The sequence below is a fragment of the Undibacterium sp. GW821-FHT07F11 genome, assembly GCF_059418665.1.
Window position 1 is genome coordinate 1 of sequence record NZ_JBWKQH010000005.1, and the last position, 57671, is coordinate 57671.

General features: G+C 51.3%; 55 protein-coding genes and 2 pseudogenes (1 of these 57 running past the window's edge). 28 read left to right on the plus strand and 29 right to left on the minus strand.

Going from position 1 to position 57671, the window contains the following annotated elements; translation table 11 throughout:
* Window positions 1-40: 40 nt before the first annotated feature.
* Window positions 41-379, minus strand: a pseudogene (locus AC07OI_RS13365) (helix-turn-helix domain-containing protein); the annotation flags it as partial.
* Window positions 380-717: 338 nt separating this feature from the next.
* Here AC07OI_RS13365 and AC07OI_RS13370 point away from each other — a divergent pair.
* The 3 genes from AC07OI_RS13370 (at window position 718) to AC07OI_RS13380 (ending at window position 2472) form a co-directional block, all read left to right on the plus strand.
* Window positions 718-1464, plus strand: coding sequence for a hypothetical protein (locus AC07OI_RS13370; protein ID WP_495257587.1), 747 nt, complete (start codon window positions 718-720; stop codon window positions 1462-1464).
* 118 nt (window positions 1465-1582) lie between these two features.
* Window positions 1583-2137, plus strand: a complete 555-nt coding sequence (locus AC07OI_RS13375) for a hypothetical protein (protein WP_495257588.1) — start codon at window positions 1583-1585, stop codon at window positions 2135-2137.
* Between the two features lie 29 nt (window positions 2138-2166).
* The gene (locus tag AC07OI_RS13380) at window positions 2167-2472 is read left to right on the plus strand and encodes a hypothetical protein (RefSeq protein ID WP_495257589.1); all 306 of its coding nucleotides are present in this window, start codon (window positions 2167-2169) and stop codon (window positions 2470-2472) included.
* A gap of 152 nt (window positions 2473-2624) precedes the next feature.
* Here the strand turns inward: AC07OI_RS13380 and AC07OI_RS13385 are convergent, their stop codons facing one another.
* Both AC07OI_RS13385 and panB read right to left on the minus strand, forming a co-directional pair.
* Window positions 2625-3251 carry a DUF2306 domain-containing protein gene (locus AC07OI_RS13385; protein WP_495257590.1) on the minus strand — a complete coding sequence of 209 codons (627 nt, stop codon included), beginning with the start codon at window positions 3249-3251 and terminating at the stop codon, window positions 2625-2627.
* A 294-nt stretch (window positions 3252-3545) separates the two neighbouring features.
* Window positions 3546-4358, minus strand: a complete 813-nt coding sequence (gene panB, locus AC07OI_RS13390; RefSeq protein WP_495257591.1) for a 3-methyl-2-oxobutanoate hydroxymethyltransferase — start codon at window positions 4356-4358, stop codon at window positions 3546-3548.
* A gap of 106 nt (window positions 4359-4464) precedes the next feature.
* On the opposite strand from panB, the gene AC07OI_RS13395 reads away from it, so the two are divergent.
* Entirely contained in the window at window positions 4465-4773 is a 309-nt protein-coding gene (locus AC07OI_RS13395) for a hypothetical protein (RefSeq protein ID WP_495257592.1), read from the plus strand.
* Between the two features lie 35 nt (window positions 4774-4808).
* Here the strand turns inward: AC07OI_RS13395 and AC07OI_RS13400 are convergent, their stop codons facing one another.
* Genes AC07OI_RS13400 through AC07OI_RS13425 form a run of 6 tightly spaced genes read right to left on the minus strand, consistent with a single transcriptional unit; the run spans window position 4809 to window position 9500 of the window.
* Entirely contained in the window at window positions 4809-5156 is a 348-nt protein-coding gene (locus AC07OI_RS13400) for a DMT family protein (RefSeq protein WP_162057561.1), read from the minus strand.
* A 29-nt stretch (window positions 5157-5185) separates the two neighbouring features.
* On the minus strand, window positions 5186-5683 hold the full coding sequence (gene folK, locus AC07OI_RS13405; protein WP_492703157.1) for a 2-amino-4-hydroxy-6-hydroxymethyldihydropteridine diphosphokinase: 498 nt from the start codon (window positions 5681-5683) through the stop codon (window positions 5186-5188).
* On the minus strand, window positions 5680-7035 hold the full coding sequence (pcnB, locus tag AC07OI_RS13410; protein ID WP_492703158.1) for a polynucleotide adenylyltransferase PcnB: 1356 nt from the start codon (window positions 7033-7035) through the stop codon (window positions 5680-5682). Before pcnB ends, folK begins: the two co-directional genes overlap by 4 nt.
* Window positions 7032-7721 carry a histidinol-phosphatase gene (locus AC07OI_RS13415; protein ID WP_495257593.1) on the minus strand — a complete coding sequence of 230 codons (690 nt, stop codon included), beginning with the start codon at window positions 7719-7721 and terminating at the stop codon, window positions 7032-7034. The genes pcnB and AC07OI_RS13415 overlap by 4 nt, the downstream gene beginning before the upstream one ends.
* Window position 7722: 1 nt before the next feature.
* Complete coding sequence (gene hda, locus AC07OI_RS13420) at window positions 7723-8418, minus strand: DnaA regulatory inactivator Hda (protein ID WP_492703161.1); 696 nt, start codon at window positions 8416-8418, stop codon at window positions 7723-7725.
* Window positions 8415-9500 (minus strand): AI-2E family transporter, encoded by a 1086-nt coding sequence (locus AC07OI_RS13425; protein ID WP_495257594.1) that lies wholly within the window; start codon window positions 9498-9500, stop codon window positions 8415-8417. Before AC07OI_RS13425 ends, hda begins: the two co-directional genes overlap by 4 nt.
* Window positions 9501-9654: 154 nt before the next feature.
* Between AC07OI_RS13425 and purM the strand changes: the two genes are divergently transcribed.
* Entirely contained in the window at window positions 9655-10698 is a 1044-nt protein-coding gene (purM, locus tag AC07OI_RS13430) for a phosphoribosylformylglycinamidine cyclo-ligase (protein WP_110256118.1), read from the plus strand.
* A gap of 389 nt (window positions 10699-11087) precedes the next feature.
* On the opposite strand, the gene AC07OI_RS13435 is transcribed toward purM, so the two are convergent.
* Complete coding sequence (locus tag AC07OI_RS13435; RefSeq protein ID WP_492703166.1) at window positions 11088-11852, minus strand: substrate-binding periplasmic protein; 765 nt, start codon at window positions 11850-11852, stop codon at window positions 11088-11090.
* A 118-nt stretch (window positions 11853-11970) separates the two neighbouring features.
* A complete protein-coding gene (locus AC07OI_RS13440; protein WP_495257595.1) occupies window positions 11971-12099 on the minus strand; it encodes a hypothetical protein in 129 nt (42 codons plus the stop codon).
* A 289-nt stretch (window positions 12100-12388) separates the two neighbouring features.
* Between AC07OI_RS13440 and AC07OI_RS13445 the strand changes: the two genes are divergently transcribed.
* Window positions 12389-13501 carry an HAF repeat-containing protein gene (locus AC07OI_RS13445; RefSeq protein ID WP_495257596.1) on the plus strand — a complete coding sequence of 371 codons (1113 nt, stop codon included), beginning with the start codon at window positions 12389-12391 and terminating at the stop codon, window positions 13499-13501.
* A gap of 102 nt (window positions 13502-13603) precedes the next feature.
* Here AC07OI_RS13445 and AC07OI_RS13450 read toward each other — a convergent pair whose 3' ends face one another.
* A complete protein-coding gene (locus tag AC07OI_RS13450; protein WP_495257597.1) occupies window positions 13604-15139 on the minus strand; it encodes a slipin family protein in 1536 nt (511 codons plus the stop codon).
* 747 nt (window positions 15140-15886) lie between these two features.
* On the opposite strand from AC07OI_RS13450, the gene AC07OI_RS13455 reads away from it, so the two are divergent.
* On the plus strand, window positions 15887-16390 hold the full coding sequence (locus AC07OI_RS13455; protein WP_495257598.1) for a tetratricopeptide repeat protein: 504 nt from the start codon (window positions 15887-15889) through the stop codon (window positions 16388-16390).
* A gap of 49 nt (window positions 16391-16439) precedes the next feature.
* On the opposite strand, the gene AC07OI_RS13460 is transcribed toward AC07OI_RS13455, so the two are convergent.
* The 8 genes and pseudogenes from AC07OI_RS13460 to ilvA form a co-directional block, all read right to left on the minus strand.
* Complete coding sequence (locus tag AC07OI_RS13460; protein ID WP_495257599.1) at window positions 16440-17408, minus strand: aminoglycoside phosphotransferase family protein; 969 nt, start codon at window positions 17406-17408, stop codon at window positions 16440-16442.
* A gap of 162 nt (window positions 17409-17570) precedes the next feature.
* Window positions 17571-18434, minus strand: coding sequence for an RNase adapter RapZ (gene rapZ / locus AC07OI_RS13465; RefSeq protein ID WP_492703639.1), 864 nt, complete (start codon window positions 18432-18434; stop codon window positions 17571-17573).
* A 25-nt stretch (window positions 18435-18459) separates the two neighbouring features.
* Window positions 18460-19401 carry an HPr(Ser) kinase/phosphatase gene (gene hprK / locus AC07OI_RS13470; RefSeq protein ID WP_162039741.1) on the minus strand — a complete coding sequence of 314 codons (942 nt, stop codon included), beginning with the start codon at window positions 19399-19401 and terminating at the stop codon, window positions 18460-18462.
* Between the two features lie 118 nt (window positions 19402-19519).
* The gene (locus AC07OI_RS13475) at window positions 19520-19993 is read right to left on the minus strand and encodes a PTS sugar transporter subunit IIA (RefSeq protein ID WP_492703173.1); all 474 of its coding nucleotides are present in this window, start codon (window positions 19991-19993) and stop codon (window positions 19520-19522) included.
* Window positions 19994-20095: 102 nt separating this feature from the next.
* A complete protein-coding gene (locus AC07OI_RS13480; protein ID WP_495257600.1) occupies window positions 20096-22774 on the minus strand; it encodes a sensor domain-containing phosphodiesterase in 2679 nt (892 codons plus the stop codon).
* A gap of 174 nt (window positions 22775-22948) precedes the next feature.
* A complete protein-coding gene (locus AC07OI_RS13485; protein WP_492703175.1) occupies window positions 22949-23545 on the minus strand; it encodes a hypothetical protein in 597 nt (198 codons plus the stop codon).
* Between the two features lie 54 nt (window positions 23546-23599).
* Window positions 23600-24445 (minus strand): NADPH-dependent 7-cyano-7-deazaguanine reductase QueF, encoded by an 846-nt coding sequence (gene queF, locus AC07OI_RS13490; RefSeq protein WP_495257601.1) that lies wholly within the window; start codon window positions 24443-24445, stop codon window positions 23600-23602.
* A gap of 29 nt (window positions 24446-24474) precedes the next feature.
* Window positions 24475-26019: pseudogene (gene ilvA, locus AC07OI_RS13495) on the minus strand (threonine ammonia-lyase, biosynthetic); the annotation flags it as partial.
* 137 nt (window positions 26020-26156) lie between these two features.
* Between ilvA and AC07OI_RS13500 the strand changes: the two are divergent.
* The 3 genes from AC07OI_RS13500 to AC07OI_RS13510 all read left to right on the plus strand — a co-directional run bounded on the left by AC07OI_RS13500 (window position 26157) and on the right by AC07OI_RS13510 (window position 29037).
* Complete coding sequence (locus AC07OI_RS13500) at window positions 26157-26648, plus strand: YqaA family protein (RefSeq protein ID WP_495257602.1); 492 nt, start codon at window positions 26157-26159, stop codon at window positions 26646-26648.
* Window positions 26649-26654: 6 nt separating this feature from the next.
* Window positions 26655-27527, plus strand: coding sequence for a metallophosphoesterase (locus tag AC07OI_RS13505; protein WP_495257603.1), 873 nt, complete (start codon window positions 26655-26657; stop codon window positions 27525-27527).
* 211 nt (window positions 27528-27738) lie between these two features.
* Entirely contained in the window at window positions 27739-29037 is a 1299-nt protein-coding gene (locus AC07OI_RS13510; RefSeq protein ID WP_492703180.1) for an HAD family hydrolase, read from the plus strand.
* Window positions 29038-29164: 127 nt separating this feature from the next.
* Here AC07OI_RS13510 and AC07OI_RS13515 read toward each other — a convergent pair whose 3' ends face one another.
* Window positions 29165-30271, minus strand: coding sequence for a beta propeller repeat protein (locus AC07OI_RS13515; RefSeq protein WP_495257604.1), 1107 nt, complete (start codon window positions 30269-30271; stop codon window positions 29165-29167).
* 489 nt (window positions 30272-30760) lie between these two features.
* Between AC07OI_RS13515 and AC07OI_RS13520 the strand changes: the two genes are divergently transcribed.
* From AC07OI_RS13520 to AC07OI_RS13530, 3 genes are read left to right on the plus strand one after another with little or no spacing between them, the layout of a single operon-like run.
* Window positions 30761-34732 (plus strand): DUF3683 domain-containing protein, encoded by a 3972-nt coding sequence (locus AC07OI_RS13520; protein ID WP_495257605.1) that lies wholly within the window; start codon window positions 30761-30763, stop codon window positions 34730-34732.
* Window positions 34732-35160, plus strand: coding sequence for an HIT family protein (locus tag AC07OI_RS13525; RefSeq protein WP_495257606.1), 429 nt, complete (start codon window positions 34732-34734; stop codon window positions 35158-35160). Before AC07OI_RS13520 ends, AC07OI_RS13525 begins: the two co-directional genes overlap by 1 nt.
* On the plus strand, window positions 35157-35576 hold the full coding sequence (locus AC07OI_RS13530) for a gamma-butyrobetaine hydroxylase family protein (protein WP_495257607.1): 420 nt from the start codon (window positions 35157-35159) through the stop codon (window positions 35574-35576). Before AC07OI_RS13525 ends, AC07OI_RS13530 begins: the two co-directional genes overlap by 4 nt.
* A 628-nt stretch (window positions 35577-36204) precedes the next feature.
* On the opposite strand, the gene AC07OI_RS13535 is transcribed toward AC07OI_RS13530, so the two are convergent.
* Complete coding sequence (locus AC07OI_RS13535) at window positions 36205-36900, minus strand: hypothetical protein (protein ID WP_495257608.1); 696 nt, start codon at window positions 36898-36900, stop codon at window positions 36205-36207.
* 4 nt (window positions 36901-36904) lie between these two features.
* Complete coding sequence (locus tag AC07OI_RS13540; protein WP_495257609.1) at window positions 36905-37939, minus strand: NADP-dependent oxidoreductase; 1035 nt, start codon at window positions 37937-37939, stop codon at window positions 36905-36907.
* Window positions 37940-38058: 119 nt separating this feature from the next.
* Between AC07OI_RS13540 and AC07OI_RS13545 the strand changes: the two genes are divergently transcribed.
* The 11 genes from AC07OI_RS13545 to pcp all read left to right on the plus strand — a co-directional run bounded on the left by AC07OI_RS13545 (window position 38059) and on the right by pcp (window position 49359).
* On the plus strand, window positions 38059-39000 hold the full coding sequence (locus tag AC07OI_RS13545) for a LysR family transcriptional regulator (protein WP_495257610.1): 942 nt from the start codon (window positions 38059-38061) through the stop codon (window positions 38998-39000).
* Window positions 39001-39165: 165 nt separating this feature from the next.
* Entirely contained in the window at window positions 39166-39900 is a 735-nt protein-coding gene (ubiE, locus tag AC07OI_RS13550) for a bifunctional demethylmenaquinone methyltransferase/2-methoxy-6-polyprenyl-1,4-benzoquinol methylase UbiE (RefSeq protein ID WP_492703192.1), read from the plus strand.
* A 58-nt stretch (window positions 39901-39958) separates the two neighbouring features.
* A complete protein-coding gene (locus AC07OI_RS13555) occupies window positions 39959-40861 on the plus strand; it encodes a Tim44 domain-containing protein (protein WP_492703194.1) in 903 nt (300 codons plus the stop codon).
* Window positions 40862-41291: 430 nt separating this feature from the next.
* Entirely contained in the window at window positions 41292-41873 is a 582-nt protein-coding gene (locus AC07OI_RS13560; RefSeq protein WP_495257611.1) for a ubiquinone biosynthesis accessory factor UbiJ, read from the plus strand.
* Window positions 41870-43435, plus strand: coding sequence for a ubiquinone biosynthesis regulatory protein kinase UbiB (gene ubiB / locus AC07OI_RS13565; protein WP_492703196.1), 1566 nt, complete (start codon window positions 41870-41872; stop codon window positions 43433-43435). The genes AC07OI_RS13560 and ubiB overlap by 4 nt, the downstream gene beginning before the upstream one ends.
* A gap of 23 nt (window positions 43436-43458) precedes the next feature.
* Window positions 43459-44079: a methyltransferase domain-containing protein gene (locus AC07OI_RS13570; RefSeq protein ID WP_495257612.1), complete on the plus strand. Its 621-nt coding sequence runs from the start codon at window positions 43459-43461 to the stop codon at window positions 44077-44079.
* Between the two features lie 299 nt (window positions 44080-44378).
* Window positions 44379-45401, plus strand: a complete 1023-nt coding sequence (locus AC07OI_RS13575; protein ID WP_495257613.1) for a patatin-like phospholipase family protein — start codon at window positions 44379-44381, stop codon at window positions 45399-45401.
* 69 nt (window positions 45402-45470) lie between these two features.
* Window positions 45471-46820 (plus strand): CDP-diacylglycerol--serine O-phosphatidyltransferase, encoded by a 1350-nt coding sequence (gene pssA / locus AC07OI_RS13580; protein ID WP_492703201.1) that lies wholly within the window; start codon window positions 45471-45473, stop codon window positions 46818-46820.
* 143 nt (window positions 46821-46963) lie between these two features.
* Complete coding sequence (locus AC07OI_RS13585) at window positions 46964-47707, plus strand: DUF969 domain-containing protein (protein ID WP_495257614.1); 744 nt, start codon at window positions 46964-46966, stop codon at window positions 47705-47707.
* Window positions 47704-48690, plus strand: a complete 987-nt coding sequence (locus tag AC07OI_RS13590) for a DUF979 domain-containing protein (protein ID WP_495257615.1) — start codon at window positions 47704-47706, stop codon at window positions 48688-48690. Before AC07OI_RS13585 ends, AC07OI_RS13590 begins: the two co-directional genes overlap by 4 nt.
* Before the next feature lie 18 nt (window positions 48691-48708).
* Window positions 48709-49359: a pyroglutamyl-peptidase I gene (gene pcp / locus AC07OI_RS13595; RefSeq protein ID WP_492703204.1), complete on the plus strand. Its 651-nt coding sequence runs from the start codon at window positions 48709-48711 to the stop codon at window positions 49357-49359.
* 113 nt (window positions 49360-49472) lie between these two features.
* Here pcp and AC07OI_RS13600 read toward each other — a convergent pair whose 3' ends face one another.
* From AC07OI_RS13600 to AC07OI_RS13620, 5 genes are all read right to left on the minus strand, one after another.
* Window positions 49473-49796 carry a hypothetical protein gene (locus tag AC07OI_RS13600; RefSeq protein ID WP_495257616.1) on the minus strand — a complete coding sequence of 108 codons (324 nt, stop codon included), beginning with the start codon at window positions 49794-49796 and terminating at the stop codon, window positions 49473-49475.
* Between the two features lie 219 nt (window positions 49797-50015).
* Window positions 50016-51050 (minus strand): WD40/YVTN/BNR-like repeat-containing protein, encoded by a 1035-nt coding sequence (locus tag AC07OI_RS13605; protein ID WP_495257617.1) that lies wholly within the window; start codon window positions 51048-51050, stop codon window positions 50016-50018.
* Between the two features lie 50 nt (window positions 51051-51100).
* Window positions 51101-52531: a DUF4407 domain-containing protein gene (locus AC07OI_RS13610; RefSeq protein WP_495257618.1), complete on the minus strand. Its 1431-nt coding sequence runs from the start codon at window positions 52529-52531 to the stop codon at window positions 51101-51103.
* Window positions 52531-53301 (minus strand): LytR/AlgR family response regulator transcription factor, encoded by a 771-nt coding sequence (locus AC07OI_RS13615; protein WP_495257619.1) that lies wholly within the window; start codon window positions 53299-53301, stop codon window positions 52531-52533. The genes AC07OI_RS13610 and AC07OI_RS13615 overlap by 1 nt, the downstream gene beginning before the upstream one ends.
* Window positions 53294-54553, minus strand: a complete 1260-nt coding sequence (locus AC07OI_RS13620) for a sensor histidine kinase (RefSeq protein WP_495257620.1) — start codon at window positions 54551-54553, stop codon at window positions 53294-53296. Before AC07OI_RS13620 ends, AC07OI_RS13615 begins: the two co-directional genes overlap by 8 nt.
* Before the next feature lie 232 nt (window positions 54554-54785).
* On the opposite strand from AC07OI_RS13620, the gene AC07OI_RS13625 reads away from it, so the two are divergent.
* The 4 genes from AC07OI_RS13625 (at window position 54786) to AC07OI_RS13640 (ending at window position 57545) form a co-directional block, all read left to right on the plus strand.
* Window positions 54786-55121, plus strand: coding sequence for a PadR family transcriptional regulator (locus AC07OI_RS13625; protein WP_492703212.1), 336 nt, complete (start codon window positions 54786-54788; stop codon window positions 55119-55121).
* Window positions 55118-56092 carry a hypothetical protein gene (locus AC07OI_RS13630; RefSeq protein WP_495257621.1) on the plus strand — a complete coding sequence of 325 codons (975 nt, stop codon included), beginning with the start codon at window positions 55118-55120 and terminating at the stop codon, window positions 56090-56092. The genes AC07OI_RS13625 and AC07OI_RS13630 overlap by 4 nt, the downstream gene beginning before the upstream one ends.
* Before the next feature lie 55 nt (window positions 56093-56147).
* The gene (locus AC07OI_RS13635) at window positions 56148-56762 is read left to right on the plus strand and encodes a DUF4337 domain-containing protein (RefSeq protein ID WP_495257622.1); all 615 of its coding nucleotides are present in this window, start codon (window positions 56148-56150) and stop codon (window positions 56760-56762) included.
* A gap of 165 nt (window positions 56763-56927) precedes the next feature.
* Window positions 56928-57545, plus strand: a complete 618-nt coding sequence (locus tag AC07OI_RS13640; RefSeq protein WP_495257623.1) for a hypothetical protein — start codon at window positions 56928-56930, stop codon at window positions 57543-57545.
* A gap of 8 nt (window positions 57546-57553) precedes the next feature.
* Here the strand turns inward: AC07OI_RS13640 and AC07OI_RS13645 are convergent, their stop codons facing one another.
* Window positions 57554-57671: the 3' end of a substrate-binding periplasmic protein gene (locus AC07OI_RS13645; protein ID WP_495257624.1), read on the minus strand. It continues 704 nt past the right edge of the window; the window shows 118 of its 822 coding nt (coding positions 705-822); its start codon lies beyond the right edge, outside the window — the gene reads right to left on this strand; its stop codon occupies window positions 57554-57556.

Below are 57671 nucleotides of genomic sequence, written 5' to 3' on the forward strand. Positions count from 1 at the left end.
TCGAACCGTTGACAATGGGCGGCTAATGGGTGACCCTGTCAGTTTGATCCACCTTCCACTTCCTGGCGAAGGCGGCCACCCGGTCATACGACCCCTCAAATCCCAGTTCTTTCAGATCGAGATGAAGCTGCTTTAAGCTGCGTCGCTGCTTGCGATTTTTGCCCGCTTCGGTTTTAAGCCAGCTTGACAGCTGCAATGCATATTTGTCGATGGCACTGGTTGTTTGTCGATCCGCATAGGCTGGCTCTGTGACTTCAGAGCGCAGATAGCGCCGGACAGTGTTGCGAGAGATGCCCAGTCGTCTGGCGATCTCGCGTAATGGAATCTGGTCACGAATGTGCCAGCGTCGAATAATACCTAGTAATGCCACGTCAATCACTCCTGTCCCCTACTCATCAAGATAAGTAGGATTGTGTGCTAAACGTGGGTCAATTTTAGATGCAAATTATCCAGCAAAGTGGGTCAATTTTCAGTGCAAATCAACAATTTCACAATTCAATGGGTCATATGTAGACTCAACGACTAAGGCAGTGTCGCCAAATTTATTCGAGCATGGTTTCTTGATATTGTCAGACTTTCGGTTCTTTCAGACTGCATCTGGGCGTGCCCGTGCATATATGGAATTCGATGAGGGAAATATCGGGTTTGAATTTGGCGATTGCATTCAACGGGAAATAAGCATTTAAGTGTTGACGCTGACTTGTGATTATGTGACGGATGAATTTTGAATTGATACTTATGGCTATTTATTGGAACAAGGCATCCATTCCTGCTCTCAATGGATTCTCAAGGGCGGAGCAGGCAGAACTTATTCTCCCCATTTGGAGCCTGGTGTGGCTGCGTTGGCAGGTTTGGCTACCTGTGCTTATTCAGATTGTATTGTTATTGACGTTCGTGGTTCTTGCGCCGCAATTTCCTTACCGCTTTCCAGTCTTGCTTGCCATGGTTTACCTGACAGTCAAATTGGCATTTTTACCCTATCATCATTTTCTGGCGCTTGAGTTGGAGAAGCAAACTCCTGTAGGGAATGATTATTTTCTGCAATTGATTAAGAAACTTATTCCCAGGTGGAATGCTCAACATGTGGGATTGATGCCAGCAAGTTCAGTACATGAAATTCAAGCTGCATTTGTTCAACTCGGGAGCAAAGTAAGCTCGGACGTTGTAAAACTTTATTCTACAGTGGGTGGCATGGAGGCGATGGACGATGATGCCTGTTGGCGTCTTTGGTCTTTGGCAGAAATTATTGAGGAAAATAAAGAGCCATCGCCTTATGGAATATTATTCTCGGATCATTTGATAGAGTGTTGGTGTTATCGCTTGAAATATGAAACTGATGAACGTTCATCCGTCTATGTCGATTACTTCGATTCTTCAAACCTACCAACGAAGATATTTGATGGGCTTGAGGAGTTTTTTATTGCTTATGAAAGAGACCCGGATGCGATATTGGGATTAAGGTGATAGACCAGATCAAATAGACTTCCTTCGTTTGAAACTTCGCTTGGACGGTGAATTATGCAAGCAAACCTTACTAATTCACTTCTGCAATCAGAATTTCAAGATATCAATAAACAAGTATATGACGCGCTTATTTCAAGCAAGTAAAAATACCCATGCAGAGTTTGATCGCGATGTCAGTTATGCAGAAATTGAAGCCGTCTTGACCAAGCTGGCGGGGTCTCAAGCTAATAGTGACGAAGTGGTTTGTTATGTTTATGGTATGGGCAAACATCCCAAGTCTACTTATCAATCGTTGAAAAACCTGAATGGCATTCATGTGGAATTTTTTAGAAGCGTGTTACCCAGGAAATTACAAGTTCTGAGTTGGTTTGTCGCAAGCTATGAGGGTTTGATAAGAATTGAAGATTTGTCCCGGTTGCCAGAGGTTTTCCTGACGCTGATGAAGCAGTCGATGGTGGGTGTGTATTTCATGAATAAGGATTTGGCTTGTGGTTTTGTGCGGTCAGTCAAAGAAAAGCGTGAAGGTGCATTGATTGATTTTGGTATCAAGGATGATCCGGCTTATTCGATTTACATAGTTGATGCGGATAATGTGGAATCGACGACAGGAATGGTCGCAATTGTTTCTTACGGTCGAGATGTGCCGATAGATATTCTTCCTGTTGCCACTTGATTTCATGAGCGACTGATTTGAGAGAAACAATGGATATTGAGCAGATGATTGAGTTCCTTGAGATGGCTTGGGATGACGGTGGCTTATATGCGCAGATTCGTGTAGGTCGATTCGATGCAAACGAAGGCGAGAAATTTCTGCATGCACTTAAGAATACGCGTGTTGATGATAATGCTTTGCTTCCAAAGCGACTCGTATCCCTGATGTGGTACTTGCCAGGTTTTCTGGAGTGGCAAAGGAAACGGGTAGAAGAAGTGACTGGCGACCTGGCATCTTATGAACGTTTCATTGTCGAGATGCAAAATACTTTGGAAGATGTTTTGGGTATTCCCTGAAGTGTGCCGTGTGACGACGCATGAGTAATAAAAAATGACAAACTATAGCGCCATCATTCCATGATAATCATGCGCAATATAGTGCAATCGATGCACTGCCGCTGACTTGCAAACTGCGATGTCAAGCATTTCAACAGACTGGTTAATGCTACTCACGCGATCCTTAACTTTCTGACCGGATTTACCGATGCGCACAAAATATCTGCCATCACCAATGCCATGAAACTGCTCGTCCAGATCAGATTGGCGTTTCCGCCAAAAATCGCGTTGATGTCGATTTTTAGTACGTCGACCATCATGCGTGTGGTGATGAAAGTCAGTGTCAACGCATAGCTGCGTGTGATCCAGATCTGGTGCATGACTAATTGCTTGTTGCTGGCCGCGTACACGCCAGCCAGTGTCGTACATAGCCATAGACTGCCTTGGGCAACTGTTGGCCATTTTTCATCGGTTGTCAAATGTGCCAGTGCGACGTAAACGGCGATGGGAGCAGCGATGCAGATGGACAAAGCGTACAGGCGTCCGAGTAGTTTGTGCATTTGCAAATGCTTGGCGCGAAAGCCAGGAAAAAATTGCACAGGCGCAGCGAGCAGGGCAATTGTTGCTGCAAATGCGTGTACATGCAGACACCAGCGGTAGGAGTTTATTTTTTGTTCCCATTGAAGATTCATGCCTAGCAGTAAAGGCAGTTCGACCTTGTACATGACGAGCATGAATAGTAGACCAGTGAAGATGAAAAAATAAAGTTGGGGACGAAAGTATGCCTCACGGTTTACCATGATTTTCTCCAAAAACAAAAAGCGAAATGTCGTCGTGTCAAAAGACATTAAACGCCATACAAGGCGTTTTGACTGACATCAAAGCTGTAAAGTCTGTGAGGAAAAGTAAGTATCAAAAAGTAAATGCGATACTTTGATGGGGGTAAAACGATGGTAAGAAAAGAGCTTGCAGTTGTCATCTCCATACGCAGGTGAGCGTATGGAGATGATCAGGATCGCCGGTATCTGGCAACGGTTAATTCACTGTCCCTGACTGGCAAGGAGGGCTCGCCAGAACTGCATGACGTTGTGCTCTTAAAAACTATGTTCAAGCGCCGGGAAAGATTTATCTTTCACTGCCGCTACATACGCTTGTACTGCCGCATCAATACTGGTTTGGCCTTCCATGAAATTTTTCACGAAGCGGGCTTTGCGGCCTGGGAAGACGCCTAGCAGGTCGTGCATGACGAGTACCTGACCAGAGCAATCTACGCCTGCGCCTATGCCTATGGTGGGGATGTGCAGGGAGTCTGTGACTTCCTTACCCAGGCTGGCGGGGATGGCTTCCAGCACCAGCAGGGTGGCACCGGCTTCTTGTACGGCCAGGGCTTCGGTTTTCAGCAGGCTGGCGGAGGCATCGGTCTTGCCTTGTACCTTGTAGCCGCCTAGCTGATGCACGGATTGCGGTGTCAGGCCCAGGTGGGCGCAGACGGGGATGGCGCGTTCAGTCAGGAACTTGATGGTGGGCAGCAACCAGGTGCCGCCTTCGAGTTTGACCATTTGCGCACCGGCTTGTACCAGTTGCACGGCGTTGTTGAACGCAGCTTCCGGTGTGGCGTAGCTGCCAAAAGGCATGTCGGCGACGACCAGGGCTTTTTGATTGCCACGGGCGACGGCGGCGGTATGATAAGCCACGTCTTGCAGTGTCACGGGCAGGGTGGAGTCGTGGCCCTGGCATACCATGCCGAGGGAATCACCGATGAGTAAAATCTCTACGCCACAACGGTCCATCAGGGATGCGAAACTGGCATCGTAGCAGGTGAGCATGGTGATTTTTTCACCTTTTTCACGTAGTGCGATCAAGCCAGGAATGCTTACTGCTTTACGGTCTTGCAAATATTCAGCCATGCTTTTTCTCCAAAGGTGATGCTGTCATTGGTTTTTTGTTTGACAGCGATTTTGTCTCCACCTACATCCTCAACTTTTATTCTTTTATATTCTTTATCTTTACGTCTTGAATTCTATTGCCGTTGATCGATCGGGCCGGGTTTCGGCCCGGCGGCCGAAATACTTTCTTTGCTTCGCCAAAGAAAGTATTCAAAGAAAGGCGACCGCAGACTCGCTCCCTTCGGGAGTGCCCATTTATGCAGCGCAAAAAATGGGAAATGTCCGCAACTCGCTTCGCTCAAACATCGGCCATTTCTTATCCATTTTCTGCGCTACACAAATGGCTTCGTCCCAAGCGGATGAAGGTCAAAAGCAACCGCAACGTCAAAATCAACTGCAAATTCAAAAACAACATCAAAATCAGAGCATGGATTGATTTACCATTTGTCCAGTTTTGATCTATCTATTCTTTCAACTTCTGAAAATAAAATAAACCGCACCCACTAAGCACAATCCCGCCCATACATAATCCAGCTTGAACGGCTGCCCCATGTAAAACATGGCGAAAGGTACAAAGACGATCAGGGTCAGGGCTTCCTGTAATATCTTTAGCTGGGCCAGGCTGTAGGCAGTGTAGCCTATTCTGTTGGCGGGCACTTGCAGCAGGTATTCGAACAGGGCGATGCCCCAGCTGATAAAGGCGGCTACCCACCAGGCTTTGCTGGACAGGCTTTTCAGGTGGCCGTACCAGGCTACCGTCATGAAGACGTTGGAGAGTATCAGCAAGCCTGTGGTTTGCACAATGATGGGGATTTGCATGGGGCCTCGCTTATCGCCTGGTCAGGCGCTCAGGTAATGGGTAATTCTTGTATGCGTTGATCTGCCACCGCAGCGACATAGCTTTGTGCACGGCCTTTGCCAGGGATGCTGACATCGGCAGACAGTTGCAGCAGGGGCAGCAAGACAAAAGCGCGTTCTGTCATGCGCGGATGAGGGACTTGCAGGTCGGCGGTATTGATTTCTTCATCGCCATACAAGAGCAAATCCAGGTCCAGGGTACGCGGTGCATTGCGGTAGGGGCGTTCGCGGCCATGGGCCAGTTCAATGGCTTGCAGGTGTTGTAGCATTTCAGCAGCACTCAGTCTGGTCGAGAGCTCTGCTACTGCATTGACGTAATCATCGCCGGTAGAATCGATGGGCGCGCTACCGAACAGGGCAGACTGCGCCACGAGAGTAGTGCCCGGCAATTGCGCCAGTGCGTCTATGGCTTTGCTGACGGTGACTTTGGCATCACCCAAGTTGGCACCTATGCCAATAAAAACCTGCAAATTCACTTGCACGCTCATTCGGCTGCGGCGGCTGCCTTGCGTGGGGCGCGGCGGCGGGGCTTGCGTTTTTTGGGGCCGGCTTCGGCTGTCTTGGGTTTGCTGTTGATGAGTTGTTCACGTTCGGCGCTGTCGCCTTCCATGAAGTCTGTCCACCATTCACCAATTTCTTCATCGATCTCGCCAGAGGCGCAACGCAGCAGCAAGAAGTCATAGCCAGCGCGCAGGCGTGGGTGTTCCAGCACTTTGTACGGGGTCTTGCCTGCGCGTTTTTCAAAGCGTGGTTGCATGGCCCAGATGTCGCGCATGTCAGAACCTATCTTGCGTTGTATTGCCAAAGCATCGGTCTGGGTGTTCAGTACATCATCTGCAGCCAGGTGCAGGGCAGGGATGGGGAACTCACCGGCAGCTTTATAGGCTTCCCATTTTTCCACGACCTGGTGCCACAGCAGGGATGCAAACAAAAAGCCTGGCGAGACTGGCTTGCCTTGTTGCACGCGTTCATCGGTATTGGCCAGCGCCAGGGTGACGAATTTTTCGCCCAGGGGTTGTTCCAGCACCACGTCCAGCAAGGGCATGAGGCCATGGTGCAGGCCTTCTTTGCGCAATTGCTGCAGGCAAGCCATGGCATGGCCGCTGGTCAGCAGCTTCAGGGTTTCATCAAATACGCGGGCGGCGGGCACATTGTTGATCAGCGGTGCCATCACGGCGATAGGCGCGCGGGTGGATGCATCTATCGTGAAGTTCAGTTTTGCGGCAAAGCGTACCACGCGCAGCATGCGTACCGGGTCTTCGCGGTAGCGGGCTTCTGGCACACCTATGATGCGCAGGGTTTTCTTTTTGATGTCTTTCATGCCGCCGTGATAATCGAGCACGACTTGTGAGGCCGGATCGTAGTACATGGCATTCACGGTGAAGTCGCGGCGGGCAGCGTCTTCATATTGTTCGCCAAAGGTATTGTCGCGCAACACGCGACCATGCTCATCCTTGGGCGCGCCATCAGTGGCAGCGCCACGGAAGGTGGTCACTTCAAGCAAGTCCTGCCCAAACATGACATGCACGATCTGGAAGCGGCGGCCTATGATAAAAGCGCGGCGGAACAGGCGCTTGACTTGTTCAGGCGTGGCATTGGTGGCAATGTCAAAGTCCTTGGGTTTGACACCTGTCAACAAGTCGCGTACGGCACCACCTACGACAAAGGCCTTGAAGCCATTTTCTTGCAGGGTTTGGGTGATGCGTATGGCATTCGCGGACACCAGTTGCGGGTCTATGCCGTGGTCTTTATGACTCAGCACAGTGGGCTTTTGGTTGGCGCTGGCGGCATCGCTCTTGTTTTTTACGCCCAGTATTTTGCGAATAAATTTCTTGATCATTGCTTGTCAAACAGGTGAAGTTGAGGCCAACCTTTTGCCTGCGCATGGGCGCTTAATTTGGCATTGGGGTTGGTTGCGACAGGATGGCTGACGCGTTCCAGCAGCGGTATATCGTTTTGCGAATCGCTGTAAAAATAACTATGGTGAAAGTCGCTGAGTTGCTTTAATGGTGTAACTTCTTGCATTGCCAGCCAGTCTTGCAGATGCACGACCTTGCCTGCGCCAGAGCTGGGTACACCCAGCAGCTTGCCTGTGATATTGCCATTGGTATCCAGCTCCGGTTCTGCCGCCATCAAATGTTGCACGCCCAACGCAACGGCAATTGGGGCAGTCACAAAACGGTTGGTGGCGGTGATGATGGCGATCAGGTCATCCTGATCCTGATGTTTCTTGATTAAGTCATAGGCTGCGGGCAACAGCGCAGGATTGATGACTTCCTGCATGAATTGATTATGCAATTCATCCAGTTTGGCACGCGGGAATTGCGCCAATGTGCCGAGTGCAAATTCCAGGTACTCCACCGGGTCCAGCGTACCCGCCTGGTATTGCGCAAAAAACTCTGCATTGCGGCGGGCAAATTCGTCAGCATCGACAGCGCCGACGCGGCACAGGAACTGGCCCCATTCAAAATCAGAGTCGATGGGGATCAGAGTGTGGTCAAGATCAAATAAGGCGATATTACGCATGCTAGTCAATCGTGGTGTCAGGATCCAGCTGTTGCTGCAACATCAGTTCGCGCAGCAATGGCAGGGTGATGGGACGCTTGGTTTCCAGTGAATAACGGTCGAGCTGATCCAGGATGTCGGTCAGCGAACTCATGTCACGGCGGTAATGGGTAATCAGATAGGGTAACACGCCGGGTGAGAGTTGTATGCCCCGCGCATGGGCGGCACGCTCCAGCGCATCGATCTTGTCTTCGTCGGTCAGGCCATGTACCTGATAAATCAGGCCCCAGCCAAAACGGGTGCGCAAGTCGTCACGCACATTCAAAATCATGGGCGGGCGATTGCCTGCACCGATCAAAAAACCGCCACGGGCGCGTGCTTCATTAAACAGATTGAAAGCAGCGATCTGGTTCAGTGGCGGCAACTGGTCGCAATCATCCAGCAGATAAAGGCTGACACCCTCGGTAAAGTCAAAAGCACTTTCCGGCGCATCAGCCGGGATATAACGAGCCGTGGCATCTGCTGCCAGGGCGTGTAGCAAATGAGTCTTGCCAGCACCTGGCTCACCCCAGATATAGACCGAGCGCTCGCCATACTGGCTGGTAATGCGCTCGGCAAACATGCCGAGCAATTGCGCCAGTTCAGCATTTTGCCCCACTACAAAGGTGGCGAGGGACGGCAGTTTTTGCGCGTCCAGGTCGAGTAATAATTGCCTCATGTCTGACTATAAAAAGGGCTTTTCAGATAAGACACACGCAAATGCTTGACGGCCACCGAAATCACGGCAGAGGCAGGCAGGGCAATCAGGATGCCGATAAAACCAAACAATTGTCCGAATGCCATCAAGGCAAAAATCACGGTCAATGGATGCAGGCCTATGCGCTCACCGACCAGGCGCGGTGTCAGGTAAAACGATTCTACAACCTGGCCTATGCCATAGATAATGGCGACTGACATCAGGCCACTAAAGCCATCAAATTGCAGGATAGCACCAATCACTGCCAATACCAGCCCCAGGCCATAGCCCAGATAAGGGATGAAGACTAGAAAGCCAGTGATGATGCCCACCGGCAAAGCCAGGTCAAAACGGGCGATGCTGAGTGCCACTGAGTAGTAGACGGCCAGCACTATCATCACCAGAATTTGTCCGCGCAGGTATTGCGCCAGGATGTCGTCTACTTCTTCTACCGCATTCGCTGTGACCTTGACAAAGCGGCGCGGGATGAAATTGCTCAGACGACTAATCAGTGAATGCCAGTCCATCAACAGATAAAACAAGACGATGGGGATTAACAACAAATTGGCGATCATGCCCATGACAGCAGTGCCACCGACACGGATGGAATTGAGCACGGCCTTGCCGATGGCTTCGCCACTTGTTGCCATCTGATCAGTCAGCAAAGTCTTGATGCCAGTGCTGTCGAGGCGCACCTTGATACCAAATTCAGACAGCAGGGGGGCCAGCATTTCATCGAGCTTGTCAAAGAAGCGTGGAATCTGATCTTGTAATTGTGGCACTTCTTTTTGCAAAATAGGAATCATGATCAGTATCATCGCCAAAAGGGCGGCAATCAATATGACGATGACCAGCGTGGCGGCTACTGAACGGGGTAAGCCAAATTTGCGTATGCGCAAGGCGCACAGTTTGTCTACCCAGGGTGTCAGCACATAAGACAGTATACTGGCCACGATAAAGGGCATCAGCACCGGACCCAATAAACCCAGTAATAACAACAGGGCAAATGCCAGGGCCAGCCACAGCATGGATTGTTTTTGCTCCGACGTAAAAGTAAATGGCATTTTTAGGCTTGGTTAGTAATCATTTGTCATCGAAATTGCCGTCTGTCCCAAAAAAGCGGGGTTTTCGCGGTCAATTTGTTAAAATAGCGCTTTTGCCGGACTTTTTCTGGCAATTCCTCTATTTTACCGCCTCCTGCCCCTATTGCCGAATATCATGAGCACTTCTACCCCTGTTTCTCTCTCTTACGCCGACGCTGGTGTCGATATGGTTGCCGGCGACGCGCTGGTTGATGCCATCAAACCTTTTGCCAAACGCACCATGCGCGAAGGCGTCATGGCTGGCATAGGCGGTTTTGGCGCCATGTTTGAAGTCAGCAAAAAATACAAGGAACCGGTCCTGGTCTCCGGTACTGATGGCGTGGGCACCAAGCTGAAACTGGCTTTCCACCTCAACAAGCATGACACCGTTGGCATCGATCTGGTGGCCATGAGTGTCAATGACATCCTGGTACAAGGTGCAGAGCCACTGTTCTTCCTCGATTATTTTGCCTGTGGCAAGCTTGATGTTGCTACAGCAACTGACGTCATCAAAGGCGTGGCCTTTGGTTGCGAACAAGCCGGTTGCGCCCTGATCGGTGGTGAAACAGCAGAAATGCCATCCATGTACCCGGACGGTGAATACGATCTGGCTGGTTTTGCCGTCGGTGCCGTAGAAAAATCCAAAATCATTGATGGCAGCAAGATACAACCGGGCGACGTTATCCTGGGCCTGGCATCTTCCGGTATCCACTCCAATGGTTTCTCACTGGTGCGCAAGATCATCGAAGTAGCCAAACCAGACCTGAATGCTGATTTCCACGGTCGCAGCCTGGGCGACGCCCTGATGGCACCTACCCGCATCTACGTCAAACCTTTGCTGGCCCTGATGGAATCCCTGGAAGTCAAAGGCATGGCCCACATCACCGGCGGCGGCCTGGTAGAAAACGTTCCGCGCGTACTGGGCGACAAACTGACTGCTGTCCTGCATAAAGACGCATGGACACTGCCACCCCTGTTCACCTGGCTGCAACAGCACGGCGGCGTCGCCGACGCAGAAATGCACCGCGTCTTCAACTGCGGCATAGGCATGGTCGTCATCGTTGCGGCTGAGCTGGCTGATGCAGCGCTTGCACAACTGACTGCGGCTGGTGAATCCGTCTACAAGATTGGCGAAATCCGCGCGCGTGAAGGTGATGAGCATCAGACTATTGTGGTGTGATGGCTTGATTGGTAGTTAGTATTGATTACGGGACCTTGAAGGTCCCGTTTTCGTTTTTGATGCAGGTTAGCGTAACCAGCTTGTCTTCGAAAATAAGCGTGGGCAAATACGCTTATTTTCCCATAAATTTTCATCGATCGTGAGCAGGGTGCGCCGTGCGCACAATTTTTATTCGCAAGCTTGCATGGTCATCAATTTGCTGCGACGTTGGCATTGTGGGGATAGGCATAGTCAGATCAATCATATACTTGCTTGTTAAAACAGCTTCGTGCGCAGTTGGCTGACTGTTAGAATTTGCAAGCGACCCGGGCATGCTTTAGTGAGGCGTTACCGGCGAATTAATGAGCTTTGCTGTCCGGGTTTGCAACTACATTTTGTTTTGTGTGCAATTAGCGTGCAGCAGGTAGCGCTACACCGGGCAACCACTTTTTGTAAATGCGTTCAAAGCTGCCATCGGCCTTCATGTCATCGAGTGCTTTTTGCCAGCGGATGGCGACGCTATCCGGTGTGTCACGCGAGAATGCGATATATTGGACTGCCTGGGTAATTGTGGAACCAGCCACTATGTCATTGGCATTGATGCCCGCTGCCGACAAGGTGTCAGCGAGTGTCACGTCGTCAAGAGCCATCAAGGGCGCCCTTCCTGCCACCAGCATGCGCACGGCATCGACTGGAGTCGGCACAGAATTGATATTGTTAAAACCCATACCGCGCAGCATTTGCTGCAAATACCATTCTCGCGGAATCAGGATGCGTTCGGCAAGCCTGGCATGATCGAGATTATCAAAACGCTGGCCGTCGCGGCGCGTATAAAAATGGGCTGTGGTTGCTGAAACCGGGCCCACCCATTTGAATAGTTTTTCGCGCTCCGGGGTTCGCGTAGTGACAAATAATCCTACGTTAGGCGTGGTGGTCGCATGAGCATAGCCTCTTGCCCAGGGCACGACTTCGATGGGTGCCCTTATGCCAAGACGGTTCATGATCTCTTCAACAACTTCGGTACCAAGGCCTGCAGCCTTCCCTTTGAGCGAGAAGGTGACGGGTGGATACTCTTCGGTGTAGAACCTGAGTTGCGTTTCTTCTGCCTTGACTTCCAACGTTACCAGCATGCAGAGCAGCAATGTGGCCAGAGTACGAACTGGCTGAAAAGACATGATCTACTCCTCTTGGTATGTCTGGTTTCAATATACGCAGGCAGTAAATGGAAGTCAATCCTGTGGGCAGGGGTGTGCAAATTCACAAGTAATATAATGGCAATGCACAATGTCAGAATTAGAAAGGCGAGCCTATGTAACGCTCGCGTGGCCGTATCAATTTTCCTGTATCTGCCTGCTCCAGCGCTTGCCCTATCCAGCCTGCAGATCTGGCCAGTGTGTAAAGTATCTTGCTTGTGCTGGCCACGCAAATGTCATGGACGTGGGGGCAAGTTGCTTAAGCAAAAAAGGATGCACGTGGATCGCTATCCGGGTAAAGCAGATGGCCGAATCCTGCAAGAGCAGGATCACGCTGCACTGCTGAACTGTACTCAGGTGCACTGTAATACTGTCCAGATTGTCCGGTTCCGGACAAATATCCCAAATCGTGTAAGGATAGTGGCAAATACCAATCATTTATCTATATTGCCACATAATAATCCTGTATATTTGCTTGCAAATTGCCCGTACGACCTCCCTCCAGAAAGGATACCTGTATGCACCATGCATTGCGTAGTTCTTTGTTTCTGCTGGCCCTGATCGGTGGCCATGCTGCCGCCTCGACGAGTCATTCACTGGGTATAGAACGCAAGCAATACGGTGAGTCGATTGCCTATGACATGAATGCGGCAGGACAGGTTGCTGCGGTCATCAAGGAAAAAGATGGCACTCCCCATGCCGTTTTTCTTGAAAAGGGCAAGCTCATCAAACTGGAAATGCCCGGCGAAACCGAGAGCGAAGCCAAGCGTATCAATGACAAGGGTGAGATCGTCGGTTCTTCAAAAAGAGGTGAATCCTGGCGCGCATTTATCCGCAGTCGCAATCATGGCACACAAGATCTGGGTACCTTGGGCGGCCCCAACAGTTATGGCGCAGCACTCAATAATGCTGGTCTGGCGGTGGGGTTTTCTGATACTCCTGAACGTGACTGGCATGCTTTCCTCTACACACCCGGCGAAGCATTGAAAGACCTTGGTACCCTGGGCGGCAAAGTCAGCTATGCCAGCGCCATCAATAACCCTGGGCAGGTGGTTGGCTCTGCCATGATCGCCGATGGTTCACGCCATGCTTTTATTTATGATGCCTCAACAGGCATGTCCGACCTTGGTACCTTGGGCGGTCGCTACAGTTCGGCAACTGCCATCAATGATAAAGGTGTGGTGGTCGGTGTATCAGAAATGAAAGACCGCCGCTGGCATGCCTTCATGCACGATGGCAAGCAGATGATAGATCTGGGTGCCAAAATCGGTTTCGGCGACAGCTTCGCCACCGGCATCAATAATGAGGGGCATGTCGTCGGCGTGGTTGATACTGTGGACATGCGTCTGTCCTTCGTCTGGCGCGACAATAAAATGACCTTGCACCCGGCTGGTAAGAGTCTGTACCTGACCAATGCCATCAATGATGGCGGACATGTCATCGGGGCCAGTTATGACCGTGGTCTTTACGCTGCTACCATGCCTTCGAATGCGATTCCCTTTGTTGATCTTGGCGGCAATAAAATCCTGGGCTTTAATGTCGTCATGGTATTGCTGGCGCTGACCATCGCCATCTTCCGCAAGCGCCTCAAGGGTTTGTTTTTTGAGAATAAATTCTTTTTCGGGGCATGAGTTTTATAAGGCAGATAGAAATTATCTGCCTTATATTAACTACCTTGTTGCGAATGGTAATGTTTGTTCGCAAAACTTGACACCTGCACCAGTCCAATGTTGCTATTTCTCGATTGCAGGTTTGAAAGCAGCCACCTGCTTAAGCAAACTTTCCAACCCGCCATAGACGCTGATCTTATCGATTTTTTCAGTCATTTTTTCCAGCGTCTCCAATTCCTTGAGGCGCAAGGCAACCGGATTGTCTTCCATCACTCTTGAGGTGTTCATGAGTGATCTGGTGGCGGCTGTTTCTTCACGACGACGTATCACATTGGCTTGCGCTGCTTTTTCTGCTTCCACCACTTTGCCCAGCATGGTTTTTATTTCGCCCGGCAAGATCAAATCCTTGATACCCAGGCTGACGATCTCTATGCCCTGCGCCAGGGCTTTTTGAGCTACGTAATGCAATATCTGTTCATCGGTCTCGTTTTTGTTTTCCAGCAAACCATCTAATGTTTTACCGCCAACAGCGGCGCGCAGGGCAAACTGGATTTCCTTATAGATAAAGTCCTTATAATCATTCAAGCTCGCCAGCATCAGCGGCGCGTCTATGATTTTATATCCTGCAGTCACGTTGACGCGCAAAGGCACTTTGTCTTGTGTCAGCATTTCCTGGCCGGTAATTTCCAGCGTTGTCAGCCGTGTATCTATGACGGTCAGACTCAAACGGTTTCCGCCATGCCAATAGGCATAAAAGCCTGGCTTCAAATTCGCATGAAAAACGCCATCAATGTATAACATGCCCACATGCTCGGAAGGTACTTCATAATTTGTCACATGCGGTGCCAGCAATTTTGCACTGTTGGCATTGCTGCGCATCGCCAGAACAATGTGATCTTCAATTGCACGTGGTGCTTGTGCCAATGAAATCAGTTCCAGCTTCAGGTCACTACTGGCTAGCGCTGGTGTGGCCTGGCCAGTGATATGGACCAATTCATTCTTGTCCCACCAGACGGCGAGTTGCTGGTCACTGGTTTCGATTTTCTTCAGTTGCACTGATAAAACCGGATGCTCGCTGGCGACGATGGCATGCACGACATCTTTGGCATCTATCACTTGTGATTGCCGGCAAATCGTCAGTTTGGTCTTGGGCAAAACATCAAAGTAGGCATGTCTGCCTGGCAGCAGAAAATCACTGAAGCTTTCTTCTGCAAACAACAAGCCATAAGCTCCAGCCGGTATGGTCACCTGCTTGACGCAACCAACCGACACACCAATGGGAATTTGCTTTAGCCATTCGGCAGGCACTTTCAAGTCAGGTGCAATATTTGCCCTGAATACTTTGACACCAAGACCCTGCTTCCAGAAAGCACGTAGTGAATTTGGTGTCACGCACAGGAACTGCTGGCCACTGCAAACGAGCGCCACTTCATCATGCCCAGTACGGACAATTTCCAAATCCATTGCCAGTGTTGCCTGATGATGCGAACTGATCCATTCAAGGTCTGCAATGCTTGCCGGAAAATCAGTCAGGTTTGCAATCTCTACTCGTTTGGATCTGGGTAAAAAATGACTGCCCTTGGCAAGAATTTTTTCAAAACCGCTACGGCCATATAACAGACCAATCTGATGGTCTTGAATTATTTTTCGGAGGAACATAGACATTCTCAAATAAGATAAATATTTCGTCAGATAAACTCAACAAGCCGGGGCAAGAAAAAACTGTGTAAATAGTCATGCTAAAACATGCCAGGACACATCAGTTTCGTGCAGAAACAGCCTCAAGAGAACTATCCCCGCAGCATGACGGATGACTGTACATGTAAGGTGCCGCAATCTTGCTTCTCATACGCTCGCCAGAGAAACGGCAGCAAAGGCACTGCTCCCGTTTGCCTGGCCTTAATAGTTTGAATTAAGAGCCGGGACACATACATGGTAACAATCATGCAAAGCGATGCTGCGTTGTCCAGGCGCAGGCAAACTCAATACTTGAATCTGCCTGCTCAAGGACAGGAAAGCAGTTCCCTTGAGGATTACTACTGATGTATTACACATTTTTACTTCGATCAGATTACGAGTCTGAGGCTCTTTTTTGAGCATGGTTGCGTAGTATAGGAATCGAACCTATTAACAGCTGCCTGGTGCGGTACACAAACGCATACAATACGCTGTGCCAGTCTGAACCCATGAGTCAGAACCTTTGCAAGCAGACAGCTTTGTTCCCACCGAGGAAACGCAAACCGAGTATAGCCTGAGTTGATTGCGCTGAGATTTGAAAATCTTAAAAAATTAAGAATGACGTAATTTTTAACATGTCAGGCTCGCCTGTTTCTTTGTGAATAAGCCTCTGACACGGGTACTGGTTTATGCTGGATAATCAATCACAATAATTTCTCGATAAAAATCATGACTACATTTAACGACAATTGGGAAGAACGACTGGCTGCCTTATGGGCAGAGCTGGATGCGCTTGAAGCACAGACTTTTATTGCCCGCATGGATGCGATGGCGGGAGAACTTCCACCGAATGCCGCAATCGGCCTGTTCGAGCGTGGCGGTGCGCGTGATTCTTGCGGTTTCACAGAGCTTGCCATTCCCTTGTATAAAGCCGCGTTGGAAAATGGCCTGATTGGCTTGCGCCGCAGGCGGGCGAATATACAAATGGCCAGTTCCATCCGTTATCTGGGCAACCCGCAAGCGGCTGTCGACATACTGACAACTGAAATGCATGCTGGTAGTGATGAACTGGATGGCGCAGTACGTGGTTTTCTTGCCCTGGCGCTGGCTGATCTGGGACGAGAACGCGAAGCCTTGGCAATTAGCTTGACAGCATTGGCTACCTATTTGCCACGCTACAATCGTTCTCTGGCGAGGTATGCGCAAGGCTTGGTAGAGAAAGCGATTGATTGAAAAATGCATGCGATATTCGCACCCACATCTTAAGGTGACTTGTCTGTACTCACACTGGAAACATTTGCTCAGCAACCTGTTCCCAAGTATCACGAGGCCCGCTGCTTGGCACCTGTTGCATGCAAAATGTCACATCAGAGTCAGGCCTGATCAGCATATAGGCAGTCAGTTGGCGTTGCAGGGTAGATGAGCTGATCCCATCAACTTCACCATAAGCTTCCAGCAAGGATTGAAGCAGCAAGGGATTACCTTGTGCCATGAAGATCATAGGCGTCAGGATTTCAAGTCTGTCACTATTACCGACGATGGCATCGCCAAAGTCGAGCAAACCACTCAGCTTCCATAGGCCCTGTTCCTGTTTTGCCATCAGGTTCCACGGATGGATATCCATGTGGATAAAGCGCAAGTCGCCCGCCTTGGCAAAATCCCCGGCGGCTTCGATATAAGGCATGACTTGCTTAAGCAAACCCTCAGGCATTTTCCGGCGTTGATGTCTGGCCATGCAATCAGCAATCAAATCGCGTATATAGTTTGGCCAGTCTACTCTGATGGTGATATCTGCTTTGAATTTCACACTGCCTATTTCACGCAAAAGCTGACCGGTCTGCACCATGATGGACTGTTTCTGTTGAATATCCATGGATGGCCAGATGTCCGCAAGCAAAGTGCCTTGCAAGCGGCTGAAGATCGCGAATACCCAGTTGTCGATTTCACCGCTGGCGATGAGTTTGGGTGTCTGTAATGACAGCTTGCCCTCCAGCAGAGGTGCAACCAGAATTTCTTTGTCTCCCTGTCTCCGCCAGTTAGGTGGCACCAGTTTGACTATCACGTCCTCACCCAGCCCAAACAAGGCATTTGCACCCAGGGGGATTTTCTCCCACGTATCAGCGGGTAGCCCGAATGTTTTTTTCAGATGCTCCAGCACTGGCATCCAGGCTGTCAAAGGTGTGTTTGCTATGAAGTCGTTACAAGCAGGATTGTCGAGATTTTGTGGCAGGCAATTGAGGATAGTGTTCATTGAACTTCATCTAAAAAATTAGTTGGCCGCAAAACGAAGAGGTCAAGAGTACGCGGTAATGCAAGCGATGCGTACATTTGTCAGCGATTAAGCGCTTATAGAAATTTCTGCGTTGTGTGGATGAAGCTTTGTCTGGCAAGGCCTCAACTACGACACAGCGGGCTAACTCAAACGCCTGTGCCTGACCAGCACCTGCTCCTGCGCCTTGAAGTGCGCAGCGAGTTTTTCCACCATATACACTGAGCGGTGCTGGCCGCCGGTGCAGCCTATGGCGACGGTCAGGTAACTGCGGTTATCGCGTTTGAAGGCGGGTAACCATTTTGCGATGAACTGCTGAATGTCGGCAAACATCTCATCGACCATGGGTTGCTCTTTGAGGTATTCAATCACAGGCAGGTCACGGCCTGTCAGCGGGCGCATGATGGGGTCGTAATGGGGGTTGGGCAGCATGCGTACGTCGAAGACGAAGTCTGCGTCCAGTGGTACACCTATCTTGAAGGCGAAGGATTCAAACATCAGGGTCAGCGGGGTGTGGCCTATTTCTATGACATCCTTGACCCAGGCGCGCAGTTTGTTGGCACTAAGATCGCTGGTGTCGATGACGTGGGCGACCAGTTGTATGCCTGAGAGGATTTCGCGTTCTTCCTGTATGCATTCGGTCAGACTGAGCCTGTCGCCAGGTTCTTTGTCGAGACCCAGGCGGTGCGACAGGGGATGGCTGCGGCGGGTTTCTGAAAAGCGGGCGACCAGGGATTCTGTACTGGCGGTGAGGAACAGGACTTTGACGTCGTGGCCTTCTGCACGCAGCGTGCGTATGGAGTCTGGCAAATGCGTGAGCTGATTCGCGCTGCGGCTGTCGATGGCAATGGCGGCGCTGGGTATGCCTTCTTTGGTCAGCGTGTTGACCAGGTCAGCCAGCAAACTGGGTGGCAAGTTATCGACGCAATAGTAGCCTGCATCTTCAACTACATTCAGGGCTACCGATTTGCCGGAGCCGGAGATACCAGAGATGAGCAGGATTTCCATAGGGGTACTTGTGCTTGGCAGGTATTTAGTCACCGTTTTCCATGGCGCGTCGCTGACGTTCCATGAAGTCTTCCAGCGTATTAATACCACGTAATTGCAGGATGGTGTTGCGCACAGCTGCTTCCAGAAGAACCGCGATATTGCGGCCTGCAGCAACCGGGATGACGACTTTTCTGATGGGCAGGCCCAGCACTTCTTCTGTCTGCGAATCGATAGGCAGGCGTTCGTAATTTTCTTCGAGGGTGCTGCGTCTTACCAGATGCACGATGAGTTTCAAACGCATCTTGCGGCGAACTGCAGTTTCACCAAAGATGGTCTTGATATCGAGCAGGCCCAGGCCGCGTACTTCCAGCAGGTTTTGCAAAAGTTCGTGGCAACGGCCTTCTATCATATTGGGGGCAATGCGCGAAAACTCGACGGCATCATCGGCCACCAGGCCATGGCTGCGTGAAATCAGTTCCAGCCCCAGCTCGCTTTTACCAAGACCGGATTCACCGGTGATCAGCACACCCACGCCAAGTACGTCCATGAAGACGCCATGCATGGTGATTTTTTGCGCGAGTTTTTTCGACAGATACACGCGCAAATAATCAATGACTTGAGCGGATGGATAGGGCGTTGAAAACAGCGGGATATTATTGTCGTCGCAAGTCGTCAAGAACGCCGGCGGCGATTCCAGACCTTGCGCTACGATGAGGGCAGGTGGTGCACCAGCGACGAGTTCACGCATGAGGTTATTGCGCGAGGCATTCGACAGGCGGTTGTAATACGAGAGTTCCTGATGCCCCAGTACTTGTATACGGCCAGGGTGGATCAGGTTCAAATGTCCGACCTGGTCGGCAGAAGATGCGGCGTCGCCAGTGATTTGCTTGTCCGCGCCAGAGAAACCGGCAAACCAGCCAAGTTGCATGGTGTCGCGATTATCATCGTAGATTTTTTGTACCGTGAGTTCTGTCAATGATGGCATGGCTATTTTGGTCGAATCTGACGATGTCTTGGTTGTTTGCCTGAGGGATCAGGGGACTACGGGAAAAGCCCGGGGCTTTACTGGATGCCTGCAAACCTGGCAGTCTCAGCAAGAACAATCACGCTGTACCCGGCAAGTTGGGGCGCCATGCCATGATTTTTTCATAAATCGCGGCGGCGCTGGCTTCGGTATTGAGCGTATCGCGGAAAGTCTCGTTCGACAGCATTTCTGCTACTTCAGACAAGATTTCCAGATGCTGTTGCGTGACATTGTCAGGCATGAGCAAAAAGATCAGCAGGCTGACTGGCTGACCGTCTGGCGATTCAAAGGGAATGGCTTCTTTTAATCTGACCAGGGCGGCAATCGGTGCTTTCAAGCCCTTGATGCGGCCATGCGGGATGGCGACGCCATGGCCAAGGCCAGTGGAGCCCAGGCGTTCACGGGCAAACAGGTTATCAGAAACAACCGAGCGCGCTATGCTGCAATTATTCTCGAATAACAGCCCGGCCTGTTCAAATGCTCTTTTTTTGCTGGAGACTTCCAGATCCAGTAATACGTTGTTAAGAGGCAGGATTTTTGCAATATTCGTCATGGTGCAAGATCGTTTTACAGCGAAATGGTGCGATGCACAAAATTAGGTTTTGTCAAATTATAGGCTTCTTTTGGCTGATATGCGCAAAACTTGACAACACTTTTAACGAACGTTGTCTCTCAGTAATTTTTCAAATTTATCAACAGGTAGCGGCTGGCTGAAATAAAAGCCCTGCATCTCCTGACAGCCAGAGTCAGCGAGGAAGAACATCTGGTCGGCTTTTTCCACGCCTTCGGCTGTGACGCTCATACCCAGGGCATTGGCCATGGCGATGATGGCGTGCGTCAGTACAACGGAATCGGGGTTACCCGGGATATCACGGATGAAAGACCGGTCTATCTTGAGATTGTCGATAGGAAAGCGTTGTAAATAAGATAAAGAAGAGAAGCCTGTGCCAAAGTCGTCCAGCGAAATGCTGATACCCAGCTTTTTAATGGCATCAAAAACCGGCAGCAGCAAGTCTATGTCGCCCATGAGCAAGCCTTCAGTAATTTCCAGTTGCAGGGCAGATGCGGGCAAGCCGATTTCGTGCAAGACCTGTTCTATGTACTTGGGCAGGCCAGGGTCCTGGAATTGCTTGGGCGAGATATTCACACTGATGACCAGGTCGGGTGAATACTGTTCACGCCATAACTGGGTTTGCAGGCAAGCCTGGCGCAAAATCCAGCGACCCAGTGGCAGGATGAGGCCGATTTCTTCAGAAATAGGGATGAATTCATTCGGTGGTACCAGGCCCACATCCGGCATTTGCCAGCGTATCAGGGCTTCTGCACCGACGATGCGTGAGGTGCTGAGGCAAATCTTGGGCTGGTAATACACCAGGAATTCATTATCAGTCAGGGCACGGCGCAGATTGGTTTCCAGCGCGTAGCGATGCTGGGCGCGCACATTGAGTTCTGTCGTGAAGAATTGGTAATTATTGCGGCCCGATTCCTTGGCATGGTACATGGCAGAATCAGCGCAACGCATGAGCGTGGGGCCGTCTTCACCATCATGCGGGTAAACGCTGATACCGATGGAAGTACCCAGATGATATTCGTTACCATCAATCACGAAAGGATCGCGCATGCGGGCCAGCACGCGTTCTGCCAGGTCCTTGAGTTGCATGGCATCTTCAAAGGCTTCGGCAACGATGACGAACTCATCACCACCAAGGCGGGCCAGCATGTCGGTCGTGCGTATGCATGAACTCAGGCGCGAAGATACGTCGCGCAAGAGCGTGTCACCAGCCGCATGGCCAGCCGTGTCATTGACGTTCTTGAACCTGTCGAGATCGAGGAAGAGCAAAGCCAGACGGTGCTGGGTGCGCTTGGCACCAGCCAGTGCCTTGACCAGGCGTTGATTGAGCTGATGACGATTCGGTAAACCTGTCAGGGCATCATAAGATGCCATGAAATGCAATTGCCTTTGCGTTTCACGCACTTCTGTCGTATCGGTAAATGAAATCAGTACAGCAGACACCGAGGCACTGCTTTTCTTATTGATGGGCAGCACATTCACCAGCAACCAGACAATAGAACCATCACGCAACTCCACGCCCATCGACAAATTCAGAATAGGGGTTTTGCTGCGGAACACCACTGATGCCGGGTCATCACCCATGCGTATGGATTGTCCCTCGTCACCGAGTATGTTTTTGAAGTATCGATGGCGCCTGCCTACCGTGGCGATATCTTCTATCTTCAAAATGCGCTGGGCACTGGGATTGCAGGTCAGGATCTGGCCGTCTGGGCCTATGACCATGATGCCTTCACTGAGATTGGTCACCACGGAGCGATAGCGTTCTTCGCTTTCCTCCAGGCTTTGTTCCATATTTTTTTTGTCGATGGCCAGGCCGATAAGGTCACAGGCATCCATCATCATGGCCTGCTCGTCTTCATTCGGGCTGTGTACCATCTGGTGATACACATCGACTGTACCCAACAAGGTGTTGAAGGCAGTGGTAATCGGCAAAGACCAACAGGAGCGCAAGCCGTAGCGTAGCGCCGGTTCGCGCAAATTCTTCCACAGCGGACTAACAGCAATATCCTGCACGATGGTGGTGCGCTGGTAATGAATCGCCGCCGAAGCTGAGCCTGAGCTGGTATCGACCGGTACATTGCCTAACAAGGCACAAAAGCCATCCGGTAAGGACGGGCCTGCACCAAAACTCAGGTGCTGGGTGCTGGCGTCATACAGGGTGATGGCACACAGGGCGCCATTGTCGAGCAGGCGTTCCATGCGATCACAAACGTCTTCCAGAATATCGGTCAGCGGTTTGTCGAGCGCAATCATCTCGAGAATTTCTTTCTCGTGATGCAGGGCTTCATGGACGCGGCTGGATTTGTAACGGACTTGATCGGCGAGGGGTAGCGCGGTGACGGTGGCGCTGGAACGGGAGCTGCTGCGGGGAGTGATTTCGCGCGCCGTCAGCAAGATGGCTGTTTGTTCATTAAAACTGAATTGCGTAGCACGGACTTCTATATCGAGTAGCTGACCATCAAGACGTATGCACTGGCAGGTATGCTTGCTTTGCGCACCATCCTGCCGCAATTTCTGCAGTATGGTCCTGGCACCTTCATGATGCCTTCCGTGCAAGAAGGCTTCCGGCTTCAGACCTATCAATTGTTGCGGGTCACCGGCATGCATGAGTTCTGCACCTGCCGGATTGGCATACACCAGGTTGTCGTCGATCAGTACATACATCGCATCCGGGTTATGTTCCAGCAAGGCCATATGCCAGTCTTGACTGGCGGCAGGCTCGCGTGTGCTAGTACTTGAAAACGGGACCGGAATTATCACGACGACAATCTATAAAACGAATAAGTCTGGCTACTTTACATCAAGCAAGTTCTTAGGACAATGATGGTAATTCGCTAGTATCAAAAACATATGACCCCGCGCAGTCCAAAAAATGTCGCCAGTTTCATCAGTCCTGGGAACAGGCAATTGCCGGGCCAGAATACCGCCAGACATTTACTTCAAGTCAAAGCGAACGAACAAAAAGAGCACGTCGCCATTGCCCTTGTTTTTGGAAAAACGGGGTACATAGGTTGCCATCAGCTTGGTACTACGTGTGCCTACGGAGGCAACAGGCAGGATCGCAGGGAAGGGGAAACCACCAAAATAATCAGTGCGACTGATCAGCACACCAGTCAGGCCGCCACCAACTTCGACCGTGTCACCCAGAGGTTTCATCCATTGATAGGCATAGCCAGCCATGGGTTGCGGCTTGAAGTGCGAATCAGAAATCATCATGGCATAGACTGATTCTTCATTGTCTTCCTTGGTGCGTATGGCTTTGCTAAAGCCCAGGCCCCAGGTGTGCTCATTCAGTTCGGCAATTCTTTCCTTGGTGTAAGTGCCGCGGCCATGGTGGGTATGGCCTGCGACCATCAGTGACAAGTCACCTTCGTCCATGATTTTACTGACTTTGGCTTTGGCGCTATCCCACCAGCCCATATCGTCCTGGGTTGTGGTGGTGGCAGTAGTCTGGGCCTGGGCCGATATGCATAACAACAGGCTGGATGCGCACAAGGCCGTGCGCAAAGAGAAATTTTTGAACTTCAACATAATGATGGTTACAAATGGATACAAAAAATAGGAATAAGAGGGATGCTGCCCGGCTTACTGGCGCGCATTCCGGCGGTTGTCCGGGCCCTGGCCCGAACTGAAATTGCTGCGCCATGGATTGATGTCCAGCCCGCCGCGACGGGTATACCGTGCATAGACTGACAACTTCTGCGGTTTGCAGTGGCGCATGATATCGACAAAGATGCGTTCCACACATTGCTCGTGGAATTCATTGTGGTCGCGGAAACCTATCAAATACTGCAACAGGCTTTCCTGGTTGATTTGCGGGCCTACATAATGGATTTGCACACTGCCCCAGTCTGGTTGACCAGTGACCAGGCAGTTGGACTTCAGCAAATGCGAGATCAGGGTTTCTTCTACTGGCGACTCATCAAAGTTGGCGGTCAACAGTGATGGGTTAGGTGTATAGCTATCGACTTCGATATCGAGCCTGTCGAGCAACTGGCCTTGCAGCTCATGCATGGCCAGTTTATCGAATTGGTCTGGCGTGGTCAGCTTGACCTGCACAGCCGCACCAAAACCGGCAGACAAATCAGCCTGCAACAGACTGATGAGTGCATCAGTGCCTGCCAGGCGCGTCTGGTTAAAAGAATTCAGGTAAAGCTTGAAAGACTTTGATTCGATGATGTTCGGCGAATCTGCCGGTACCGTAATGGCTGCTATCGCCACCTGCGGTTTGCCGCGCATGTTCAGCCAGGAGATTTCATAGGCATTCCAGATATCCACACCAAAGAAAGGCAGGCTGCTGCCCAGGCCTATTTCTTCCCTTTTTCCGGAACGGGAGATAGGGAACAGCAGGCTGGCATCGTATTCGGACTTGTAGGTCGCGGGCTTGCCCAGTAAAGAATGCTCAGGCGTATTTGGTGCGGAATCTGTCATGTTGTCTGCGTTAACTTGGGTAGGCTGCATCAGCCCAAAAATAATTGGTAAACGGGATTCTTGCTTTCATCCCAGTAGCGGTAACCCAGGGTTGCCAAAAATTCGCGGAAAGCCTTCATTTCCTTCTTTGGAACCTGTAAACCAACTAAAGTTCTGCCGTAATCTGCGCCATGGTTACGATAATGGAACAAACTGATGTTCCAGTTCGGTGCCATGCTGTTCAGGAAACGCCCTAAAGCACCCGGGCGCTCAGGGAATTCAAAGCGATACAGCAATTCATCCTTGGCCAGGCTGCTCTTGCCGCCGACCAGATGGCGTATATGCAATTTAGCCAGCTCATCATGCGTCAGGTCCAGTGTGGCAAAACCATGCTTTTCAAAATTCTTGGCAATTTTGCCAGATTCCAGCTTATCGTGTACTTGTATGCCCACAAAAATATGCGCGGCTTTTTCATCGCTGATGCGGTAATTGAATTCTGTGACATTGCGCGCGCCTATCAGTTCACAGAAACGGCGGAAGCTGCCGCGTTCTTCTGGTATGGTCACGGCAAACAGGGCTTCCCGTGCTTCTCCGACTTCGGCACGCTCAGCGACAAAGCGCAGGCGGTCAAAATTCATATTGGCACCACAGGCGATGGTGACCAGGGCTTCATTCTTCAATGGCTTCTTGTCAGCCTTGGCGCGCTCTATATAGGCCTTGCAACCGGCTACTGCCAATGCACCGGCAGGTTCCAGGATGCTGCGGGTGTCCTGGAACACGTCCTTGATGGCGGCGCAGACAGCGTCGGTATCTACCGTAATCACTTCATCGACATACAGCTTGGCCAGACGGAAAGTTTCTTCGCCCACCAGCTTGACGGCTGTACCATCAGAGAACAGGCCCACATCATTCAAAGTCACGCGCTTGCCCGCTTTCAGGCTGCGTGCCATGGCGTCAGAATCAGTCGTTTGCACACCAATGATCTTGATATCCGGACGCACCGCCTTGACGTAAGCTGCCACGCCTGAGATCAGGCCCCCGCCGCCAATCGCGACGAAGATCGCGTGGATAGGCTCAGCGTGCTGGCGCAAAATCTCCATACCCACCGTACCCTGACCAGCGATAACATCCGGGTCATCAAAAGGATGGACGAAGGTCAGCTTGCGTTTCTTTTCCAGTTCCAGCGCATGGCCGTAGGCATCGGTATAGGAATCACCAAACAGGACGATCTCAACCAGGTCACCGCCGTGTGTGCGTACCGCGTCAATTTTGACTGGTGGTGTGGTGGTGGGCATGACGATAACCGCCTTGCAGCCCTTCTTGCTGGCACTCAGGGCTACACCCTGGGCGTGGTTACCCGCAGAAGCGCAGATGACGCCGCGCTTGAGTTGTGCAGGCGTCAGGTGGGCAATCTTGTTGTAAGCACCGCGCAGCTTGAAGCTGAACACGCTTTGCATGTCTTCGCGTTTGAAATAAATTCGGTTATCCATGCGTGCCGACAGGCTGGTAGCGTATTCCAGCGGGGTTTCAAATGCGACGTCATAGACGCGCGCTGTCAGGATCTTTTTCAGATAATCGGTGCTCATGGATGTCTTATTGTTAGTTAAAAATGGCTGATCTAGTCGTGATTTGCTGGTGAACTAGAGCTAATTTAGCCCTAAGTCACTGCATACTGATTTGAAATTGCAGGCGCCATTATAATGTATGCTTTTTACAGCCATATCAAACCACGATGATAGTAGACGCAGTCCATTGGTTATTGAGCATGCTGGCCCTGCCTGAAATTGGTCTCAGTTCAGTCTTTATCATCAGTTTTATCTCTGCCACCTTGTTGCCCATGGGGTCTGAACCGGCAGTTTTTGCTGTCATCAGGAGCAATCCCGCGCTTTTCTGGCAAGTCATCATCGTCGCCACCATAGGCAATACCCTGGGGGGCATGGTCGACTATGGCATGGGCTATGCCGCCAAGCAGGCTTTTGACCGTGAACGCGAGAGTTACTGGTATCGCTGGCTGCAGCATTTTGGCGCCAAGACCATGCTGCTGGCCTGGCTGCCCGGCATCGGTGACCCCATCTGCACTCTGGCGGGCTGGTTGCGCCTGCCATTCTGGCCCAGTGTGTTTTACATGGCAGTGGGCAAGTGCCTGCGTTACATCGTCATCACCTGGCTGTTATTGAAAGTACCAGAAGGAATCTGGACCAAAATCGCCAACTTCATATTTTGATCAGACATGGGCAGAGGTAAATACTATGGCTGGTGGCGGCGCGCGGGTGAGGGGCTGGAAGCCGCTTTTTATCAAGAAAACCGGGCCGCACGCATTGCCTATGCCCTGAAGCTGCAAGGCGGTTTGCGTATAGACAGACGCGATTTTTACCTGCCTCTGTCTGAAGGCTTTAACTGCAAGCTGGCATTCATTTCAGATTTGCATGCAGGCCCGCTGACTGATGTAAGGTTGCTGGAACAGGCATTTGCCGCTATTGCTGACTTTGCGCCGGATGTCATCTTGTTTGGTGGCGATTATGTCTCGCTGCATGCCCGGCATATGCAACATCTGCTCAAACCCTTAAGTTTGCTCAACCCAGCTACTCCCAAGTTCGCCGTCATGGGCAATCATGACTTGTGGCTGGATGATGGGCATATACTCAACTGCCTGCAGGATGCAGGTGTCCAGGTCCTGGTCAATCAAAACGCACGCTTGTCAGCGCCATTTGATGCCATTTCCATCTGCGGTATGGATGAGCCCGGTGTCGGTATGCCAGACGCAGACCAGACTTTTACTGGGGCAGGCGATGTGCGTTTGCTACTCATGCATTCACCATTGGGCCTCAAGCATGTTGCCGGACATGATTTTCAGATTGCCTTTTGCGGCCACACCCATGGCGGACAAATTGCCACGCCTGCTGGTAAGCCGCTGGTTTTGCCACCAGGTTCAGGTGAACGTCGTTATGCCCGGGGTTTGTTTGCCTTGCCAGGCGGGCGTTACTTGCTGACCAGCCAGGGCATAGGCATGAGCGACTTGCCAGTACGCTTGTTTGCGCCATCGGAAGTACATTTATGTCATTTATATTCTGCCCTGGACAGGCAAAGAAATGTCACGAATTAACCAGAAATTAATAAGGTATATACAAATCCGCCTAAATTTTCTGGTGGCGTGTCGAGATGTCACAATGTTTGACTATAATGCTTGCTGGAAAGCATGAGTACCTACGCATTAGTGTAAATTGAGCAAGACAGCTTTTTGACAAAATACCCGCCCTGGCATGCGGCAAAGCATGCGCAATACAAGGACAATACAAGGAAAGTAAGGAAATAAAATGCAAGATAATAAACTCACAAACAAACAGCCGCGCCGTGGATTTTTGCAGGGACTGGTTGCAACAGCAGCAGGCGCAACGCTGGCTGTGCCAGCCATGGCAAAACCGGCTGCAGCACCAGCGGTATTTCTGGATAGCGCCAAATGGTCGCCACGTAACCGTGACCTGGTTGCTGCCCTGATCGCCAAGCACGGCAATACCAGCAAGACTTATTCTGTCAAGCGTAAACCTTACGCTGTGTTCGACTGGGACAACACCAGCATCATGAATGACTGCGAAGAAGCGCTGCTGATGTACCAGATCAATCACCTGGCATTCAAGCTGACGCCACCAGAATTCTCTGCAGTCATCCGTCAAAATGTACCGGTTGGTAATTTTACTGCCGACTATAAAAATGCAGCTGGCAAGCAACTGGATCTGGAAAGCGTTTGTACCGATCTCGACAGTGACTACGCTTACCTGCATGCCAACTACAAAGGCATGGCCGGTAGCCGCAGCCTGGAAGAAATCGTCGAAACTGCGCAATTCCAGGACTTCCGCGCCAAGCTTTACTTCCTGTACGAAGCTGTCAATGATACGCATGGCGTGAACGTCGGTTATCCATGGGTCATCTACTTCTTCGCCAATATGACAGTCGGTGAAGTCAGTGCACTGGCAGAAGCATCCAACGATGCCAACCTGGGCATGGGCCTGAGCAAAGTCAAATACACCAGCCCGGCATCTCTGCCAGGTGTGGCCGGTGTCATCACGACGGCACACTTTCACGGTATACGCCTGTGCACGGAAGTGGCGACATTGATGAACACTTTCCGCCAAAACGGTATTGACGTCTATGTCAGCACCGCTTCACTGGAAGATGTCGTCGCCGTGTTTGCCACAAATCCAAAATATGGTTACCACGTACAACGTGAAAACGTCCTGGGCCTGCGCCTGGAACAAAACGGCGATGTCTACAAAAACGCTTACCGCAAAGACTGGCCTTTGAACTGGGGCCCAGGCAAGACTGTCGTCATCAAGCGTGAACTGGTTGCCAAAAAGGGCTACGGCCCTATATTCGTGGCCGGTGACAGCGATGGTGACTACGACATGCTGCGCGATTTCAAGGAAACAGAAATCGGCCTGGTCGTGAATCGCCTCAAAAAAGGCAAGATCGGTGAATTGTCCAAAGCTGCTGCTGACGCCGCCAAAGAAGCTAATCCACGCTTCCTGCTGCAAGGCCGCCAGGAATCCACAGGTAACTGGTTGCCAGTGGAAACTACCCTGAAACTGGGCAAGACTGCGCCTGCTTTGCTGGGTTAACTGTATTGAAACTGCGGAAGGTTTCGTACAGCCTTCCGCAGATATTCTTGATAACAAGCAGCTTTCCTAATTGCGGAAATCCAGAGTAATTTTAGTCAGCCTCTTATTTTCTTTCAGTCTGTTCTGATCAGCGTCTGGAAAATGCCATCTTGCCTGAAGACCGCACCGCTACATTGTCTCCAATAGCAATCATGTAGTTGACGTTGGCATGCGGTGCTGCGGTTTTGTCCCAATGCACACCATCGCAACTGTAGACGACAGCGTGGTCATCGGCTACAAAAACGCTTGCATAATCAACGGCCATGACTTGGCCGCCACCTGCGACCATCTGGTTGCCATGCACAGGAGTACTACCTCGGCCCCTGTATCCGATTTTCCAGCTAATGCTATCAGTGCTGTAAGCAATCACACCTTTGCTGTCTATCGCTACATACTTGCCGTTGACATATTGCATCCCGGTGATGATATCGGTAGGAAACCCTTCATCACTGGTGATTCCTTGTGTTTGCCAGGTATTGCCGTCGCTGCTGACACTGAGCTGATTTTTACTTCCAGTTCCGTAAGTAAAGAATTTGCCATTGGCAAAGGTGACCCATACTGATCCTATTACTTTGGTGTTAGCCAGACTGGTTGCTATATTCCAGTTCCTGCCATCTGCACTCCAGATGATATTGCCGTTTCCGCCAACTACAACGAACCTGCCATTACCGTAAGTAATATCTACAGGTGAAAAAACTGGTACGGCCTGTGCAGACTTGTTGTTGCCATCTGAGATTAATATGTCTTCCCATTTCACGCCATCGCTGGTGATGGAGGCCATCAAATTGGTGAAATTGAGTCCTGCATTGCCAACTTTGACAAACTTCCCACCACCATAGGCGATATTCGGACTGTTGGTGGAGGAATTGCTTACCTTGCTCCAATTTTCACCATCTGAGCTTGCCAGGGTTTCTCCGTAACCCATGCCTAAAAACAAACCATTGCCATACACGACAATACTGAAATAGGGTACGTTCTTTGCTGCATCAATTTCTGTCCAGGTTGTTCCAAACTTGTTTGTGCAGCCATAGGCCGTATTAGTACCCGTGTTAGTACCTGTATTATTTCCGGTACCAGTTCCAGTCCCATTGTTAACAACGGCGGTATTGTTTGCAGGACTATTACCACCACTTCCACCACCACAGGCAGATAAAATAAGAGCCAGGGAAAGGCTTGTTGCGTGTGTTATTTTCATATTATTCGTGATCAGTGATTTTTGGGCTTAAGAATATCGACGATTTATTATTTCAATCGCAAATAACGGCAGCATTGTAACAAAATATTTCATATGCAAAAATCTGGGATTTGTCTGTTACTCGGGAGTTTTCGCCAAGCTTGGCAAATTGCGCTGATGATTTGAATGATCGCAAAGGATTGGAAGTGCTGGCTTAAGTTTCATCTTCTCTATTTTGTGTCAAACGACCACTGCCTGCTCTTCAGTCAGGTGTAAAATCCGACAAACGATGTAAATCAAATTTGCCTGCCTGACTTTTGTGCAGCCGTAATTGTGATGAATTTGCAAAGTCAGCCACTTTCGCGTCATTTTTGGCGACTTTCGCCAAATTCCATTTGGAAAATTGCCACAATCACCATTCATTACCGTATAAACTTCAAGGCTGTTGGCGCGTGGTGCATCGCAATAAGTTAGAATGGACTTTTATATATCCGTCCAACCACGTCACTGATGAATGCTCCAGCCCAGATCCAGGCCTTGCTCGCAGATGCTCCCCAAGGCGCAACACCAACCCGCGTGCGGGAAATTCCCTATAACTATACTTCGTTTTCTGACCGCGAAATCGTCATCCGCCTGCTAGGTGAAGATGCATGGCAATTGCTTGATCAATTGCGTGGCAAACGCCAGACCGGACGATCTGCGCGCATGCTGTATGAAGTGCTGGGTGATATCTGGGTAGTGCAGCGTAATCCTTACCTGCAAGACGATATGCTGGACAACCCGCGCCGTCGTCAGGATCTGATCGATGCGCTGAACCACAGGCTGGCCGAGGTAGAAAAGCGCCGCCTGAGTACGGTCAACGATGATGCAGAACGCAGTAATAGCGTGGAAACACTGGTACAGGCCGCCCGCAAGGCGGTGGCAGCGTTTTCCAAGGATTTCCGCGACACTTATGATTTGCGCAAGAAGGCCAGCAAGTTGCTGGCGCGTTTTACTGCAAAAGACAATATCAAGTTCGATGGCCTGAGCCGCGTATCCCATGTTACTGATGCAACCGACTGGCGTGTTGAATACCCGTTTGTCGTGCTGACCCCAGACACTGAAGATGAAATGGCGGGCCTCGTCAAAAGCTGTATAGAGCTGGGTCTGACCATTATCCCGCGTGGCGGTGGCACTGGTTATACTGGCGGTGCGATACCGCTGACGCCTTTGTCAGCTGTCATCAATACTGAAAAGCTGGAACAACTGGGTGCTGTCGAAATGACGCGCCTGCCCGGCGTTGACCGTGATTATGCCGTCATTTATTCCGGTGCTGGTGTGGTCACCAAGCGCGTCTCTGATGCCGCTGAAAAAGCGGGTTTTGTATTTGCCGTTGACCCGACATCTGCCGAAGCCTCATGCATAGGCGGCAACGTCGCCATGAATGCAGGCGGCAAGAAGGCGGTATTGTGGGGCACGGCGCTGGATAATCTGGCGTCGTGGCGCATGGTTGATCCTAACGGTGACTGGCTGGAAGTAACCAGGCTTGAACATAATCTTGGCAAAATCCACGACGTGGAAGTGGCCAAGTTCAAGCTCGAATGGACACACCCTGGCGAGAAACAAGCATTCAAGACCGAGCAGCTTGATATCAAGGGCCGCGTCTTCCGCAAAGAAGGCCTGGGCAAAGACGTGACTGACAAGTTCCTCGCAGGTTTGCCGGGTGTGCAAAAAGAGGGGTGCGACGGTCTGATCACCTCGGCACGCTGGATCTTGCACAAGATGCCGAAGTTTGCCCGCACCGTTTGCCTGGAATTTTTTGGCCAGGCGCGTGATGCCATCCCTAGCATCGTCGAAATCAAGGATTACCTCGATAACGAAACCCGCAAGGGCGGCGCGATATTGGCAGGTCTGGAACATCTGGATGAGCGCTATCTGCGTGCTGTTGGTTATACGACCAAATCCAAGCGCGGCGTCTTGCCCAAGATGGCGCTTTTCGGTGACATCGTTGGCGATGATGAAAACGCCGTGGCTCAGGCCGCGTCTGAGGTGATACGCATTGCCAATACCCGCGTCGGTGAAGGCTTTGTGGCCGTCAGCCCTGAGGCCCGCAAAAAATTCTGGCTGGACCGCGCCAAGACAGCGGCGATTTCCAAACACACCAATGCCTTCAAGATCAATGAAGACGTGGTAATCCCGCTCAACCGCATGGGTGAATACACCGATGGTATAGAGCGCATCAACATAGAATTATCAATACAAAACAAGCTGGCCTTGCTCGATGGATTGAAAGGCTTTTTCGCCAAACGTAATCTGCCACTAGGCAAGAGTGAAGATGCTGCTGGTGATGATATCCCCGCATCTGAATTGCTGGAAGACCGCGTCAATGAAGCCAATGCACTCTTGCAGGCAGCAGAAGCACGCTGGACTTATCTGCTGAATAATCTCGACAAACCACTGAGTGCAGCCAAGGCAGAATTACTGGAACTGGGCCTGGACAAGCTGGAATTTGTCTTCGATGAAAGATTAAAAATACAGCCTGATGTGACGGTGTTTTCCATCGTCCAGGACAGGACAGTACGGGTATCGTGGAAGACAGAAATCCGTGCGCAACTGCGCCAGATTTTCAGCGGCTCGGCCTTCAAGCTGATACTTGATGAATGTGTGGCCGTGCACAAGAAAGTCTTGCGCAGCCGCGTCTTCGTCGCCCTGCACATGCATGCAGGTGACGGCAATGTGCATACCAACTTGCCAGTCAATTCTGATGATTATGAAATGCTGCAAGTGGCGCATCATGCCGTTGCCCGCATCATGGTACTGGCGCGCTCATTGAATGGCGTTATCTCTGGCGAGCATGGCATAGGTATCACCAAGCTGGAATTTTTGACTGAAGATGAGATCAAGGATTTCCGCTCGTATAAATTACGCATCGATCCAGAAGGCCGCTTCAACAAGGGCAAGCTGCTGAACCTGCCAGACTTTGCTGCCGACTTGCGCAATGCCTACACGCCTTCATTTGGCCTGATGGGGCATGAGTCGCTGATCATGCAGCAAAGCGATATCGGTGCGATCGCCAATAGCGTCAAGGATTGCCTGCGTTGCGGCAAGTGCAAACCTGTTTGCGCAACTCATGTGCCACGTGCGAATTTGCTGTATTCGCCACGTAACAAGATCCTGGCAACCTCGCTGCTGGTCGAAGCCTTCTTGTATGAAGAGCAGACGCGCCGCGGTATCTCGATCAAACACTGGGAAGAATTTGAAGACGTGGCTGACCATTGTACGGTCTGCCATAAGTGTGTGACGCCCTGTCCGGTCGATATCGACTTTGGTGATGTGTCGATGAATATGCGCAATCTCTTGCGCAAGATGGACAAGAAGTCCTTCAACCCAGGTACAGCATCAGCCATGTTCTTCTTGAACGCCAAAGACCCGGCCACCATCAAGGCGGCGCGTCAGGTGATTTTTGGCTGGGGTGTGGCGGCACAGCGCCTCGGTAATACGGTATTGAAAAAACTCGCCAAGAAGCAGACCAAGGCACCGCCGGCTAGTCTGGGCAAGCCTGTAATACGCGAGCAGGTGATTCACTTCATCAACAAGAAAATGCCGGGCAATCTGCCCAAGAAAACCGCGCGTGCCTTGCTGGATATTGAAGATGACAAGATGGTCCCCATCATCCGCAATCCACAAACCACGACAGCAGATACTGAAGCCGTGTTTTACTTCCCCGGCTGTGGCTCGGAAAGGCTGTTCTCGCAAGTCGGCCTGGCAACCCAGGCGATGTTGTGGAATGTCGGCGTCCAAACCGTGCTGCCACCGGGTTACCTGTGTTGCGGTTACCCGCAACGCAGTGCCGGCCAGTTCGACAAGGCCGAGAAGATGATTACCGATAACCGTGTGCTGTTCCATCGCATGGCCAACACGCTTAACTATCTGGATATCAAGACCGTGGTCGTCTCTTGTGGCACCTGTTATGACCAGATACAGGGCTATGAATTCGACAAGATATTCCCTGGCTGCCGCATCATCGACATCCATGAATTTCTACTGGAAAAAGATGTCAAGCTGGCCGCAGTGAATGGCACGCGTTATATGTATCACGACCCCTGCCATACACCGATGAAATTGCAAGACCCCTTGAAAACGGTAAATGCACTGATCACTACAGTCGATGACGTCAAGATAGAAAAGAATGATCGCTGCTGTGGTGAAGCAGGGACGCTGGCAGTATCGCGGCCTGATATCTCCACGCAAATACGCTTCCGCAAGGAAGAAGAAATGAACAAGGGCGCAGATAAACTGCGTGCTGATGGCTTTACCGGTGACGTCAAAATTCTGACATCCTGCCCAGCCTGTTTGCAAGGCTTGACGCGCTATGATGAAGATTCTGGCACGACAGCAGACTACATCGTCGTCGAGATGGCCAAGCACATTCTGGGGCCAAACTGGATGCCGGAGTATGTCGCCAAAGCCAATAACGGCGGTATAGAAAGGGTGCTGGTGTAATGTCAGTTACTTGTGAATTATGTGATGCCAGTGCTGGTGATGTCATTGTCAGCACCGGTCAGTTACGCGTCATCCTCGTCGAGGATGCAAATTACCCCGGCTTTTGCCGCGTCATCTGGAATGCGCATGTGAAGGAAATGACTGATCTGTCGGAGACTGACAGGAATACTTTCATGCAGGCAGTCTGGAAGGTGGAAGCAGCCATACGTGTAGTCATGCAACCGCACAAGATGAACGTCGCCAGCCTTGGCAATATGGTGCCGCATCTGCACTGGCATCTGATACCGAGGTATACCGATGATGCGCATTTTCCCAATCCCATCTGGGCGGTTGCGCGTAGCGATGCGGCTGACCAGTCTGCTTTGGATGCGCGCCGCAACTTGTTGCCGCAATTAAGGCAAACCATTATTTCGAAATTCGCATCATGAGCATAGGTAACCCACAACCAACTTCCCTGAACGCCCGCACACAATCGCGGGTGCTTGAAGTCGCCTTTGATGATGGCAAGGAATTTTCTTTGCCGTTTGAATTACTGCGCGTGTCGTCACCTTCTGCCGAAGTGCGTGGTCATGGGCCGGGGCAGGAGACGCTGCAAACCGGCAAACGCGATGTTGGTATTGTTGGCATAGAACCAGTCGGTAATTATGCAATCAAGCCTATTTTTTCTGACCAACATAGCTCGGGGATTTTTACCTGGGATTATTTGTATTGGCTGGGTGAAAACCAGGTTCAGGTTTGGCAGGAGTATCTGGAGAAATTGCAGGCGGCGGGGTTTGCTGGGGAGACTGGGCGGGATGCGCCTATGGCGGTGAAGGGTGGGGGGAGTTGTGGGACTAAGCATTGAGTGCACGTCGATCTCAGGTCTCAGATATCATGTTTCAGATTGGACCAGCACTCCCACTTTTTGATAAATCATCCTCATATTGACGTCATTCCTGCGTAGGCAGGAATCCAGCGGCGTTCGTAGTCTACCGTGCAGTTTATTAATATCAGAATCGTGTGATTTTGTGATGATTGCATTCGTTAATATACGGTTGCAGGCCGGGAGAGTGTAGGTTGGGCTACGCTTCACCAGCCCAACACTCGGCCTACGATTAACGTATTCCAAAAAAACGAAGCCATATTTTCGAGTTCAGTTTTTAATTGACCACACACGTTATTTAAGATTGCAGGCCGGTGGTAGACCGGCGGCTACATACCTTTTTGCTTCGCCAAAAAGGTATGCCAAAAGGGCGACCCAGGCGTCGTCGCCCCCTAAAGGGGGGTCCCGTTTGTGCTGTACAAAAAATGGGAAGGCCCGAAACTCGCCTGCGGCTCAAACAGCGGTCCTTCTTAATCCATTTTCTGTACAGCACAAACGGCGCCGACACATGGGAACTGCAAAAATCAAAAGCAACCCCAAGGTCAAACCCAACAGCAACAGCGACGTAAATACCTTCATTAGCAGACTGTGCACATTCAGCTTGGTTTGATTACTCCAAATCCGCCCGATCAAGATAAATCGTCCCCTTCACACCAGTCCGTTTATTCACCTTACCCTGCAATACCTGCAAAAACTCTGCATCACTCACAGCTTGCAATCCCGTTTTCTTCACCACCACATCAGCCATCGCCGCAGTCGCAGGTACACTGATCGCCAGCACATGATCAAAGTCGGGCCTGCTATCAATTTCCTTCAACAGAAAGCGTTGCGTGCCACTGCCTATCTGATGATAAACAGCCTGATTGTTGTTACGCATTTGTGGTGATAGCTGGCGGAAAATCAGGGTCTTTTCCACGACGACAGCCACGTCCTTGTATTCGACCTTGCCACCCTGTTCAAAATGACCAAGCACGATATTGGCCTTGAACTGTTTCAGCGGTGTCTTGCTGTCTGTGGCCAGTCTGGCGATTTCGAATTGTTCTGGTTCCATGGTCCACAAGACGAGTTTTTGTTCCAGCCTGGCTTTGATGGAGGCATCCAGCTTTTGATCGAGGCAGCGTATTTGCAGGACGACCTGGTAATCATGCGGTGCATGAAACATGGGCAGGTGTGAGACATACATGCCTTCGCTGTTGCCGAACAGGAGCATGCCGTGTACGCCCCAGGTGGGGCCTTGTTTTTTTTCGGCGTGGACGCTGAAGATGAAGCAAAAGCTGAGCAGGAATAAGGATAAGAAGCGTTTCATGTGCTTACACCTTCACCAGCAATTTGCCGCGATGTTCGCCTGTGAATAAAGAATTCAGTGCGCTTGGCAATTGTTCGAAGCCATCAATGATGGTTTCTTCAAACACCAGCTCACCTGCCTTGACCCAAGGTGAGACGATGGCCAGCATTTCGTCCATGCGGTGCAGGTAATCGCGGGCCAGTATGCCTTGTATGGTGGCGCGCTGGTAGAGCATGTGTTGCAGCAGGCGTGGGCCCATTTCCGGGACGTCGAGGCCGCCGTTGTACTGGCTGATCTGGCCGCAGATAATGATGCGGGCGCGGCGTTTGATGATGGGGATGATGGCATCGGTGACCATGCCGCCTACATTGTCGAAATACACATCGACTCCGCCTGTGAGTTTGAATATCTCCTGGCTCAATGTCTCGTCATTGTTAAACGCTTTGTAATCAATTGCCCAGTCTGCACCAAGCTTGTCTGTCAGCCAGACACATTTTTCTGCGCCACCAGCGATGCCCAGGACTTTGGCACCATGGCGCTTGGCAAATTGCACGACCAGTGAACCAACTGCGCCTGCTGCACCAGATACCACGACCACTTCACCGGCATGCGGCTTACCTGCCTCGGTCAGGCCAAACCAGGCGGTGCGGCCCGGCATGCCGAGTACGCCCAGTGCTGTACTGACGGGGGCGATAGTCGGATCGATCTTGGTCAGGGCGCTGACGTGTATGCGCGCATGGCTTTGCCAGCCTGTCATGCCAAATACCCAGTCACCTTGCCTGAGGCTGGCGGCATTCGAGGCCAGCACCTGGCCGACTACCCCGGCGGCCTGCACGGTATTGAGTGGATGTGGTTCCGGGTTATACGTGGGTTTGGACGACTGGTTAATGCGCATGTAGGGGTCTACGCTGATATAACGGGCAGCAATCAATACCTCGTCGCGGTCCAGGGCAGTATCCAGAGGCTGGCTGCGCAGTTCATAGTGTTCATCGCTGACTATGCCTGTGGGATGGCGGCTGTATATCCATTGCTGGTGAATTACATTTTCAGTATTGGTCATGGTCAGATTTGATCAGGGAGGGAGATGCTTGCATATTAGTTCTGATAAAATGTCTCGTAAAGCAATATAAATTCACTTTTTATGTCCAAATTGGAAATTTAGGAAAAAAATTAAACAAGATGAACCTGATAGACCTGAAAATCTTTGCCTGTGTAGCCAGACAACCATCGTTGGGGGCAGCGGCGCAGGAATTGCACTTGACACCATCGGCGGTGTCGAAAGCCTTGCGCAGGCTCGAAGGCGATCTGGATACGGTCTTGTTTGATCGTTCTGCCAAGCAACTGAGCCTGAATGCCAGTGGCCAGCGCATGCTGGAATTTGCCCGGAATATGCTGGCAATGGCAGATCAGGCCAAAGCAGATGTCAGTGGTGAGCAAGCCAGTGTCAGTTGCCGTGTTGCCGGGCCAGCCATCTTGCTGTGGCGCCATGCAGAACAGTTCAGGCAAGCCATGGCTGCTTACCCCGAGGCAGAAATACACCTGACCAGCATGTATGAAGACGATGCCCTGGCTGCCCTGGAGCGTGGCGAGGTCAACAATGCACTGGTGACCAACGAGGTCTTGCATGGGCGTGGTGGACATTGGTCGGCAGACTGGGTCAGCACCCCCTTGGGGGCCTTGCATCTACAATTACTGGCTGGCTTGCAACATCCATTGGTGGCCCAGGGACTGTCTTGTGTGGATACTCTGGGTAATAATGCCAGCTTGCAGATAAGTAGCCAGCAAGCACTGCAATATGATTTTGTCAGCCCTTCGCGCTCATTATTTTGCGGCAAGTCACGTGGCAATTTGTCAGATGGCTGGCGCGATGACCAGTTACCACGCAAAATACGTTACTGGATAGATGATTTGCAATTATTGCTGTCCATGGTCAAATCGGGGCAGGCACTGGCTTATCTGCCGGATTTTGCCTTGGCAGATACAGAATTGCGCAGGCTGGAGGTCAGTGACTGCGGTTTTCAATGCAGTGAAGAAGTTCATCTTGTCTGGAACGCAAGAAATGCAGCACGATGGCAAACGGAACTAGCCAGTGCGCTGACCAAGCATGCAGAAGTCATTTGATTTTGTCAGAGACGCACAGGATGAAGCAAAGAATTAGGCAGGGATTGTAGCCGCGAATAGGCTACAATCCGTTACATAGCAAATTTGGCAGGGGCGGGGCAAGATTCCCGTGCAGTGAGGGTAAATTGACGAACCTGCCCTTTTGGTAAAGATAAGGCTAAGAAAATGAGTAATACCACCCATTTTGGTTATACCACCGTAGAAGAAGATCAAAAAGTCCATAAGGTTGCCGAAGTATTTCATTCTGTCGCCGCCAAATATGATGTCATGAATGACATGATGTCGGCTGGTTTGCACAGGGTCTGGAAGATTTTCACGGTCGCTCAGGCCGGTGTGCGCCCCGGCTTCAAGGTGCTCGATATTGCTGGTGGTACGGGTGATCTGACCAAGGAATTTGTACGTCAGGCGGGCAAGACGGGTGAGGTATGGCATACCGATATTAACGAGTCCATGCTCAGGGTAGGGCGAGACCGCCTCTTGAATAAGGGTCTGATCACCCCCACCTTGTTATGCGACGCAGAAAAATTACCCTTCCAGGATAATTACTTTGACAGAGTGACCGTGGCGTTTGGTTTGCGCAACATGACACACAAGGATCAGGCACTGGCAGAAATGCAGCGTGTACTGAAGCCAGGTGGCAAATTGCTGGTGCTGGAATTTTCCAAAGTACCGGAAATCCTGCAAAAACCTTATGACCTGTATTCTTTCAAGGTCTTGCCCTGGATGGGGCAAAAGATAGCTGGCGATGCTGACAGCTATAAGTATCTGGCTGAATCCATACGCATGCATCCCGATCAGGAAACCCTGAAAACGATGATGGAAACGGCAGGGCTGGAAAGTGTGCAATATTTTAATTTGACGGCAGGTGTGGCCGCTTTGCACACTGGCATTAAGTTGTGAAGCAATAAGTACAGTAAGAAGTCTGAAGTAATAAAACCTTGAAACAAACAGGAGTCGAATGATGAAAAAATTTCTGATCGCCATGCTGGTCGTAGCAAGTACGATGGCAATGACTGTTTCTGACGCAGAAGCCAAGCGTCTTGGCGGCGGCGGCTCTATAGGTCGTCAGTCCAATAATGTGTCGCGCCAGGCTACGCCGCCGTCACCAGCTAATGCTGCCAAACCAGCTGCGGCACCTGCTGCCGGTGCACCTGCAGTGGCACCGCCTAAACCAGGTATCCCATGGAAGGGTATTGCCGGTGGTTTGATCGGTGGCGCCTTGCTGGGTGCAGCCTTGTCCCATCTGGGACTGGGTGGTGCAGCTGCCAGCATGTTGGGTAGTTTGCTGACTTTTGCCCTGATCGGCTTCGCAATTTTCTTTGTGATCCGCCTGTTCCGTCGCAAAAATGGGCAGGAAGGTGGCATGGCTCCCGGCTTTAATCAGCCAGCCTTTGCTGGCGTACCACCAGTGACACCGCAACCTATGGCTTTCCAGAACAATGCGCCGGTTTCTACAGGCAACAATGCTGACACCACTGCCAACTGGACTATTCCGGCTGACTTTGATGTGCCAGGTTTCCTGCGCAATGCAAAAAGTTATTTCATCCGCTTGCAAGCAGCATGGGACAAAGCCGACGTCAATGATTTGCGCGAATTCACTTCAGCAGAAATGTATGCTGAACTGAAATTGCAAATTCAGGAACGTGGCGCAACTTCCAATGTCACTGATGTTGTGACCCTGAATGCAGATTTGCTGGGTGTGGAAACCGTAGGCGCTGATTATCTGGCCAGCATCAAGTTTACTGGCATGATCAAGGAAGCAGCAAATGCGCCAGCAGAAGCTTTCAACGAAGTCTGGAATTTGTCCAAACCGGTCAATGGTCAGGGTGGTTGGGTACTGGCAGGTATTCAACAAATGTAATTAAAAGGACTCACGCAAAACCGCTCCAGCGGCGTTGCAGCGCCTAGCCGTACTAATGTACTGTCGTCGTCGCTGCGCCTTGCTGGAACAATTTTGCTAGTGGATTGTAATAGTGAAAGCGGAAGTGAAGGACATGCGCCCGGCGAACCAGGGCAAGGCGCAAAACACATCGATAGCGGGGCTATCGCGAGTATTTGCAACGCAGCCATGGTCGGCGCGTGCATGGCAGGCACTTCGCTTTTCACTATTACAGTTCACTAAAGTCCTTAAAGTTTGATACGTCGCAGGTATGTCTATTGCGATAAGCTGTTAAACTGGAAGCCGCCCCGCAAAATGCTGGGCGGTTTTTTTATTTGCACGATTTTTGCACGATATATCTGGTTGCCATTTCTGAGTTGACCAGATGGTTTGCAATTGCCCTGATTTGAACATGATTCCCATCGTACCCTTCGTAACTTTTATCAATCATCTGCTGGCACAAGAGAGCTGGGCTAAAAACAAGCTCTTGTCACATGCTGGCAAAATTGCCTGCATAGATTTGCAAACCATGCAGTTGCGCCTCAAAGTTGCGCCAGATGGCTTGCTGGAAGGCGCAACGGCCGACGAACTGGCGCAAGTCACGATCTACGTCAAACTCAGTGATTTGCCATTGATAGCGCAAAACCGTGAGCGCGCTTTTTCTTATGTGAAGATAGAAGGGGATGCAGATTTCGCTAATACCATTTCCAATCTCAGCCAGAATCTGCGCTGGGAAGCTGAAGAGGACTTGAGCAAGCTGTTTGGTGACGTGGCTGCAGTGCGCATGGTTGGCTTTGCAAAAGCTCTGCACCAGACAGTGCTGGAAACCCATCAAAAAATCCAGGAAAATCTGGCAGAATATTTTTTAGAAGAAAATCCCATGCTGGTCAGACCCCAGGCCGTGCAGGGCTTTAGTACCGAAGTCAACAAGACGCGGGATGATGTCGAGCGTCTTATCAAGCGCATCGAAAAACTGGAAAGGATGCGCGGATGATATTGAAGTTTCTCAGACTGGCGAAAATCATGCGTATCGCCATCAAGTATGGCATCGATGAAATCGCAATTTCAGGTCTGTCCGTGCCACGCACTGCGCGCCTGATTGATACTGTCATATTCTGGCGTGATATCTCTGCTCCACGTGGTGAGCGCCTGCGCAAGGCGCTGGAAGAACTGGGGCCCATCTTCGTCAAGTTTGGCCAGGTATTATCAACCCGGCGCGACCTCATGCCGCCAGACATTGCCGATGAACTGGCACACCTGCAAGACCGCGTCCCCTCATTCGACCCTGATCTGGCGATAGCCCAAATCAAAAAGTCCCTGGGCTCGCATCCTGACCAGTTGTTTGCCAGTTTTGAGCGTGTGCCCGTCGCTTCTGCTTCTATTGCCCAGGTGCATTTCGCTACATTGAAAGATGGCCGCGAAGTCGCCGTCAAGGTGCTGCGTCCTGGCATGAAAGAAGCTATTGATGATGACGTGGCCCTCATGCAAATTGCCGCAGGCTGGCTGGAAGCCTTGTGGGCAGACGGCAAACGCCTCAAAGCCAAAGAAGTCGTGGCCGAGTTTGACAAGTATCTGCATGATGAACTTGACCTCATGCGCGAAGCTGCCAATGGCAGCCAGTTGCGCCGCAATTTTGCAGATTCGGATTTGCTGCTGGTGCCAGAGATGTATTGGGATTATTGCTCGTCCTCGGTCATCGTCATGGAACGCATGCAGGGCATACCGATTTCGCAATTGGATAAATTGCGCGAAGCCGGAGTTGATTTGCAAAAGCTGTCACGCGATGGCGTGACCATCTTTTTTACCCAGGTGTTTCGCGATGGCTTTTTCCATGCTGATATGCACCCCGGTAATATCCTGGTATCAACCGCGCCAGCGACGCTAGGCCGTTATATTGCCCTGGATTTTGGTATCGTCGGTACCCTGAACGACTTCGACAAGGATTATCTGTCGCAAAACTTTCTGGCTTTCTTCCAGCGCGACTACAAGCGCGTGGCTGAGGCGCATATAGAATCGGGCTGGGCACCTAAAGAGACGCGCGTCGATGAACTTGAGGCGGCAGTGCGCGCCTGTTGTGAACCCATCTTTGACCGCCCTTTGAAAGACATTTCTTTTGGCCAGGTCTTGCTGCGCCTGTTCCAGACTTCTCGCCGCTTTAATGTGGAGGTGCAGCCACAACTGGTGCTGCTGCAAAAAACCTTGTTGAATATCGAAGGCCTGGGCCGTCAGCTAGACCCAGATCTGGATTTGTGGAAAACCGCCAAACCTTATCTGGAACGCTGGATGAGCGAACAGGTAGGCTGGCGCGGTCTGCTGGACAAACTCAAGGACGAAGCACCACGCTACAGTCATATCTTCCCACAATTGCCACGCCTTGCGCACCAGGCTTTGACGCGAGCAGCCGAGCCCAGACAAAGCGATGACATGCTGATGGCGCTGTTGTCAGAGCAAAGACGCACCAACCGCTTGTTGCGCACTATCGTGTATTTTGGTGCAGGCTTGTTCTCTGGTGTCGTGGTGGCGCAATTGCTGCTGCATTTTTATTTTAAAGTCTGACGCATATAATTTGAAACACTGGCATGGCTGACTTCCTGAACCGTGATCCACGCAATCCGCAATTCTGGGACGAGCGTTTTGAGAGAAACTTCACACCTTGGGATAAGGGTAATGTCCCGACGGAATTGCAAGCCTTTATGCACGCAATGTCGCAGGCTGCGCCGCAAGCATTGAATACGCTCATCCCCGGTTGCGGCAATGGCTATGAAGCCGCTTTTATGGCACAGGCAGGCTGGCCAGTTGTGGCTATCGATTTTTCGCCTGCTGCCGTGCGCAGCGCGCAGGCTGCGATAGGTGAATGGGGCAAGCATGTCATTGAGGCAGATTTTTTTGCCTACACACCAGAACAGCCGCTGGACCTGATTTATGAGCGTGCCTTCTTTTGCGCACTGCCTCCTGCGATGCGGGCAGATATCGTCAAACGCTGGGCGGCATTGTTGCCAGCAAGTGCTTTGCTGGCCGGGTATTTTTTCTTTGATGACGCGCCAGATGCATCGCTCAAAGGGCCGCCGTTTACCATACACAGCGCCGCATTTCGTGAATTGATGTTGCCGTATTTTGTCTTGCTCGAAGAGCGCGCTGTCAGTGACTCCATCCCCGTGTTTGCGGGTAAGGAGCGGTGGCAGGTTTGGCGGCGGTTGTAGGCTTGTAGGTTGGGCTACGGTTTACCAGCCCAACACTGTGCCTCTGCAAACGTATATCTTATTTAAACGCCGAGTGTTGGTTGGTGAATGACCTTAAAAAAACGTCTATGTTATTTACTCGCCCAGTGTTGGGCTGGTGAAACGTAGCCCAACCTACGACGTTAATTAGGCCTGGCCCAACAGCGATCTCTCACAGGCACACCCCTTGCTTGCTACTCCTTCACACTGACCACGTCATAAGCCGGTCACCTCCGTGCTTCACTCTCCCTCATGGCCTACGCCTCTTGAAAGGGAACAGAATGAACAAAACAGTCACACTGGCATTGCAAGGCGGTGGTTCGCATGGCGCACTGACTTGGGGCGTACTGGATCGCCTGCTCGAAGATGGTCGTGTCAGCATAGAGGCAATCAGCGGTTCCAGTGCGGGTGCCATGAACGCGGTGGCATTGGCACACGGCTGCCTTGAGGGTGGGGCAGATGGTGCCCGGCAGGCGCTGAAAAATTTCTGGAATAGCGTCGCCAGCAATTCTCCCTTCAGCCAGCCTGTTGATGAGCATGCGTTGACGGCTGATATCGCTGCGCAATCAGAATTACCTGCAGCAATGAAGCATTTGTTTTCCTGGACACGTTTCTTTTCACCGAGCCAGCTCAATCCTTTTGACATCAATCCCTTGCGCGATATCCTGACGGCGCAGATAGATTTCCAACGATTACGTGAGCAACCGGGAATAGAACTTTTTGTTGCTACTACGCAAGTCAGTACCGGTACATTGAAGCTGTTCCGCAACCGCCAGATGAGCCTGGATGTCTTGTTGGCTTCTGCCTGCTTGCCTATGATACACAGGGCTGTCGAGATCGATGGTGAGGCATACTGGGATGGCGGTTTGACCGCGAATCCTCCTTTATTCCCGCTGGTGCATAAATGTGCTGCCCGCGACATTATCGCCATCTTGCTGCATGCCTTGCCCAGGACGCAAGTGCCTGCTTCAGCCAATGAAATCTGGCACCGTCTGACCGAGATGGGTTTCAGTTCCACCTTTCATACTGAATTGCAGGGCCTGTTGCTGGCCAAGCGCGAAGCTGACCGTGGCTGGCTGACCTGGGGAAGGCTGGAACGTCGCTTGCGCAAGTTGAATCTGCATGTCATTGCCGCACCTGAACTGATGAGTCAGTTAAGTAGCCACAGCAAGATGAATGCGCAGGCCACTTTTTTGCAGAGCCTGCATGCAGAGGGGCGTGCCCGTGCGCAAGTCTGGCTGGATCAGCATTTTGAGCAAGTGGGTCACGCATCCAGCTTCAGGATGGCACATCTATTTCGCTAGCGATGTTTTTGACACTAGTGTTACCATCATCAGGTTTTCACTGGCATCCTTAGACATTTATAGACAGACATGCGCCTCTTCAAGTCCGCTTCCGACCTTACGCATTTAAACGGCATTCCGCTACAGGCAGATGCCGTCCAGACGCTGCTTAGCGCAGCAGACTACCGCACGACCTTGCTGGCAAAAATTGCAGCTGCCAGGCACAGGATTTATTTGTGCAGCCTGTATCTGCAAAATGATGAAGCTGGCGCAGAAGTCCTGCAGGCCTTATATGACGCCAAAGCCGCCCGCCCCGAACTCGATATTGCCGTCATGGTGGACTGGCACCGGGCACAAAGAGGTTTGATTGGTGCGGCAAAAAGCGGTGGCAATGCAGCCTGGTATCAAGAGATCAGCAAGGCCAATGCCTATACCGTGCCCCTGTATGGCATACCAGTACAGACGCGTGAATTGTTTGGCGTGCTGCATTTGAAAGGCTTTGTCATTGATGATGAAGTCATCTACAGCGGTGCCAGTCTGAACAATGTCTACCTGCATAAGCAAGACAAATACCGCCATGACCGCTACCTGTTGATACACAATAAAGTGCTGGCCAACAGCATGGTGCAATTCATCCGCGAGCACTTGCTGTCAGCCGCTGCCGTGCACAGGCTGGACATGCCGCAGATACCCGCAACCCGCAGCATACGGCGTGAAATCAAGCAATTCAGAAGCCGGTTGAAAAGTGCCCGCTATGACTGCAATGTGACCGAGCAAGAGCATGACAGGCATGGCCTGAGCGTGACGCCGCTGGTGGGCGTGGGTAAAAACAATCCTTTGAATAAAGTCATCTGCCAGCTGCTGGCCGCCGGCAAGACACAGATCACCATCTGCACGCCTTATTTTAATTTTCCGCTGGCTGTCACGCGTGAAATCAACCGCGCCCTGAAGCGTGGCGTGCGTATCTGCATCATCGTTGGCGACAAGACTGCCAATGATTTCTTTATCTCACCAGCAGAACCTTTCAAGGTTATTGCGGCCTTGCCCTATCTGTATGAAGTCAATCTGCGCCGCTTTGCCAAATCCCATCAGGCAGAAATCAGCAGCCAGCAATTGCAATTGCGCCTGTGGAAGGATGATGACAATACCTATCACCTTAAAGGCATGTGGATAGACCAGGATTATGCGCTCATGACAGGCAATAACCTGAACCCGCGTGCCTTTCGCCTTGATCTGGAAAACGCCTTGCTGATCCATGATCCGCAACATCAATTGCAACAGCAAAGACAGGTTGAGTTGAGCAGCATCATGGAGAAAACGACTGTCATTTCACATTACCGTGAGCTGGAAAAGAATACGGATTATCCTGATCCTGTGCGCAAGTTGTTGGGGCGGCTTAGTGGTACGCGGCTGGACAGGTTGGCTTACAGGGTTTTGTAGAAAAAATTATTTCAAGGTTTGCGCCGGGCTATATTGTTCTCGTCTGTGACATCTCAGTGTCTCTGTGTTGAGAGGTCTTAGCGGTTTTTACCAGGAGCATATGTTCGGCCAGGCACTATAGAAAAAACAAAACAGGAGACCGCATGAACCTGGCATTACTACTGCCACTGATAGGCATACCCCTGGTCGTTATCGGCTTTGCCCTGCGCTTTAACCCCTTGCTGGTCGTCACCATCGCGGGACTCGGCACAGGCTTCGCCGTCGGCATGGATTTCATGAGTCTGCTGGAAACCTTTGGTGAAAAATTCCTCAATAGCAGGCAACTCACGAGTTCATTATTGATCTTGCCCATCATAGGCTTGCTTGAACACTATGGCTTGCGTGAACGTGCCCAGCAATGGGTAGCGAGCATACGTAGTGCAACTACTGGCCGTATCCTGATGCTGTATTTCGTCGTACGTGAAGCCAGTGCCGCCATGGGTTTGCTGAGCCTGGGCGGGCAGGCGCAAACTGTGCGGCCTTTGCTGTCACCGATGGCAGAAGGTGCCGCCAACAATTTGCATGGTGACCTGCCACCTGCGATACGCGACCGTATTGCTGCCCATGCCGCAGCCTGCGACAATGTCGCCCTGTTCTTTGGGGAAGATATCTTCATCGCCTTTGGTGCTGTGCTGTTGATGACTGCCTTTCTCAAGGAAAACGGCATCGCTGGTGTGGAGCCGCTGGCGATAGGTATCTGGGGCATACCAACGGCGCTGTGTGCCTTGCTGATACACCTGTTCCGCCTGTCGCGACTGGATGCAAGTATTGCCAAAGACATTGCGGCCTGGCAGAAGAGTAATCAAGCCAGTCAGACAGAGCAGACAAATGCGGTGGTGAACGCATGAACAGCCTGGTCAGTATCAATCTGGTGCTTTACCTCATTGGCATCATCGTCATGCTGGTGGCTTTCATGACGTTGCGTGATGCCAGTAACCCGCGCCGTATCACCACGGCCTTGTTCTGGTTCTTGTTCGGCTTCAGCTTTTTGTTTGGTGACCTCATGCTGGCAACATTGGGCAAGCCGTTGACTTACCGTATTGTTGGCATCACAGTCTTGTTGATGGCTGCGCTGGCAGGAGCGAATTTGCTGGGAATGGGCAAGCACATGGATCATGACAGGCCAGCGCGCTTGCGCATTGCCAGCAAGCTCGGCAACCGTATCTTCATCCCGGCGCTGACCATCCCCATCGTTACCGTCATATTGACCGTCGTGGTCAAAGACTTTCAATTTGGTGGCTGGTTTTTGCTGGACCAAAAGAACCTGACTCTGACTGCACTATGCATAGCATGTATCTGCGCGCTGGGTCTGGCTTGTCTGTACACCCGTGGCACGCCTATGCAAGCCGTACGTGAGTCGCGACGCCTGGTGGACGCGATAGGCTGGGCGCTGATCTTGCCACAAATGCTGGCCATGCTGGGTGGTGTGTTTGTCGCGGCAAAGACCGGGCAATCAATACAGGACATCGTCAAACTCTTCATCAACCCTGACAACCGCATGACCCTCATTATCATGTACTGCACTGGCATGGCCTTGTTCACAATGATAATGGGCAATGCTTTTGCGGCTTTCCCTGTCATGACTGCCGGTATCGCCCTGCCATTCCTGATCAACCAGCACCATGCCAACCCCGCCGCACTGGTGGCGATAGGCATGTTCTCTGGTTATTGCGGCACCCTGATGACACCGATGGCGGCCAACTTCAATATCGTGCCCGCCGCCTTATTAGAGTTGCAAGATAAGTATCAAGTGATTAAAGTGCAGGTACCGACAGCGTTGCTGGTGCTGACCTGCAATATTCTGTTGATACATTTCTTTGTCTTTCCCTGAGCGGGCCTGGAGGCTGGCATGAAACGCATTTTACTGACGGGATTTGATCCCTTTGGCGGCGAGCAAAGCAATCCCTCCTGGGAAGTGGTGCGCAGGCTGGATGGCTTGCTCATTGGGGACAATCACCAGATCGTCAGCACCCGACTGCCCTGCGAATTTACAAATTCATTGCATATGCTGGAAGAAGTACTCAGACAACATAAGCCCGCCATCGTGATTTGCTTGGGCCAGGCAGGTGGCCGCGCCGACATCAGCCTCGAACGCATCGCCATTAATGTCGATGATGCCCGCATACCCGACAATGTCGGCGTGCAACCTGTGGACGTGCCCGTCATAGACGGCGGCCCTGCTGCCTATTTCACCAGCCTGCCGATCAAGGCAATAGCGCAGGAATTGCACCTGAGCGGTATACCCGCATCGATATCACAGACTGCCGGTACCTTTGTCTGCAACCATGTGTTTTACGGCCTCATGCATATGGCATCCAGGATGGATAGCATACAAAGAGCAGGCTTCATTCACATTCCCTATTTGCCGGAACAGGCAGTCGCCCATGCAGGTGCTGCCAGCATGCCGCTGGACATGCTGAAAACAGCGATTTTGAAAGTGCTGGAAAGTGTATTGAAAACGGACAAGGATTTGCGTATCGCTGGTGGGGCGACACATTAGGCAAATTAGGCAGGAGTGCTTACGCGAAGCTCCAACTGCGTTGCAGCGTCGCGTTTTTTAGCATGGTGCTGAATGAAGATCATGATGCCGGAGTTGATGCTAACGGCGATACCTTAGCGCAGTTTCGGCATGTCAGACTGTTTGCCCGGCAAACCTTCGGCTTCCAGATGCTTGTCGGCTTCACTGTCAACGCACAATTGCGTGTCATTGACAGCCTTGTTTTTGGACTTGGCCGTAGCGTCAGTCTTGTCTGTGGGTAAGTTTTTTTCCATTTTTTTGACCAGTACTTCAGCCGCAGGTGCGTAGGGGCGGAAGTAGGATATCAATTGGGCATCCAGATTGGATACTGCCAAAGGTGCGGCACTGGCGACCAGCATGGTACCCAGCGCGCAGCTGACAAGTCCCAGTTTGACCAGCAAGTTCAGTCTCGTTTTCATTTTTTTATTCCTTTTTACGACAACGCAGCTGTTACAGAACGACAGTCTGGCAATGCTAATTGCAAAGAACGTGCCAGAGTATAAAATTGCTACCAATATCTATGTCACCAGTTGCAGCGTACGGGTATCTGTTGCAAAGTCGCCAGCAAACTGTCCGCTGTTGCACACCCAGCCGGACACATCGGACACCCCGGACACTTTGATATTTATTGATGAGTGTTATTTTGACACATAATTAAATTTCATGAGCAAGCCTTTTGGTCCGACTGCCCAGCCGCTTTTGGCATTGGCAAAGGCCACGGTATTAACCGGGGTTTTATCCAGTACTTTCCAGGTTTTGCCCGCGTCATGTGAGATACCCGAACCCGCCAGGCCTGCTGCGACATAGGTTTTTGCTGCACCCGGCACGGTGGTAATGACAGACATGAAGCCTTGCGGCAATACCTGGGCTGGCTGCCAGGTCTGGCCACCGTCTTCGGTGCGTACACCGTTGAGGCTGTTGAGCTGCGGTAGTTTGTAATCGCCACCTACTGCCATGCCATTTTTTTCATCCACGAAAGCGACCGAGAACGCGCCCTTGCTGGCCGCTGCTGCAGGCAGGGGCAGGATTGCCGCTGACCAACTGATGCCGCCATCTGTACTGGCAAAGGCACGTGCCTGACTGGCACCGCCAGTGACTATCCAGGCATGCTGGTTGCCATAGGTAGCAACACAGGTGCCGCTGGCAGCAAACGCGCCTTCATTGGGTAGTGCGGTCAAACCGGGGTGTTTGTTTTCTTGCCAGTTCAGGCCGCCATCTGTCGTCACCAGGATCTGGAATTGGCCTTCGACGGGGTCGCCAAACAGCATACCCTGTCTGGCGTCAGAAAATGAGATCGCATCCCAGAAGCCGGTCTTGGCGTCATTGGTTTTCAGCAATTGCCAGCTGGCACCACCATCCCGGGTTTCATACAGGCGCGACAGGGCACCCGGCCCGGCACTCATGATAATCGCGTGCCTGGCATCAAAGGCATGGATGTCACGGAAGTCCAGGCCTTCTGCGCCTGCTACCTCTATCACCTGCCAGCGTTCACCATCGACAGTACGCAAAACCGTGGCCTTGGCACCACTGGCCCAGGCGATCTTGGGGCTGACGACAGACAGACCACGTAATTCAACCTCAGTGCCACTGGTTTGTGGCACCCAGGCGTCGGCAGCATAGGCAGCATTGAATACACTGAACAGGATTGCAACGCTGATACGAGCAAGTTTCATGAGGAGATGAACCAGGAATAATCGTGCTGCTATTGTAATCCTTGCATTCCTTATTTATTCGTCAGCAAGCGTAAAAAATTCGCATTCATGGTGTTCAGGGTTTCTTGCAACAAAGACCGCAAACCAGATGAGGCGTTGCTGGAACTGATGCTGGAACTAAGTTCGGCCTGTTGTTCCAGTTGCTGCATTCGCCTGACGGTTGCGAGTGCAGCCGCACTGATGCCATCGTCTGCCTGCAGTGCAGCACGTTCGCCCTTGAGTGCCGTCATCTCACGCAATTGCCCGACTTCAATTTGTGCCTGACGCAAGGTGAAGTTGCTGCTGATGTCGAACTTGAGCAAATGTTCATCTGCATTCAGCCGCGCATCGACATCGGTATGGCTGGTGAACTTGACGATGATGGCAACCAGTTCTATCGTCAAAAACCATAGCAACCACCAGATGAATTGCAGGCGCCTGTGCATGTCGTTTTGCAGCATGTCCCAGGTGGCTGCGAAGTCGGCAGCAAAACCTGCATGGGATGCTGCCTGTATATGCTCAGTCTGGATTTTTTCCAGCGCTTGCGCATCTGCCCTGGCTTTGCTGGCGATGGCATTGGCCTCATGACGTTCTTCTGCCACTTGCGCTTTCTCTGCCAGTTTCTCTTTGCGCCAGGCGATCAGGGTTGTGTTGATGTCTTGCTCTTGCCGCAAACACCTGGCTTTGGCAGCGTTGATGCGGTTTTGTGCTGCGCTGATTTTCTGTTCCAGCAAAATAGCTTCTGCAGGCAAGGCTACAGTCATGGCCTTGCGCCAGTTGGCGATCTGCCCATTGGCGCGGCGCTCCTCTATTTTTGCCTGCTCACGCAGAGTCTGCAATTGCTGGCGCATCTCTGCCATTTGCGGTGGTTCGCTGTGCAGTTTGTCTTCTGCCTTTTGCAGTTTGTCATCCAGCGCTGCCACATCCTGTTGAAGCGTGGGCAAGCCAGTTGCCAGCTGCGCGCTTTGCAGATTTTGTATCAGGCGGGTGCGTTCCAGTTCACCGGTTTTCACCGTGATCTCTGCACGGTTGCTGTCGACAAAAAAAGGATAGACCATGGTAATTGCAGACAGCAAGGCCAGCAGGCTGCGCCAGAAAAGGCCCATGCTCTTTGCCCGCCAACTGGCATCCGATTGTATCGACATGATCATCTGTCTTTCCAGACACCACTGGAATACCGCCCACAAACAACCGGCAATAATGGCACCGGTACTGCTGACATTCACCATGCTGGCCAGCATATGCGCCATGCCATAACCGGCAAACAGGGCAAAGAAAATGACCAGTGCACCTATGCCAAAATACTTGTGGCGGCCACGTGCATACAGATAATTGCCATTGCTGTCCTGCGCATCCAGCACTTTGAGGCTGACTGCTGCTGACAACGCCAGCAGGGACTTGCTTGCGTGTATCAATGCGTGCACCAGTGCCTGCATAAAGATCCGACTATTGAAATTGCGCATCACATATTCCTGAACAAGACCATGAAGGGTTGGCTGACGCTCAGCGTCTCCGGTCTGGTCTTGAGTTTGACCAGACCCTTGCCACTATCCTCGCGGCTGATCGAGGCAATCGCACGCAGGTTGACTATGGTGGATCGGTGGATTTGCTTGAACATGCTGTTGTCCAGCACCTGCAGCAAATCGCGTATCGGTTTGCGCAGCAGGGATTCACCCTCGGCTGTCATGACCACGGTGTATTTACTGTCAGCCTGGAAGTAGGCAATATCGTCGACCATGATGAGCCGGGTTTCATTGCCCACGCTGGCGGTGATCCACACCAACGGTGCAGGCTTGGGCATGTCTGCCGGGCCACCACTGAGCTGGCGCACCAGTGTGCTGATGGCCTGCAAATCAGCCGTGCCGGTCAGTGCACGCATTTGCAGACGCTTGACGGTGGCCAGCAATCTGTCCTGGGTAATCGGTTTCAGCAGGTAATCGACTGCGCCTTTTTCAAAGGCATCAATCGCATACTGGTTATAGGCAGTGACAAACACGATCTGGCTTTGCGGGCTGACTTCTGTCATGGCGGCGGCCACTTCCAACCCGCTCAAACCCGGCATGCGTATATCGAGAAACACCACATCTGGCTGATGCGTGGCGATCGCTTCCAGTGCACTGCCACCATCATCGCAGGCAGCAGCAATTTCCAGATCCGGCCAGGCCATGCTCAGTTGCTGCAACAAGGCTTCACGCAGCAGGCTCTCGTCTTCGGCAATGACACACTTAGGCATGGTGTTCTCCCTTGGCAGTGACAGTTACAGCGGGTACGGTGATCGTCGCGGCAACGCCGCTGGGGAAGTTACCGACCAGCACAAAACTCGCTGCATTGCCATGCGCCAGGCGCAGGCGTTCACGCACATTCTTCAGGCCTATGCCGGTGCCGCCAATTTCTGTCCCCAAACCATTACCGTCATCAGCTACTGTGACAGCGACATTCCCTTCATGCTGTCTGGCGATGATCCATATTGTGCCGCCACCGGTCTTGGGTTCCAGACCATGCTTGATGGCGTTTTCCACCAGGGTTTGCAACATCATCATGGGGAAGGGCAGGGTTTTCAATTCTGCCGGTACCTGGATTTGTATATTGAGGCGTGTGCCCATGCGTATCTTCATGATGTCAAGATAGGCGATGGATCTCTCCAGTTCTTCCTCTATGGTTGAGGCCGTATCTTCAGTACGGGGCAGGGAGTGACGCAAGTAAGTGATCAGATTGCCCAGCATCTGATCAGCCGCTGCTGGATCAGCCCGCGTCAATAATTGTGCACTGGCCAGGGTGTTGTACAGGAAGTGCGGTTCTACCTGGGCATGCAGCAAGTTGAGTTTGGCTACCGTCAATTCTTTTTCAGTCACAGATTGGGCCGCGCTGGCTTTTTCCTTGCGTCTGCGTTCTGCAATGCGGCGGGTAATGGCGCGGGTGATGGCTTCGGCATTTTCCAGATTGGTTCCATTATCGACGAGGAAAAAATCTGTCCACGCCGGGCGCTCAGGTTCACAAATCAAGGTCAGGCTGCCTACGCCATCGCCGGGTGTGATGGTAGCGAGAATCTGGTTGCGTTTGGTCGTCAGAAAATCCAGCACCTTCAGCTCGTCAATGAAGTTGGCCTGGTAAGGGTCTATGCGCTTGATCTTGGCACGTATCTGCAGGCTGTCTCTGGCGCTCTCGGTATCTTCCGCACCTGGCAATTCGCGGATGGCGGCATCGATCAGCTCGAAAGCTTCGCTGGCTTCCAGCGGGATTTCTATCTGGCGGCGCTGGCGGTTGGCCAGCGTGCTGGTGTCCACCTTGCTGGCAATCAGGCGCACCCGGCGCACGTGCGAAAAGCTGATGCCCATGACCAGCACCACGAGGCTGAGAGGTATGAGGATAAATTCACCCGGCATGCGGTTCCTGAAAATGCCATTCACGATCAATATCGTCGTGAACATGATCAGCGCACTCCAGCCAAAACTGGCACGTAAGATAAACCAGATAGTCGTGAACATTGTTATTTCCTTCTTATTTGCGATTGCTGCCAAGAATAATTGCCTGCGCGGCTTTCGTCTCGCATTTTCCGACGAAAGCAAAAAAAATCTGATGAATACGGGAAACATGGGATCAAAACCTGCCAGTGAGTATTCCCAAGGCATGCAAATAGAGCTTGTATTTTTACTGTGTGGCGCATAGTATTATGCTGTGTGTGACACAGTATTGATAAAACAGGAAGGAATCAAAGACATGTCAGAAGACCGGCTGGACAAAATGCGTCTGGAATTGCGGCGCGGCGCGCTGGTGCTGGCCGTACTGGGTTCATTGCGGCAGGCACAGTATGGTTACTCCCTGCGCAAAGCCTTGCTCGACCATGGTCTGGATATAGACGAGGGTACTTTATACCCGCTGGTCCGGCGGCTGGCTGACCAGGGTTTGCTGGACAGTGAATGGCAACAGGGTGAGGGCCGCGAGAGGCGCTATTACATCCTGTCGCAAGAAGGTGTGGAATTACTGGAAAAACTCACGCAGGAATGGCAAGCCTTGAATGGCACGCTGACTACTATCTTGGAGACTGGACGATGACTCTGCTGCAAAAATACATACATGCGGTGAAACAGGAATTGCCGCTGGCGCAAAGGGAAGACATAGGCCGTGAATTACAAGCCAATATTCTGGATCAACTTGATGCCATCCGGGAGCAAGCAGGCAGGGAGGCGTCTGAGGAAGAAGTGACAGGCATATTGCAGAAACTGGGTCATCCGGCTCAGGTAGCGGCGCGTTATATGCCAGTCACGCCTCTGGTCAGCAGTGAGTTAATGCCTGCCTATAAGCTCGTCATGAGTTACGCCCTTGGCATTACTTTGCTATTGCAAACATTGAAAAGTGCGGCAGTGTTTTTACAGGCGGAGCATTACAAGGTATGGCAGGCAATGATGCAATTGCTGGCCGGGTTTGTTGAGCAAGGGACGTTGGTGTTTACCTCGGTGACGGTGGCATTTTATCTGGCTGCCAAAAGCGGGATGTTACCCAACTGGGCTAATAACAAGACTTGGCGGGCGCAGGATTTACCTGAGCAGGAATATGAATGGCAACGGATACGTGGCAGCGACATCATCACTGATTTAGCCAGCTGTGGTTTTATCCTGCTGCTGATCTGGCATAAATTGTGGATGTCAGACACTAGCCTGCAACAGTTGCGCGTGGATTTTTCGCCAGCCATTGCAAGCTACTTGCCGTGGATGAGTGCACTGCTGCTGTGCTCCATTGCATTTTGCATCTGGTGTGCACTACAGCCTGTGTGGAGTAAATTGAAACTGCAATTAAACATAGTACAAAATACCATGTATGCTGCGTTGTTCTTCTTGTTCAGTCAGCTTGATGCACTGATATATAACATAGGCTTGCCAGCTATACTGGACCTGCAAAGGCTTGACCGTGGCATACGCCTGGCCTGTCTTGGCTATGCCTTGTACTTGCTGTATGAATGCGTGCGGGATGGGCGTCGCTTGCAGCAACTGGGTGGGACTGCGGTTGATGTGAAATTGTCCAGCTAATTGCATGACAGCCTGTTCGATTTTTAGATTTTTTTGAGAGTCAAGGAGTTCAGATATGGATATAGATCCCGTGGAAACCGTAGAGCAATTAACAGAACAGCAGGAAGAGGCCAGACAAGACAAGGCGACACGTCAGTTGAATATCTGGGTTGCCATTACCGTGGCTTTGCTGGCGACCTTCATGGGCATATGCAAGGTCAAGGACGACAATATCGTTCAGGCCATGCAGCAATCGCAGGCCAACAAGATAGATCACTGGGCCTTTTACCAGGCCAGGAATATGCGGGAAGAACTGGCCAAATCAACAGAATTGCAACTGCGTCTGGCCGCCAAAAATGCGCCTGTCGACCAGAAAGCAGAGTATCAGGCAGCCATAGACAGTTATGCGAAGCTAGGCAAAGAGCAGCACGAGAAAAAAGAAGAGTTGAAAAAACAGGCCGAACAAGACCAGATCGATTATGACAATGCCAATTACAAGGATGATCAATTTGACTTGTCAGATGCCTTGCTGGCGATAGCCATTTCTTTGCTGGCAGTGACTGCCCTGACCAGGCAGCGCTGGCTGTATTTTGTGACCCTGGTACCTACCGGCTTTGGTGTATTCATGGGCCTGGCAGGCTTGATGGGCTGGCATATACATCCAACGGCGCTGGTGGCCTTGTTGTCTTGAAATATCTGGGAAAGAGATGGAGGCCAGACGAGTAAGTTTTAATTTTGAAAATTAAAGATATGCTATTGTCTTCGAAGTTTGTGGATGGGTATTCCATGCATCCTGCCTGCCACGCTAATGCTGCGATTTATACCAAAACCTCATCTTAAAATCAAAGGGTCTGACATGGATATCCAACTGAACTTCATCAATAATTCGAATGACGTCAATAATTCTGAAGTCATCATTTTCCAAAAAAATGTGGCAACAAATTTTGACGAATTGTCCGTTGCCTGGATGGTCATCAAATACTGCGGTGTTGGCGACAATCACCCCTTTACTTTTCCCATGAGCATGGCTGTCGGAGCGAGTGATTCATGGGGCAACCATACACCGCAAATGGGCGCGGAATATGGCAAACTATATTGTATGAGGCTAACGTCTTCCGGTGACAGGTTGGTTGCTTGTGGCGATGGCACCAGTGCCAAGGAAGTACAAGTGCTCAATGACTTGTCGAAAGGTGCTATCAATGCATCCATTTATAAGAATGGGAAATTGCTGGCGATCAAAACTTCCATCGCTCCTCAGCAAAAAGCAGTCTTCGAATTCGAGCCAACAATCTGGATAGGCGTTGCTTCTCAGGTCGAACAAGGTCAGGTCATGAACTCGGCCATTATTTCGAATATCAATACTGAATTATCACTGCTGGGTATAGCGAGTGCGGACATTGTCATGACAGGTGGTGGTCCAGGTCGCAATCCCACACCTTTTTCTTTTAATTTGGAAAATATCGTCATGGCCTGAGGCCATGTTCAGGGCTTGCCAGGTGGATCGAGCCGTATCACCGCCATCGGTGGTGGCTCGTTCGGCAACCATTTTTGATGGATGCGGGCGAAGTGACCTTCTTTCTTCAGCCAGCGCAAGGCATCT

Bases quoted from the DNA above. Each gene is read 5' to 3' on its own strand.
- AC07OI_RS13370 (WP_495257587.1), top strand. From the start codon at position 718: ATGAATTTTGAATTGATACTTATGGCTATTTATTGGAACAAGGCATCC.
- AC07OI_RS13375 (WP_495257588.1), top strand. From the start codon at position 1,583: ATGACGCGCTTATTTCAAGCAAGTAAAAATACCCATGCAGAGTTTGAT.
- AC07OI_RS13380 (WP_495257589.1), top strand. From the start codon at position 2,167: ATGGATATTGAGCAGATGATTGAGTTCCTTGAGATGGCTTGGGATGAC.
- AC07OI_RS13385 (WP_495257590.1), bottom strand. From the start codon at position 3,251: ATGGTAAACCGTGAGGCATACTTTCGTCCCCAACTTTATTTTTTCATC.
- panB (WP_495257591.1), bottom strand. From the start codon at position 4,358: ATGGCTGAATATTTGCAAGACCGTAAAGCAGTAAGCATTCCTGGCTTG.
- AC07OI_RS13400 (WP_162057561.1), bottom strand. From the start codon at position 5,156: ATGCAAATCCCCATCATTGTGCAAACCACAGGCTTGCTGATACTCTCC.
- folK (WP_492703157.1), bottom strand. From the start codon at position 5,683: ATGAGCGTGCAAGTGAATTTGCAGGTTTTTATTGGCATAGGTGCCAAC.
- pcnB (WP_492703158.1), bottom strand. From the start codon at position 7,035: ATGATCAAGAAATTTATTCGCAAAATACTGGGCGTAAAAAACAAGAGC.
- AC07OI_RS13415 (WP_495257593.1), bottom strand. From the start codon at position 7,721: ATGCGTAATATCGCCTTATTTGATCTTGACCACACTCTGATCCCCATC.
- hda (WP_492703161.1), bottom strand. From the start codon at position 8,418: ATGAGGCAATTATTACTCGACCTGGACGCGCAAAAACTGCCGTCCCTC.
- AC07OI_RS13425 (WP_495257594.1), bottom strand. From the start codon at position 9,500: ATGCCATTTACTTTTACGTCGGAGCAAAAACAATCCATGCTGTGGCTG.
- purM (WP_110256118.1), top strand. From the start codon at position 9,655: ATGAGCACTTCTACCCCTGTTTCTCTCTCTTACGCCGACGCTGGTGTC.
- AC07OI_RS13435 (WP_492703166.1), bottom strand. From the start codon at position 11,852: ATGTCTTTTCAGCCAGTTCGTACTCTGGCCACATTGCTGCTCTGCATG.
- AC07OI_RS13445 (WP_495257596.1), top strand. From the start codon at position 12,389: ATGCACCATGCATTGCGTAGTTCTTTGTTTCTGCTGGCCCTGATCGGT.
- AC07OI_RS13450 (WP_495257597.1), bottom strand. From the start codon at position 15,139: ATGTTCCTCCGAAAAATAATTCAAGACCATCAGATTGGTCTGTTATAT.
- AC07OI_RS13455 (WP_495257598.1), top strand. From the start codon at position 15,887: ATGACTACATTTAACGACAATTGGGAAGAACGACTGGCTGCCTTATGG.
- AC07OI_RS13460 (WP_495257599.1), bottom strand. From the start codon at position 17,408: ATGAACACTATCCTCAATTGCCTGCCACAAAATCTCGACAATCCTGCT.
- rapZ (WP_492703639.1), bottom strand. From the start codon at position 18,434: ATGGAAATCCTGCTCATCTCTGGTATCTCCGGCTCCGGCAAATCGGTA.
- hprK (WP_162039741.1), bottom strand. From the start codon at position 19,401: ATGCCATCATTGACAGAACTCACGGTACAAAAAATCTACGATGATAAT.
- AC07OI_RS13475 (WP_492703173.1), bottom strand. From the start codon at position 19,993: ATGACGAATATTGCAAAAATCCTGCCTCTTAACAACGTATTACTGGAT.
- AC07OI_RS13485 (WP_492703175.1), bottom strand. From the start codon at position 23,545: ATGTTGAAGTTCAAAAATTTCTCTTTGCGCACGGCCTTGTGCGCATCC.
- queF (WP_495257601.1), bottom strand. From the start codon at position 24,445: ATGACAGATTCCGCACCAAATACGCCTGAGCATTCTTTACTGGGCAAG.
- AC07OI_RS13500 (WP_495257602.1), top strand. From the start codon at position 26,157: ATGATAGTAGACGCAGTCCATTGGTTATTGAGCATGCTGGCCCTGCCT.
- AC07OI_RS13505 (WP_495257603.1), top strand. From the start codon at position 26,655: ATGGGCAGAGGTAAATACTATGGCTGGTGGCGGCGCGCGGGTGAGGGG.
- AC07OI_RS13510 (WP_492703180.1), top strand. From the start codon at position 27,739: ATGCAAGATAATAAACTCACAAACAAACAGCCGCGCCGTGGATTTTTG.
- AC07OI_RS13515 (WP_495257604.1), bottom strand. From the start codon at position 30,271: ATGAAAATAACACACGCAACAAGCCTTTCCCTGGCTCTTATTTTATCT.
- AC07OI_RS13520 (WP_495257605.1), top strand. From the start codon at position 30,761: ATGAATGCTCCAGCCCAGATCCAGGCCTTGCTCGCAGATGCTCCCCAA.
- AC07OI_RS13525 (WP_495257606.1), top strand. From the start codon at position 34,732: ATGTCAGTTACTTGTGAATTATGTGATGCCAGTGCTGGTGATGTCATT.
- AC07OI_RS13530 (WP_495257607.1), top strand. From the start codon at position 35,157: ATGAGCATAGGTAACCCACAACCAACTTCCCTGAACGCCCGCACACAA.
- AC07OI_RS13535 (WP_495257608.1), bottom strand. From the start codon at position 36,900: ATGAAACGCTTCTTATCCTTATTCCTGCTCAGCTTTTGCTTCATCTTC.
- AC07OI_RS13540 (WP_495257609.1), bottom strand. From the start codon at position 37,939: ATGACCAATACTGAAAATGTAATTCACCAGCAATGGATATACAGCCGC.
- AC07OI_RS13545 (WP_495257610.1), top strand. From the start codon at position 38,059: ATGAACCTGATAGACCTGAAAATCTTTGCCTGTGTAGCCAGACAACCA.
- ubiE (WP_492703192.1), top strand. From the start codon at position 39,166: ATGAGTAATACCACCCATTTTGGTTATACCACCGTAGAAGAAGATCAA.
- AC07OI_RS13555 (WP_492703194.1), top strand. From the start codon at position 39,959: ATGATGAAAAAATTTCTGATCGCCATGCTGGTCGTAGCAAGTACGATG.
- AC07OI_RS13560 (WP_495257611.1), top strand. From the start codon at position 41,292: ATGATTCCCATCGTACCCTTCGTAACTTTTATCAATCATCTGCTGGCA.
- ubiB (WP_492703196.1), top strand. From the start codon at position 41,870: ATGATATTGAAGTTTCTCAGACTGGCGAAAATCATGCGTATCGCCATC.
- AC07OI_RS13570 (WP_495257612.1), top strand. From the start codon at position 43,459: ATGGCTGACTTCCTGAACCGTGATCCACGCAATCCGCAATTCTGGGAC.
- AC07OI_RS13575 (WP_495257613.1), top strand. From the start codon at position 44,379: ATGAACAAAACAGTCACACTGGCATTGCAAGGCGGTGGTTCGCATGGC.
- pssA (WP_492703201.1), top strand. From the start codon at position 45,471: ATGCGCCTCTTCAAGTCCGCTTCCGACCTTACGCATTTAAACGGCATT.
- AC07OI_RS13585 (WP_495257614.1), top strand. From the start codon at position 46,964: ATGAACCTGGCATTACTACTGCCACTGATAGGCATACCCCTGGTCGTT.
- AC07OI_RS13590 (WP_495257615.1), top strand. From the start codon at position 47,704: ATGAACAGCCTGGTCAGTATCAATCTGGTGCTTTACCTCATTGGCATC.
- pcp (WP_492703204.1), top strand. From the start codon at position 48,709: ATGAAACGCATTTTACTGACGGGATTTGATCCCTTTGGCGGCGAGCAA.
- AC07OI_RS13600 (WP_495257616.1), bottom strand. From the start codon at position 49,796: ATGAAAACGAGACTGAACTTGCTGGTCAAACTGGGACTTGTCAGCTGC.
- AC07OI_RS13605 (WP_495257617.1), bottom strand. From the start codon at position 51,050: ATGAAACTTGCTCGTATCAGCGTTGCAATCCTGTTCAGTGTATTCAAT.
- AC07OI_RS13610 (WP_495257618.1), bottom strand. From the start codon at position 52,531: ATGCGCAATTTCAATAGTCGGATCTTTATGCAGGCACTGGTGCACGCA.
- AC07OI_RS13615 (WP_495257619.1), bottom strand. From the start codon at position 53,301: ATGCCTAAGTGTGTCATTGCCGAAGACGAGAGCCTGCTGCGTGAAGCC.
- AC07OI_RS13620 (WP_495257620.1), bottom strand. From the start codon at position 54,553: ATGTTCACGACTATCTGGTTTATCTTACGTGCCAGTTTTGGCTGGAGT.
- AC07OI_RS13625 (WP_492703212.1), top strand. From the start codon at position 54,786: ATGTCAGAAGACCGGCTGGACAAAATGCGTCTGGAATTGCGGCGCGGC.
- AC07OI_RS13630 (WP_495257621.1), top strand. From the start codon at position 55,118: ATGACTCTGCTGCAAAAATACATACATGCGGTGAAACAGGAATTGCCG.
- AC07OI_RS13635 (WP_495257622.1), top strand. From the start codon at position 56,148: ATGGATATAGATCCCGTGGAAACCGTAGAGCAATTAACAGAACAGCAG.
- AC07OI_RS13640 (WP_495257623.1), top strand. From the start codon at position 56,928: ATGGATATCCAACTGAACTTCATCAATAATTCGAATGACGTCAATAAT.